Raw genomic sequence first — 56617 nt, forward strand, 5'->3', positions numbered from 1 at the left:
GGCGGCGGCGAGTGCGGCGATGCCGGACTCGTTGGTGCGCGGGGCGAGGAACCCGATCAGCTTCTGACCCGGCCGCAGCCGCGCGGTCTCCTCGGTGTTGGGGGCGGCGACCTTGAGGACCACGTCGGCGGACCAGGCGTCGCCGATGGCCGCGCCGGCCTCCTTGTAGAGCTCGTCGGGCATCAGGGCGGCGAGCCCGGCACCGGACTCGACGACGACGTCGACGCCCTTGCCGATCAACGAGGCGACCATCTTGGGGACCAGCGCGACCCGTCGTTCACCGTCGTTCGTCTCCCGGACGACGCCGACGGCAGGGCGCGCCCTTACCGCTCTGTTCGTTGTATCCAATGTCTCGACTTCCTGCACTAGATCGGATTCGTTCCCGCAGTCAATCTGGTTCGATTGCTGTGCAACGTTTTTGAATGGACGGGCTACGCCGGAACTTCGCCGTGGAGGGTGACTCGATTGAGTACCCGGTCCGCATCGTCGTAGTCGTGCACGGCGTAGTGCATGGTGCATCGGTTGTCCCACATGACCACGTCGCCCTCCTGCCACATGTGCCGATAGACGTTGTCGGGCGTGACCGACGCGGTGTAGAGGTACTCCAGGAAGTCGGCACTCTCCTCGCGGGTCCAGCCGTCGATGCAGACGTTCTCGCGGTGACCGACATACAGAGCCTTGCGCCCGGTCTCCGGATGCGTCCGCACCAGCGGGTGAACTGCCGTCGGAATCTCGTCCTCGGCGACATTCATCATTCGGCCGAGCCGGAGGCCGTGGAACCGAATGTTCAAGCCTCGCACGGTCTTCTGCAGACCCGCGGACAGGTTCTCGTAGGCGAGGTACTGGTTGGACCACATCGTGTCCCCGCCCGCGGGCACCGTCACCGCGGACAGGATCGAGATCTTCGGGGGCGCCTCGGTGAAGGCCGCGTCGTAGTGCCACGCCTCCGTTGCCGTGGTCTCCTTCTTGATGTTCGTGAGCTGGACGACCTCAGGGTTGCCGTCGAGCGGGTTGAGCATCGCCGTCACCACGGGGTCGCCCCACAGCCGGGCGAACTGAACCTGAGTGGTGGGCGAGATGTGCTGGCCGCGGAAGACGAGGGTGCACCGCTCGAGAAAAGCCGTGTGCAGGGTCTCGAAGACGTCTCGCCCGATCGGCTCGTCGAGCCGGATGCCCTCCACAGATGCGCCAATCGCACCGGTAAGTGGGGTGACCTTCATGTTCACGGTTCCTCCTCTGTCTCAAGGGGTAGTGCTGACCAGTTCGAGTCCTGGGTGCCACCGCCAGCGCGGCAGCTCGCCATGGCATGGATCACAAGTTAGCACCTCGCGTGATTAATGTCGACAAGATAGTGAAGGTTTCTCGGGACCGGGCAGGTTGCAGGAGACAGATCAGCCGCCCGAAGGCCGCGGCCGGCCACTACGAGGTGGCGAGGCGGGTCCGCGACGGGCATCCCATTCGACACCGGTACAGACGGTCGCGGAGTCCGTGCCTCGCCGGCACTTCGGCTCCCCCGGCGACCGCGCACACGTCACGGGTGTGGCGGCCCGACCGATGCGGTCAGTCGGAAGCCGAGGCCTCGACGCGCTTGAGTGCCTCGACCGCGAGGTCCTGGATCTTCGCGACTCGACCCTCGGCAATCTCGATCACACGGTCGATGTCACCGTTGCCGACTGCCTTGTACAAGCTCTCCCAGCTCTTTTCGAGCTCGGGCAACTGCTCGGGGTTCGACACCAGGCCCAGCCGGACGTACCGCATGGTCTGGGTCGACAGCGACAGGAGCAGTTCCCCCAGAGTGCGATTCCGGGCCATCTCGGCCATCGCGCAGTTCAACATGAACGTCGACCCCGCATACGCATCCGGTGACTCACGTGAGGAGACGAGGATCCGAGGCAGGTGCTCCTCGAAGACTTCCTTCAGCCGGACGGGCTGCGACTCCACTTCTTGCCGCAGCAGCATGGCGTAGAGAGCCCCCCGGACTGCGAAGGTGTCCTGAAGCTCGCTGGAGGTCGGCGCCATCACGATGGCGCCCCGGCGAGACTGGAACTCGACCAACCGGTCGCGCTCGAGAATCCGCAGAGCCTCACGAACGGGCGCGCGGCTGACCTCCAGGACTTCGCTGATGTCCTGCTCCAGCAGCCGCTGGCCGGTGCTCACGAGGTCAAGCGTGATGACTCCCGCCAGCTTGGCCGCGATCTGTTCGGCCAGCGACGCCGCCACCCATCCCGTGCTCCGATTCCGCAGGACCGCGTGCTCGACTGCGAGCATCAACTCGGTCTGCGGAAGAAGTAAGACGGAAAGGTCGGGGAGATCCCGCGTCCTGCTCCTCCCCATGGTCGACCCTTCCACTCGGTAATGATTGTGCGGCCGATTCTAGCCTTGACCTTTCACTCCCATGATGCACCGACCCGGACTTTCCTTCGCGGGACGGGATCAGCCGCGCAATGCCGATCCCGGTCACCCTTCGGCCGGCAGCCCGCCGGTCACGGCACCGCGAACGTGGCGAAGCCGGGGGTGACCGATCCGCCCCCCAGAGGGTTGACGGTGACAACGACCTGTCCGGCACCGGTGTTCAGCGTCGCCTGTGCCGGGATCCCGTTCAATCCGTCCGACAGTTGAGCGGAGCCGGTCGCCCCGGTCGACAGGTTCAGCCACTGCACCTGGGAGGAGAGCGGGCAGCCCCACCGACCCGGCTTGCCGCCGGTGATCAGCACGACGCCGGGCCGGTCGCCGACCACCGCCGCGCACCGGATCGGGGGCACGTCGAAGCTTCCGTTCGGATTCCCGAACGGGGCGGGATCGACCTGAAACGGAACCGTCACCGGCGCCGCGGCCGCAACGCCCACCACCGACAACCCCGATGCCACAGCGACTGTGGCGCACATTCCGAGCCTACGAACGACATTCACGGCGATCTCCTCCCCCACTGGACGGACCCGACCCAAGAAGTACCGAGCCTAACTCCACCGGCGAGCCGGCAGCAGTCGGCGATCGCACGAAGGGTGTCGAGTGCCCTGTCCTGCCGCCTAGGGTTGAGCCCATGACCCGCCCCCAAATCGGGCTCGACTACCCGGTACTGGACTGCCCGGACCCGGCGGCGTTGGCCGGCTTCTACCGTGACGTGCTCGGCTGGGAGGTCACGAGATCCGAGGACGACTGGGTGGTCCTCCAGGGGCCGGGGGCACAACGGCTGGCGTTTCAGCTGGCACCGGACTTCAGCCCACTCGACTGGCCGACCGAGGGCGTCCGCGTCCATCTCGACCTGCTCGTCGACGACCTGGACGCGGCCGAGGCGTGGGTGGTCGGACTCGGCGCCCGGCGGGTCGAGGGGCCCCGGGACCATCCGAGCTTCACGGTGTTCGCCGACCCTGCCGGGCACTACTTCTGCCTGTGCCGCCGCGACTGAAGCCGCGGCGTTCACCCGGCCTTCGCCAGCAGCGCGTCGAGCGCCGCATGGCTGGCGTTCATGCCGTCCTCCATGCCGGACTGCAGCATGCCGTCGCGTTCGTCGGCGGTGAGGAACTGACTGTCGACGACCACCTTGGTGCGGCCGTCTCCGAGGTCGACGAATTCGACGGAATCGATGCACGGGTGCGCGGGCATGCCGTCCCACTCGAAGGAGTAGACCAGCCGCTCCTTCGGGGCGATCTCCCGGAAGCGCCCCTCGAAGCCGTCGGATCCGCCCTCGTGGTGCTCGACGAATCGCCAGTGGCCGCCGCGCTCGAATTCCCAGCGCTCGACGTCGAGCGGGTTTCCGCGCCCCCACCACTGGGCGAGCTGGTCGGGTTCGGTGTACGCGGCCCAGACCCGGTCGCGGGTGGCGTTGAAGACGCGTTCGACGTGGATGTCTCGGTCGCCGGGGGTGGACACGGTCGCGGCGGCGGGGGTGTGTTGCGTGGTCATCGTTACTCCTCCATGCGGTTGAGGAACTGTCCGAGACGGTCCAGGCGGCCCTCGATCTCGAGTTGGTGGCCCCGGATCCAGGCGGCCTCCCGGTCGAGCGGGTTCGTGCCGAGCCGGCAGTGACGCACGCGGCCGCGCTTCTCGGTCACGACCATGCCCGCGTCCTCGAGGAGGCGCAGGTGCTTCGTGATTCCGGTGAGGGTCATCTCGAAGCGCTCCGCCAGCTCGCTGACCGTGGCGTCCGTCCGCCCGAGGTGCTCGAGGATCCCGCGTCGGGTGGGATCGGAGAGCGCCGCGAACGAGACGTCGAGGCGGGAATACTGAACCATCTAGTTCAGTATTTACCGGTGGCCCGACTGGTGTCAATGGCCCGGGTGCCAGTACTCCGGCACCGTCCCGGTACTCGTTCTGCCTCAGGTTGGACGACGATGGAACCGAGCGCGGGGCGAGGGTCTGGGCCGCGCACCCCGGGAGGAGGGTCTACCGGTGAAAGCCGTCATGTACACCGAGTTCGGGCCGCCGGAAGTCCTCGGCATCCACGAGGTGGACCGCCCCACGCCGCGGCCGGGCGAGGTGCTTGTCCGGGTGCGCGCGACGACGGTGACCCGGGCCGAAACCCTGATGCGCAGGGGGCGCCCCCGCTGGGGACGCCTGATCCTCGGCGTCACCCGACCGCGAGAGAAGCGGCGGACCCTGGGGCTCGAATTTGCCGGAGAGATCGAAGCGACGGGCGGGGACGGCAGCCGGTTCACGCCGGGCGACCAGGTTTTCGGGTTCACCGGATTCCGTCTCGGCGCCTGCGCCGAGTACGTCTGCCTGCCGGAGACCGCGTCGCTCGAGCGGATGCCGACCGGAATCGGCTTCGAGCAGGCGGCCGCCGCGGTGGACGGCCCGTCGACCGCGCTGTACTTCCTTCGGGACCGGGCACGCGTCCGCGGTGGCCAGCACGTGTTGGTCAACGGCGCCTCCGGCAGCATCGGGACCTACGCGGTGCAACTGGCCAAACGCTTCGGCGCCGAAGTCACCGCGGTGTGCGGCTCCCGCAACGCCGACCTGGTCACCGCGCTGGGAGCCGACCACGTCGTCGACTACCACCGGGAAGACTTCAGCTCCCGTCACGGCACCTACGACGTCATCTTCGACACCATCACCGCGACGTCGTTCGCGCGATGCCGCCGGGCGCTCACGCCGCACGGCTGCTACCTCCCCACCACCGGCCTGATCAACTGGCCACTCGGTGCGTGGACCGCCTTGCGTGGCGGAAGGACCGTCCGGCCCGGGATGTCCGTCGAGAAGAAGTCGGCGCTTGCCTTCGTGAAGGAGCTGCTCGAGTCCGACGGGCTGCGCGTCGTCGTCGACCGCAACTTTCCGATGGACCGGATCGTCGAGGCACACCGGTACGTGGACCTGGGCCACAAGGTCGGCAACGTGACGGTCACCGTGGGTCGTCAGCCCGGTACCCGCTGAGACGGACCTCTGGAGTCCGGACTTCTGGAGTCCGGTAAGGGGATTCGCCCTCCCACGCGACCTGTAACGCCGGCGCCCGTGACGGCGACACAGTCACTGGACACTGTCAGCGTGAGGTGAGGAGTGGGGACATGGGATCGATCGAGATCATGAATTGGCTTCAAGAGGGCGCGAACGCCGGAGACCCGATCAGGGGGGCGCTCTACGTCGTGACATTCGTGGTGGGCGGGCTGTACAGCGTGCTCTTCGAAGGCGCCGTGATCTGACCGACGAACGTGAGAGGTAGCGCGTCAGGGCCGTCCGGTTCGGACGCGGCGCCTCCAGAACCGGGAACGGCCCCGCCTCGAGGCGGGGCCGTTCTCGTTCGTCGTGGGATGATTGCGCGCGTGCCGATGCCCTCACCGCTGCCCGTCCTGAACGGGGTCGGAGCGACGCGACTGCGCGTCCCGTCGTCCGGGCCGTGGGCGACGATCGCCGAGTACGTCGTCGCGAGGTTCGACCACCTCGGCGCCGACGAGCTGCTCCGGCGGTTCGACGGCGGCGAGATCGTGGACGCCGACGGCCGTCCGATCGGGCGCGGCACGGCGTTGAGCGCGCACCGGTTCGTCTGGTACTACCGCGACCTGCCGGTGGAGGACCCGGTGCCGTTCGAGGAGGAGATCCTGCACGTCGACGACGACCTCGTCGTGATCGACAAGCCGCACTTCCTCCCGACCACCCCGAGCGGGCGCTACCTGCGCGAGTCGGCGCTCGTCCGGCTGCGGGTCCGCCTCGACAACCCGGACCTGGCGCCGATCCACCGACTCGACCGCGGGACCGCGGGCCTGGTGATGTTCTCGGCCCGCCCCGCGACGCGAGGCGCGTACCAGTCGCTGTTCGAGAAGCGGAAGGTCGTGAAGGTCTACGAGGCGGTGTCGGCGCGGCCGCCCGCGTGGGACCCGGACGCACCAACGCTCGACGGCCGCGCCGTTCCGCTGCTCTACCGCAACCACATCGAGTCCCGGCGGGGCGAGTTGCGGGTAACCGTCGACGGCGACCGTGAACCCAACACCGAGACGGCGATCGAGGTGCGTGGAACGGGCGTGAGCGCCTCCGGACGTGCTGTGCTGCACACGATTCTGCGTCCGCACACCGGACGGATGCACCAGCTGCGGGTGCATCTGGCGGCGCTCGGCGTCGGGATCCTCGGCGACCGGCGGTACCCCGACCTGATGCCCGATGCGCCGGACGACCACTCCCTGCCACTCCAATTGCTCGCGCGGGAACTGGAATTCACCGATCCGCTGACGGGGATGCCGCGGCGGTTCGGCACCCGCCGGGTCCTCGGCGAGGCACCCGTGTCGGTGCACTGAGCGGACCGTTACGCAGGCTCCCTCATCACGCCGATATGGCGCGCCGTCCCGGAAAGGCCTGGAAGCTCCTGCGCGGGCGACCAGGTGTTCAGCCCATCCGTGCTGTCGGAATAGAAGTACTTTCCCTCGGTATAGGCGTCGAAATACATCCGCCAGGCGCCGTTCGGCAACTGAACCACGGCTGGGCCCTCCCGCAGCGAACCCCAGTTCCCAGCCGGGACGAAGGAATAGGGTCCCGTCACCGACGGCGCGACCGCATGCTCGATGACCTTCTTCGTCTCGTTCTTGGTGAACGCGTGATAGGTCGATCCCACCTTGACCACGGTGGTGTCGATGTGGTCGGCGCCGATCCCGTCGAGCGGAACGGGCGGGCCCCAGGTGCGGAGCGACGGATCCAGCGCGGTCATCAGATACGGCACGAATCCGCCGCCCGTCGACATCGACAGGATGACGTGGACACGGTCGCCGTCCACGAACCATTCGGGTGCCCAGGCCTTCGTGGTGAACGGCGACAGCGACGGCCCGTCGCTGAACCCGGCCGACCCCGAGGAGCCCGGTGGGCTCGCCGATCCCGTTCCGTCTCCCGTGCCCGGCAGGAAGGCGCAGCAGAGCGGGACCGGCCAGGCCCCCAGGAACGTCCAGTCGATGCGGTCACTGCTGCGCGCGAAGCCGATGTTTGCCCCGTCGACTGTGGTGTAGGTGAGGTAGTAGAACCCGTCCGTGTGCCGGAAGATGCTCGGGTCACGCACCGCCCCTGACGGAGGCCGATACGCCGACAGTCGGAGGGGCTGGAAGTGAGTGGCGTCCCCAGACCCGTACACATCCAGGTCGCGGTCGCTGGTGTTGCTGAACGCCACCATCGTGTACTGCCAGGCGGGCTGTGCGCCGCTGCTCCCCGGGGTCGCGACCAGCAAGCCCGCGACAGCGAGCAGCACCATCGACATGGCGGAAAAGCCACTTCGTTTGGTCAGCATCACCGGTGCAGTATCTATGACAGCAGTCACACCATGCGCATCTTTGGCCGCAGGCGGGCGGATCGTTACCCCCGACGAATCTGACGCCCGTCAGTCGGCTCGGCGCCCGATGGGCTGCACGTCGACGCCCAGGCTGCGCAACGCGCTGGCGGCGGCACCGGCCCCGCACATGCCGTGCACCCCCGCACCGGGAGGCGTGGAGGCCGAGCACAGGAACATGCCGTCGACCCCGGTCGCGTACGGGTCGAGCCCGAACCCCGGCCGCCCGACCATCTGGAGCGGCGTGTTCGCCCCTCCCCCGATGTCGCCCCCGACGTAGTTCACGTTGTAGCGCTCGTACTCCGCCGGAGAGGTGGCGTGCACCGCGACGACCCGGCCGCGGAAACCAGGCGCGTACGCCTCGATCTGGTCCAGCACGACCTCCGTCGCGTCCCCGTCGTAGCCGGACGGGACGTGCGCATACGCCCAGACCGGATGCACTGACCCGCGCGACCGGGTCGGGTCGGCCAGGTACTGCTGCCCGACGAGCACGAACGGCCGCTCCGGCATCCGACCCGCGACAATCGCGGCCTCCGCGGCCGCCACCTCACCGGCGGTGCCACCCAGGTGGACCGTGCCTGCCCGGCGCGCGGACTCGTTGGTCCACGGGACTCCCTCGCGCACGGCCAGGTCCACCTTGAAGGCGGCCGGGCCGAACTTGTAGGACCGGTACCGGCGCCTGCGGCGCCCGCCGAGCCGCTCGCCGAGGATCTCGGCGGCCGCCTGCGGGGTGGTGTCGAACAGCGTCACGTCGGCCGCCGGCAGATCGGCGGACGACCGGACCGGGGCGTTGAACTCGATCTCCCCGCCGCGCTCCCGCAGGACGGAGACCAGTGCCGAGGTGATCGCCTGCGAGCCGCCCTCGGCGACCGGCCAGCCGTGCCGATGTCCGGCCGCCACCAACATCACGCCCACCGACGCCGACAGCGGACGATTCAGCGGCTGGAACAGGTGCGCCGCGCACCCCATGAACAGGGCCCGGGCCTGCGGTGTGCGGAAGGCCTTGGCGAGCACGGTGGCCGGGAGTCCGGCCCGGAGTCCGAACCTGGCCAGCGCGATCGGATGCCGGGGCACTCGCAGGAGCGGGCCGAGTACCTCGGGGGCGAGGGTGTCGAAGCTGCGTGCCAGGGGCCCGAAGACCCGACGCCAGGCGTCCGCGTCCGCGCCCATTCCGGCGGCCGTGCGGTCGACGTCGCCGGCCAGCACGCCGGCCGACCCGTCCGTCAGGGGATGGACGAGGTCGATCTCGGGCCACCGCCACCGCAGGCCGTGTTCGGCGAGCGGCAGCGTCGCCAGGTACGGCGAGGCGACCCCGAACGGGTGCACCGCGGAACAGACGTCGTGCAGCAGTCCGGGCAGCGTCAGTTCGCCGGTGCGCGCGCCTCCTCCCGGACTCTCGGCACCCTCGAGCACAGTCACCTTCACTCCGTGCCCGGCCAGCCGGACGGCGGCGGCCAGCCCGTTGGGGCCGGAACCGACCACGACAGCGGTCCTCGCGTTCGCCATGTCAGCGCGCCCGAGCGGCTTCGCCCACCGTCACCGGCATGTCGTCGGCCCACGGTTGTCGGTTGACCATGTCCGCCACCCGAACCGTGCCCCGCTCGAACTCTCCGGTGGCGGCGTCGAGCAGCCGGTAGGCCTGGGTCTGCTTGTGGATCGGCTGGGCGTCCAGGACCAGCACCCGCAGTTCACCGGGTTCGAACCCGCAAAGCTCCTGGAGCGTCCCGACGAGCTGCTCGGAGTGCAGGTGCCCGTCGCCGAAGTTCCAGCCGAGCACGACGCCGGCCACGGTCTCGCCGTCGAGTTCGACGTACTCCGTCGCGGGTCGGTCGGCCAGGAGTCGGGGCAGCAGGGCGGCGTGCGCGCGACCGTGCGTGTGGATCGCGCGGAACGCGAAGCCGGTGAGCCGCGTGGCCCGGGCCTCGTCCTCGCCGCCGTAGACCTTCTCCAACTGGCGGTGCGGCAGCATCGCGAAGCGGATCGTGCCGTCGGTCAGCTTGTGCTCGCCGCTGGGCGAGAGGCACCAGACGGTGGTATCCCAGTTCCCGGCGTAGTACCGCATCCCGAGCAGGAAGCAGATCCGCTCCGGGAACAGGTTGCCGAGGATCACGAGGAGGAAGCTGACGGCCGGGATCAGCAGGACCGCGGGATGCAGGAGGTCGTCGAGCCCCAGGGACGCCTTGTCCACGAACAGCGTCAGCACGGCGAAGATCATGAAGACGTTCCACTCGAGCGGCGTCCCCATCGGGATCGTCACGATGATGTGCAGGTGGAACAGGATCATCACGGTCGCCGCGACCGTCGTGACGGTGCCGCCTCCGGAGAGGATCAGCACGAGCGGAACGCCGAACTCGATCGCGGTTCCGCCATGGGCGAGCAACTTCGAGAGCCCGGACGGGCGCAGGTCGTCGGGGTACGACTTGGTGAAGAGGTGCTTGATGCGCTTCGTTCGCCACAGCGGGCTGTTCGCCTCCATCGCCTGCACGACCGAAGGGAAGTGCACGTTGAGTTTCGAGACGGCCGCACCCCACCAGATGCACAGCAGGACGAACTTGGCGGCCACGATGGAGTCGGGGAACGGCACGAGGAAGGTCACGGCAATCGCGCCGTAGACCTCCGCTCGGGCGGCCAGGAAGATCGTCCGGTCCCGCAGTCCGATGACCGCGAGCAGTCCCAGGACGACGGCCACCTTCTGCCACGGCAGCTGAACCGTCCCGGCAGCGGTCGCGGAGACCAACGCCACGAGCAGCGAGACGAGCAGTGCCGCGTACAGGACGATGTCGACGACGCCGCGCCGGTGCCCGGAGGTGAGCGGGACCCGTCCGGGCCACGGAGGCATCCGGATCGTTCCCCGGCGGAACCAGTAGAGGAACGAACCCAGCGGCGGCAGGAAGCGCAGGTTCAGGGGACCGAATCCGCAGCCCAGGCCGGTGACCTCGAAGAGGATGCACCAGAGCACGACCTTCTGCCACACGACCGGCAGGGCCCACCACTGGCCGACGTCGAGCAGGCCGTCCACGCCGGGCGTGGTCAACGCGAAGCATGCCGCGCCGAGGATGAACAGGGCGATCTTCAGGAGATAGCCGACGTACACCACATCGGGTGTCCCGAAACCTTGCGAGAGGTAGTTCTCCGAGAGGATGCGCATCTGGGTGGGTCGCCGGCCGCGGCGCAACTCGTCCGCGTCGATGTCCGGTTCCACCGGTAGCAGGAATCCCATAGGTCCTCCGTAGCGCTCACCGTTCCGACACGACGTCGCCTCGGTCGGCGACCGGGCCTCCGCGCGGCCGGTCATGGTGGAGAACGTAGTGCTTTGTAGACACTTCGACACAAGTGTTTACAAGAAGAATTCTCCGAACTTGTCGACGCCCTATGATCGAGCGGCAATGAAACCCGACTCCAGCGTCGTGCGCGACCGCATCCTGGATGCCGCCGAACTCTGTCTGGCGCGCGACGGGATCCGCCGCACCACCGTGCGCGCCGTGGCCCAGGAAGCCGATCTCAGCCGCGCCTACCTGTACCGGTTCTTCACCGACAAGGCGACGCTGCTCTCGGCGGCGCTGATCCGCCGGGGCGCGGACTTCTGGGAGGACGCGGCCGATCGGATCGCGCGACAGGACAGCGTGTCCGGCATGCTGGCCGAGGCGGTCGTGCTGTCGAGGCAGGATCCCTTGGGGCCGTTGGCCGTTGAACTGGCCGCCCGAGAACCGCACGAGTACGCCGAGATCATGGGCACCTACTCCCAGGACGTGGTCGCCCAGCTGTCCGACTTCTGGGTGGACCGGCTGCGCGACGCCCAGCGACGCGGCCTGGCCCGCGAGGACCTCGACCTGCCCGGGGCGGCGGAATGGCTGGTCCGGATGCTCGTCTCCCTGGTGGGGACGCCGGGATCGGCAGTCGACGTGGACGACCGGGAGGCTCTGTTGGCCTACCTGCAGACGTTTCTCGGTCCGGCGTTCAGCCCGGCGTCACGCTGAACCCCTACAGCCACCTGTGGCCGGACGCAGACGACAGAACCCGCAGGGCTGCGGACGAGCTGTTCCGAGCCTCTGCGGGTTCTGCTGGACGTTCTGCGGACGGGCGGCCTCGAACAGGACGCTGACCGGGGTCTAGACGTTGAAGCGGAACTCGATCCTGGGCGTTTGTGGTGAACGGTGACCGTTGCCGGAGCACATTCGGCTGTTCATCGGAGGTGCCAACCCAACGGCGTGGCTATTCCCCGGTGAAGGCGCGCACCCGTGGCACCAGAACAGCGTGGGCTACCGGTGGCGCAAGACCCGCAACGCGGCCGGTATCGACGCTGAAACTGCACGATCTCCGCCACTTCTACGCCTCTGGATTGATCGCCGCGGGATGCGACGTGGTGACCGTCCAGCGGGCGCTCGGCCATTCCTCCCCCACTGTCACCCTGAACACCTATTCACACCTGTGCCGGACGCGAACGAGAGAACCCGCAGGGCTGCGGATGAGCTGTTCCGGGCCTCTGCGGGTTCCGCTGCGGACGGACAGCCTGAAATAGGCTGTCCATCTGGGGTTTTAGACGACGGATCCTGAAACTCAGCTCTGGGGCCTGCTGCCCTGATTCAAGATTCGAATCTGACCACAGCGGGCGGTACCGACAGATGGGGTGGGTTGCCGTTAGTCCAGAGATCATCTGGAAACGCATCCACGACGGCCCGCGCATCACCAGGATTGAGGGCTCCGATCAGACGGCGACCTGAGGCATATCCGATCGCGACTGCCCCTCGTATCGTATCGGGGACATCGTCAGGGTCCACCGCCAGTGTTAGCAGGACGTGCCGTCCAAGACGGTTGACTGCAGATCCCGGACCGACGCCGACGAACGCGGTAAGTCCGCCACGCAGCGGCACCGCGGTCGATGGCTCGCCGTCGGCATTCTCTGTCGTCCATTCAGAGTTTTCCACTGCGAGCCGGTTCAGCCTCTGGAGGGAGGGCGAGACCGAGTGGTAGATGTGGATTGCGGCCGTCCCCAGAACACTGGTGTCCCGGATGATTCGCCCCCCGCTGTCTAGCACTTCGATGCCCTCGGCATCGTCGTCAATGTCGATCTCCGCTTTCGCGACGATGCCGTCGACACATTTGATCAGGTCATTGAGAGAGTCCGGCCACGACCTGATCATCTCCCGATACTCATCCGTGAGCTCCTCGTAGATCGGCAACCCCTCAAGAGCTCCGACGATGACAGCATCGGGATCCTGTGTGCCACCGAGAGCATCGTGGAACCCTGGGTCGCTGCCGATCAACTCCCGCAGCAGCGACAGTGGGGTGGTGATCAGCAGATGCTGTAGTAGCGGCGGGTGGAGGTTGATCACAGTGGAGGTCCACTTCCGTAGGAAATCTGAGGTCATCCATTCGATCGGACATCTGCGGATGACTGCGGCGAATCGTTCACCACCGAGTCGCTCGTAGACCTCGTCGGGAGCGACGATGGCGGGGAGCCTGGCGATGTTCAGTGCGACGGCTTCCCTGTTGCTGCCGGGATCGACGCCGCCATCTGTCATCGCGCGAAACACCTCGCGGACTCCTTGCCCGTTCTCGTTCCACAGTCGACTGTTTCCTGTGCCGTACCGGTCGGCAACTGCCCTCAGGAACTGCGGGGTCGCCCTTTCGCTGCGATGCAGGTGGTAGATCACGTCAGGATGGGGGTCGCCCCTGAGCACAGCTTCGGCAAGTTCCGCCCAAGGAAGCTGCCAGAGGGCCCGCTTCGCTTCCGCTGACACTGCCTTCGCGCTGGCTCCATCCGCCACGAGAGCCACGATGGTGTTCGGGTCACGCATCTCGTACGGCATTGTGGCTGTGCGGCTGATCGAGGTGAGGATCGCAGCCAGCGGCGAGGTGTCGACCTGTTGCCCTGCCAGGTCACGCTCCGCGATCTCCAGCAACTGCTCTGTCCGTTCGGCGAGGAACGGCAGGAGGTGTCGCCGTACCGCCGTGAGCACCCGGCGGGCATAGATCTCCGGAAAGGTGAGGCTCCGCGCGATGACTGCATCTACTTCGCAGGGGGCGACCATCACCGGGAAGCTGCGCAGAACCCGTTCAATCGCATCGACGTCCATCGCGTGACGCAGAACCAGCGGGATCAGGTTTGGGTCGTCACCGACGGTATCGACGATCCATGGATTTACGCGAGGTCGGCGACTGGTGTGCTTGACCCGCGCGAGGATCTCAATACGGAGCGCAGTGGGGCAACACGGGTGATGAAAGATCCAGCCGTTCACCGACGTGGAGTCGGCCTGATGCAAGATCCACAGGTGCGGCTCAGTGAGGTCTGCGCGGCGCGCAACCCCGGCAAGCGAGTCTGAATGGGCGAGGATGGCGGCGAAGTTGTCGTCGGTCAATGGCGCTGTCATCGCCCACGACCAGAGGTCGTCCGCGCAATCATGCGGGGCGCAGGAGTCACAGGCGCTCAAACGGTCACGCAATGTGGCGGCCGCAGGCGGCAGCGCGATGGGAGGAACATCCGGGTACCTCGCAGGTCGCTTGCTCGACGAGGTGCGACGCTGCGTCTTCGCGACCGCTGTCTCAATCCGGTTGCGACGCTTCTCCAAGGCCGCCTGGTCGACATCGTCGAGCAGGCCCGACTCGTCGAGTTCCGCTGCGAGGGGCTGCAACACCTCCCACGCCTTCAACTTCGTTCCCTGCACGATCACGAAGTCGGCAAGGGTTCGGGCGAGCCGCTTGGTCCACCGATCACGTTCCGGGATGATGGCGACAAGCGCATCCCACCCCTCGAGTGTGTAGACCCGCCTCAGATAGACGCTTCGATATCCATCGAGCAAGCAGTCCCCGGCGATCGCTTCAGCGAAGGAGCAGGCGTCTCGATATGCCGAATCCAGGTTCGATCGGGTGTTTGCGTCGATCATCAAGTCTCGGAAGACCGATCCGCCTTCATGGCAACCTTCGCGATGGAGCAACCGAAACGCGCGCCGGTTGCGTGTCGTCGACCCGGTCGGGACAGGATTGAGATTGGCCCAGTCTGGCTCCGGCGGCAGAAAGAACGAAGAACTCCGGTTTCCGAGGATCAGCTCCATCCAGCGGGTATGAAGAAAGTGATAGCCCGGATTCTCCGATGGCGATTCTGGTGCACCGAGCAGTTCGCGCAGCAACCCTGCCACTGTTCCGACGATTTCACCGAACGCACGCCGGTTGTAGCAGGCCGCGAGGTACAACCCATCCCGGGCCTTCTCGACCAGTTCCACGGCCTGCGGGACAGTTATCTCCCTCGCCTGGGCTGCGCGATCTGCGCGGTATAGCTCGCGCGCAAGTTCCTCCGCCTCGGTGAAGCCTTGGGGTGAAACTGCCGGTCGATCTGAGAGTCGGTTGAAGGCAGAGCGCACGGCTTCGAGCATGGCCGCGTCGTCGTATCCAGTAGGCACGCCACGACGGTAGCTGTCGACCTTGAGGATCCGGGCGGTGTACAGCGACAAAGATCTCGCGCCACCCAAGGGAGCTCGACCACCCCGAGGCTCCCGGGTCCGATTTCATGAGTCATTGCTGACGTGTCGAGCGGGATGTCACGGTCGGGAGTGGATGACGTAGTGACCGGCCAGCGGGCGCTCGGCCACTCCTCCCCCACGTTCACGCTAAACACCTACTCGCATCTGTGGCCGGACGCGAACGACAGAGCCCGCAGGGCCGCGGACGAGCTGTTCCGGGCCTCTGCGGGTGCTTCTGCGGATGGACAGCCTCGAATGGGCTGTTGACCTGGGGTCCTAGACGTTGAAGCGGAACTCCACCACGTCACCGTCGGCCATCACGTACTCCTTGCCCTCCATGCGCACCTTGCCGGCGGCCTTGGCCGCGGCCATCGAACCCGCCTCGTCCAGGTCCGCGAACGACACGATCTCGGCCTTGATGAAGCCGCGCTCGAAGTCGGTGTGGATGACGCCGGCCGCCTGCGGGGCGGTGTCGCCCTTGTGGATGGTCCAGGCGCGCGACTCCTTGGGGCCGGCGGTGAGGTAGGTCTGCAGCCCGAGGGTGTGGAAGCCGGTCCGGGCGAGCGCGTGCAGGCCGGGCTCGGACTGGCCGATCGAGTCGAGCATCTCCTGGCGGTCCTCCTCGTCCAGCTCGAGCAGCTCCTGCTCGACCTTCGCGTCCAGGAACACCGCGTCCGCGGGGGCGACCGACGCCCGCAGCTCGGCGACCTTCGCCTCGTCGGTGAGCACGGCCTCGTCGGCGTTGAAGACGTACAGGAACGGCTTGGTGGTGAGCAGGCTCAGCTCGCGCAGCAGCCCGAAGTCCAGCTTGTCCTTGACGCTGAACAGGGTCTTGCCCTCGTCGAGGAACGCCTGGGCCTTGACCGCCTCGTCGTGCAGCGGCTTGAGCTCCTTGTTCTTGCGCGCTTCCTTGTCCAGCCGCGGCAGGGCCTTCTCGAGGGTCTGCATGTCGGCGATGACGAGCTCGGTCTCGATCACCTCGATGTCCGACGCGGGGTCGACGCGGCCGTCGACGTGCACCACGTCGTCGTCGGCGAACACGCGAACCACCTGGCAGATGGCGTCGGCCTCGCGGATGTTGGCCAGGAACTTGTTGCCCAGGCCGGCGCCCTCGGACGCGCCCTTGACGATCCCGGCGATGTCGACGAAGGAGACCGTCGCGGGGAGGATCCGCTCGGAGCCGAAGATCTCGGCAAGCCTGACCAGCCGCGGATCGGGCAGCTCGACCATGCCGACGTTGGGCTCGATGGTCGCGAACGGGTAGTTCGCGGCCAGCACGTCGTTGTTGGTCAGCGCGTTGAAAAGGGTGGACTTGCCGACGTTGGGCAGTCCGACGATTCCGAGGGTAAGGCTCACGGTCTCCAGAGTCTACGGACCGGTGTGGGCGCCCTGCACACACCGGTACGTAGACCTGCGGATCGGTACCCGCGTCAAGGCTCGTCGACGGCGGGCAAAACGAGTAGCTCACGGCCGTGACATGCGGTGACCCGGCGCTCACAATGAGAAGAGCGCAATCCGAGGGCACCCCGGAGCCGCGCGGTGCGCGACGCCGCCACCAGGAGGAACACAATGACCAGAAATTCACTCCGCGCAGCGATAGTGGCCGCGGCCGCGGTACCGGTGTTCGCGTTCGTCCCGACGATCGCCGCCGCCGGACCGGCATCGCCGATCCCCGCGCCCGTCCAGCCCGCATACCTCAGCCCACAGCAGGGCCCGTTGGGTGCCGCGCTGTCCTGTGCGCCCTTGGCCGTGATTCCGTTCGCCGGGGGCATCGCCCTGGCCTGTTGGGCCTGAGGGCGGGCGCTACCCTCGCTTTCGCGCGACCGTCACCGCCCAGTCCGCACCGGCGTGCCAGGGGCGCAGATCCCAGGTCCCGAACCGGTGCTCGCGGACCAGGCCGACCGCCGCCAGGTCGGCGTCGTAGTCGTCGACGGTGTAGCGGTAGCCGGCGGCGAACCCGACCACCAGCACCCCGCCCGGCGCCAGGTGCGCGGCGAGCCGGCCCAGCACCGCCCGCTCCGTGCCGGGCTCGACGAAGATCATCACGTTGCCCGCGGCGACCACCGCGTCGAACACCTCGCCGGGCAGGTCCAGCTCCGCGAGGTCGGCGAGGTGCACAGTCAGCTCCGGATGCTCTCGCGCCGTCGCCACCAGAACCGGGTCCAGGTCCACCGCGGTCACCGAGTGGCCGCGCCGGGCGAGTTCGAGTCCGACACGCCCGGTCCCGCAGCCCGCGTCGAGGACCCGCGACCGCGGCGTCAGCAGGGCGTCGACCATCCGGGCCTCGCCGTGCAGGTCCGCCCCGTCCGCCGCCAGCTGCTCGAATCGTTGGATGTAGGCGCGCGACTGCGCCTCGTCTCGCTCGTTCTGCCATCGGGTCACGGCGCCCAGAGTACGTTTCGCACAGCCGATTTGCCCGCGCCCGCAGGTAGGCTTCGCCGCGAACGGTGGGGGGTCATGTTCCCGGGGTCCGTCATGGTTCACATCGCATACACATCACCTGAAATTGCCCTTGAAAGGGGACACACGTGGCGGACACCTTGCAGGCCGGATCGAGCCTGTCGACTGGACAGTCGCTCACCTCGGGCAACGGCGCCTACGCGCTGACGCTGCAGGACGACGGCAACCTCGTGCTGAGCGAGGCCGGCAACGCCGTCTGGGCCAGCAAGACGAACGGCAAGAGCGCGGTCAAGGCCGACCTCCAGGACGACGGCAACTTCGTCCTCTACACCGAGGGCAACGACGCCGTCTGGGCCTCGCAGACCTCCGGCAACTCGGGCGTCCGCCTCGTCGTGCAGGACGACCGCAACGTCGTGCTGTACGCCGGCGACAAGGCCGTCTGGGCCACCGACACCGCGGTCGAGGCCGCTGCCCCCGAGGCGGAGCCCGCTCCCGCCCCCGAGCCGGAGCCGGCTCCCGCGCCCGCTCCCCCGGCGCCGCCGGCCCCGCAGACCCACACAGTCGGTGACGGCGAGTCGCTGTGGGTCATCGCCGAGCGCTACTACGGCGACGGCAACCAGTACCAGCGGATCGCGGACGCCAACGGCATCGCGAACCCGGACCTGATCAACGCGGGCCAGGTCCTCACCATCCCCGCGTAGTTCCCCGCACCACCCACTCGGCGACCCGGGCATCSGATGCCCCCGGCCGAGCTGGAGGTGGCAATCGTGCGCTGGTTGATCGTGGCCGGGATGTGGCTGGTCGGACTGGCCGCGCTCGCGTTCGCCGTCACGGCGGCGTCGGGATGGTGGGTGCTCGCAGTGATCGCCCTGGCATTCGCCTGCGTGGGCACCCGGGACCTGCTGCAGCGTCGCCACAGCATCCTGCGCAACTACCCGGTCCTCGGACACGCGCGCTTCCTGCTCGAGAAGATCCGGCCCGAGATCCAGCAGTACTTCGTCGAATCAGCCACCGACGGAACGCCGTTCGATCGGGAGACCCGCGACCTCGTCTACGAGCGCGCGAAGGGCACCAAGGACGACGAGCCGTTCGGCACCGAACGGGACGTGCAGGCGCCCGGGCACGAGTTCATGGCGCACTCGCTGCGCGCCCGGCATGCCGGCGAGGAGACGCCGACCGTGCGACTGGGCGGGCCGGACTGCGCCCGGCCGTACGACATCGCACTGCTGAACGTCTCCGCGATGAGCTTCGGCTCGCTGTCCGGCAATGCCGTCGAGGCGATGAACGCGGGCGCCGCCCGCGGCGGGTTCGCCCACGACACCGGCGAGGGCGGCATCAGCTCCCACCACCGCAGGCACGGCGGCGACCTGATCTGGGAGATCGGCTCCGGCTACTTCGGGTGCCGCACCGCCACAGGACATTTCGATCCGAAACTGTTTGCCGCCAAGGCCTCCGACGACCAGGTCAAGGCCATCTCCGTCAAGCTCTCCCAGGGCGCCAAGCCGGGCCTGGGCGGGGTGCTGCCGGGCGCCAAGGTGAGCGCCGAGATTGCCGCCACCCGCGGCGTCCCCGTCAGCCAGACCGTGATCTCCCCGCCCGCGCACAGCGCCTTCGACACCCCGAACGAGCTCGTCGACTTCATCGCCACCCTGCGCACCCTCTCCGGCGGCAAGCCGGTCGGGTTCAAGCTGTGCGTCGGGTCCCGGGTCGAGTTCCTCGGGATCTGCAAGGCGATGGTGGAGAAGGGCGTCACCGCGGACTTCGTCATCGTGGACGGGGCCGAGGGCGGCACCGGCGCGGCGCCGGTGGAGTTCGAGGACCACATGGGCATGCCGCTGACCGAGGGCCTGATGCTCGTGCACAACGCGCTGGTCGGGGCCGGCCTGCGGGACCGGGTGAAGATCGGGGCTTCCGGCAAGGTCGCCAGCGGCAGCGACATCGTCAAGCGCGTCATCCAGGGCGCCGACTTCACCCTGGCGGCGCGGGCGATGATGTTCGCGGTCGGCTGCATCCAGGCGCAGGCCTGCCACACCAACCACTGCCCCGTCGGCGTCGCCACCCAGGACCCCGCCCGCGCCCGGGCGCTGGACGTCCCCGACAAGGCCGCCCGCGTCCACCGGTTCCAGAAGTCGACGGTGGCCAGCGCCAAGCAGATGGTGGCCTCGATGGGCCTCGACGGTTTCGACGAGCTGCGGCCGTCCATGCTCAACCGCCGGATCGACGCGCACACCACCCGGACGTACGCCGAGCTGTACGAGTGGCTGCTGCCCGGCGAGTTGCTCTACAACCCGCCGGACGGCTGGCTCACGGACTGGATCGACGCCGACGCCGACCGGTTCTGACCTCCCGACTTCGACCGCACACCGTCGCGGACGGCGCGCGGACTGGACCCCACCGGAATAGGGTGACGTAGGTCACAGTCGATGCCTGCCCAGGAGGTCCCCCATGACCACCACCACCCCCGGCAAACCCGCGTCGGACCCGTACATCGAGTACCTGTACACCGACCCGGACCTGCCGCCGGTCGGCATCGTCGACCGGACCCCGATCACCCCCGCAAAGAAGGTGGTGTTCGCGGCGATCGGCGTGGTGGGCGCCGTCGCCTGGACGATGATCGCGATCGTGCGCGGCGAGCACGTGAGCTCCGTCTGGTTCGTCATCGCGGCGGTGTGCACGTACCTCATCGCCTACCGCTTCTACGCCCGACTGGTCGAGAGCCGCATCGTCAAACCCCGGGACGACCGGGCGACGCCCGCCGAGGTGCTCGAGAACGGCAAGGACTTCATGCCGACCGACCGGCGGGTGCTGTTCGGTCACCACTTCGCGGCGATCGCCGGAGCCGGTCCGCTGGTCGGTCCGGTGCTCGCCGCGCAGATGGGGTACCTGCCCGGGACCATGTGGATCATCATCGGCGCGGTGTTCGCCGGCGGCGTCCAGGACTTCCTGGTGCTGTGGATCTCCTCGAAGCGCCGGGGCCGGAGCCTCGGCCAGATGGCCCGTGAGGAACTCGGCGTCTTCGGCGGGATCGCCGCCCTGATCGGCGTCTTCGTCATCATGGTCATCATCATCGCGGTGCTCGCGCTGGTGGTGGTGAACTCGCTCGCCGAGAGCCCGTGGGGCGTCTTCTCCATCGCCATGACCATCCCCATCGCCCTGTTCATGGGCGTCTACCTGCGATTCCTCCGACCCGGCAAGGTCTCCGAGGTCTCCCTGATCGGCGTGGTGCTGCTGCTGCTCGCGATCGTCTCCGGCGGCTGGGTCGCCGACACCGGCTGGGGAGCCGACTGGTTCACCCTCTCCAAGGTGACCCTCGCGTGGCTGATGATCGGCTACGGGCTCGCCGCGTCGGTGCTGCCGGTGTGGCTGCTGCTCGCTCCCCGCGACTACCTGTCCACCTTCATGAAGGTCGGGACGATCGCGCTGCTGGCCGCCGGAATCCTGGTGGCCCACCCCCAGATCCAGATGCCCGCGACCACCTCGTTCGCCTGGGACGGCGACGGCCCGGCGTTCTCCGGATCGCTGTTCCCGTTCCTGTTCATCACCATCGCCTGCGGCGCCCTGTCCGGCTTCCACTCCCTGATCGCGTCGGGCACCACCCCGAAAATGCTCGAGAAGGAGCGGCAGACCCGGATGATCGGCTACGGCGGGATGCTCACCGAGTCCTTCGTCGCGGTCATGGCCCTGGTCACCGCGTGCATCCTCGACCAGCACCTCTACTTCGCACTGAACGCGCCCGCCGCGCTGACCGGCGGCACCGCGGAGAGCGCGCCGGAGTACCTCAACAGCCTGGGCCTGCCCGGCGCCGACATCACCGCCGAGCAGTTGAACCAGGCCGCCGCGGACGTCGGGGAGGAGTCCATCGTCTCGCGCACCGGCGGCGCCCCGACGCTCGCGTTCGGCATGTCGGAGGTGATGAGCCAGTTCATCGGCGGGGAGAGCCTCAAGTCGTTCTGGTACCACTTCGCGATCATGTTCGAGGCGCTGTTCATCCTCACCACCGTCGACGCCGGCACCCGGGTGGCCCGGTTCATGCTCTCCGACTCGCTCGGCAACTTCGGCGGCGCCGCCCACAAGTTCAAGGACCCGTCCTGGCGGTTCGGCGCCTGGTTCTGCTCGATCGTCGTGGTGGGGCTGTGGGGCGCGGTCCTGCTGATGGGCGTCACCGACCCGCTCGGCGGCATCAACACCCTGTTCCCGCTGTTCGGCATCGCGAACCAACTGCTCGCGGCGATCGCGTTGACGGTGGTGCTGGTGGTGGTGATGAAGAAGGGGCTGTTCAAGTGGGCGTGGATCCCGGCCGTACCCCTGGTCTGGGACCTGATCGTGACCATGACCGCGTCCTGGCAGAAGATCTTCTCGGACGTCCCGGCGATCGGGTACTGGGCCCAGCACCGGGCCTTCGTCGACGCAAAGGACGCGGGGCTGAGCAGCTTCGGCTCGGCGAAGACACCCGAGGCGATCGACGCGGTCATCCGCAACACCTTCGTCCAGGGCACCCTGTCGATCGTGTTCGCGGTGCTGGTCCTGATCGTCGCGGCAGTCGGACTCCTCGTCTGCGTCAAGGCCTTTCGCGCCGGCGGGCTGCCCGACACCGAGACCCCACCGGTGCCGTCGAAACTCTTCGGTCCGGCCGGCTTCGTGCCCACCGCCGCGGAGAAGGCCGTCCAGCACCAGTGGGACGAGCTGATCGCGGAGGGCAAGGTCCGCGCGCCCGGCGCCGCCCACACCGTCGGGGGGCACCACTGATGGCCGGGCTGCGCCGGGCCGTCCACGGGCTGTGGTGGTGGGTCACCTCGGTGATGGGCGACCACGACTACGCCCGGTACGCCGAGCACCTACGCCGCGCCCATCCCGACGCCCCGGTGCCCAGCGAACGCGAGTACTGGCGCGCCCGGTACGCGGATGCGGACGCGCACCCGGACGCACGCTGCTGCTGACCGCGCCCCGCCAGGCGGTACAACCTCGACGACACGGTGATGTCCGATTCCCGCTAGCGTCGAGCCGGGCGCGGCTGCCACAGTGGTCGTGTGACCGCACCACACCTCGACTTCGAGCGCTGCTACCGCGCGGTGTCCGCCCGCGACGCCCGCTTCGACGGGCAGTTCATCACCGCGGTGCGCACCACCGGCATCTACTGCCGGCCGTCCTGCCCGGCGATCACCCCGAAACCCGGCAACGTCACCTTCCTGCCCACCGCGGCCGCCGCCCAGCAGGCCGGCTACCGGGCCTGTCGACGCTGCCTGCCCGACGCCGCACCCGGTTCGCCGCTGTGGAACGTCCGCTCCGACCTGGCCGCCCGGGCGATGCGCCTGATCTCCGACGGCGCCGTCGAACGCGGCGGGGTGGCCGCGTTGTCCGCCTCGCTCGGGTACTCCACGCGTCAGCTCACCCGCACGCTGACCAGCGAACTCGGCGCCGGACCGCTCGCCCTCGCCCGGGCGCACCGGGCCCACACCGCGCGACTGCTGATCCAGACCACCGCCATGCCGATGTCCGACGTCGCATTCGCGGCGGGCTTCTCGAGCATCCGGCAGTTCAACGACACGGTCCGCGAGGTCTTCGCCGCGACACCGTCGGCGATGCGTGCCGAGGCCGCCCGACGGACCGACGGCGCCGGACCGACGGCGGGCACCGTCCGGCTGCGGCTGCCCTACCGGGAACCGCTCGATGCGGGCTGGCTGACCTGGCAGTTGTCCGCGCACGCCGTCGACGGCCTGGAACTGTTCGCCGCGGGCGAGTACCGCCGGACGGTGCGCCTGCCGCACGGCACCGGGGTCGCCGCCGTCCGGATCAACCCCACTCGGCAGAATCACGTCGGCCACGTCCTGACCGACCTGACCCTGCAGGACATGCGCGACCTCGCGCCCGCCGTGGCCCGGCTGCGGCACCTGCTCGACCTGGACGCGGACCCCCAGTCCGTCGACGCCGCGTTGCGCGCGGACCCTGCCCTGTCCGAGAGCGTCGACTCCGCGCCCGGGATCCGGGTGCCCGGCAGCATCGACGCCGAGGAACTGTTGCTGCGCACCATGATCGGTCAGCAGATCTCGCTGGCCGCGGCCGCCACCGCGACCGCGAGGCTGGTGGCCCACCTGGGCGAACCGGTCGACGACGCGGCACTCACGCACGGATTCCCCAGCGCCGCAACCATTGCCGCGCGGGGCCGCGAGGTGCTGGCCGGACCGGCGCGCCGGGTCGACGCCGTGATCGGCGCCGCCGCCGCGCTGGCCGACGGCACCCTCGTCCTGCACGCCGGGCGCACCGCCGCGGACCTGCGCGCGGACCTGATGTCCCACCCCGGGATCGGGCCGTGGACCGCCGACTACGTCGCGATGCGTACGTTGGCCGACCCGGACACCCTGCTCGGCACCGACCTGGTGGTGCGCCGCGGCGCCGCCGCGCTCGGGGTGGACCTGTCCGAGGGCGAGCGCTGGGCGCCGTGGCGCTCGTACGCGTCGATGCACCTGTGGCGTGCCGCACTTTCGCGGCGCGGCGCGATCCCACCCACACTCCCCGACCACGAGGACCAGAGATGACTGCCAATTACGCCACCGTTCCCACCCCTGTCGGCCCCTTCACCGCCGTGGTCGACGCAGACGGCGCGGTGCTCGCCTCCGGCTGGACCGGCGACGCCGAGGAGCTGCGGGCGCTGATCCATCCCAGCCTGCGGCCCGCCGAAATCACCCCGCGAGCCGACCTGGGGGCCGTGACCCGCGCCGTGACCCGCTACCACGACGGCGACCTGGAGGCCGTCGACGCCATTGCGGTGCAACAGCATTCGGGTGAGTTCCTGGTGCACGCCTGGGACGTGCTCCGCGACGTGCCCGCCGGCGAGCCGATCACCTACACCGAGTTCGCCGTCCGCGCCGGCCGGCCCGCCGCGGTCCGAGGCGCGGCCTCGGCCTGCGCCCGCAACGCCGCCGCGCTGTTCGTCCCGTGCCACCGCGTGGTGCGGGTCGGCGGCGCGCTCGGAGGCTTCCGGTGGGGATTGCCGACGAAACGCTGGCTCCTCTCCCACGAGGGGTCGGCGCGGTAGATTCGGCCCAAGATCCCGCCAGGAAGGACCGAACGTGAGCGAAACGCCCACCACCGCCGCCCCAAATCCGGCGCGGCGACACTTCGTCGACCGCGGTGACGTGCTCGGCGCGGGCGGCATGTGGCTTGCCAAGTGGTCGCTGTGTCTGGTCGCGATCGCCGCCGGCGCCTGGGTGGTGTGGGCGGCGCTCGGCCAGCTGTGGGTGGTCGTGCTGCCGGTGCTGATGGCCATCGTGGTGTCCACGGTGCTGTGGCCGCCGACCCGGGCGATGACCAGCCGCGGCCTCCCTCCCGCCGCGGCGGCCGGCATCACCCTGGTCGGGTTCATCGCCGTCCTGTCCGGCATCATCGCGCTGATCATCCCCTCGGTGGTCGACCAGGCCCCCGAGCTGGCCAACAAGGCCAGCCAGGGTCTGCGCCAGGTCCAGGAGTGGCTCAAGGGCCCGCCGGTGAACCTGCGCGACGACCAGATCGACTCGGCCGTCCAGGCGATCATCACCAAGCTGCAGTCGAGCGCGCAGTCGATCGCGACGGGCGTGTTCAGCGGCGTCAGCGCGACCGCCTCGATGCTGATCGCCTTGTTCCTGGTGCTGGTCCTGACCTTCTTCTTCATCAAGGACGGACCGCGGTTCCTGCCGTGGCTGCACGGGGTCAGCGGCGGCCGCGCCGGCCGGCACTTCGAGGCCGTGGCGGTGCGGGTGTGGGACACCCTCGGCGGCTTCATCCGGACCCAGGCCCTCGTCAGTTTCGTCGACGCGTTCTTCATCGGCCTCGGGCTGATCGTGCTCGGAGTGCCGCTGGCACCGGTGCTGGCGATGCTCACCTTCCTCGGCGGCTTCATCCCGATCGTCGGTGCCTTCGTCGCCGGCGCGCTGGCGGTGCTGGTGGCGCTGGTGGCCAAGGGCTGGACCACCGCCCTGATCGTCCTGATCATCGTGCTGGCGGTGCAGCAGCTGGAGGGCAACGTGCTGCAGCCGGTGCTGCAGAGCCGGAGCATGAACCTGCACGCCGCGATCGTGCTGCTCGCGGTGACCGCGGGATCGTCGCTGTTCGGGATCGTCGGCGCATTCCTGGCCGTCCCGGTCGCCGCCTGCGGCGCCGTGGTGATCCGCTACATCGGCGAACAGGTGGACCGAAAACTCGACGAGCAGGGCGACGACCCGGACGGCGCGCCGCCGGGCTCGGGCGAACCCCGCACGGACGACGCGGAGTCACCGTGCGAGGACGCCGAGTCACCGGGCGCGGACGCCGAGTCGCCGGCCGCGGGGTCGCCCGCGGAGGACACCGTCCTCCCCGACCCCGTCTGAGCGACCAGCGACTCACCCGGCTGACGCCGCACACGGGCACCGACTCGAGGGTGTCGGCGTCGAGGGTGCCGAAGCCCTCGTCGATGAACATCGTGTCCAGCACCAGCCCGCCGGACTCCGCGGCCACGACGTCGGCCAGTCCGAGGGCGAGCGAGAGCGACGCGAGGAACGACTCGCCGCCGGAGAGCGTCTTCGCCGACCGCACCACCCCGGTGTAGTCGTCGCGGATGTCGAGTCCCAGCCCGCCGCGCTTGCGTCCGGTGCCGGCGCCGTCGGCGTGCACGAACTCGTACCGTCCGGCCGACATCCGACGCAACCGGGTGGACGCCGCCAGCGCGACCTCCTCGAGCCGGGCCGCCAGCACGTAGGACCGCAACGACATCTTGCGCGCGTTCTGCCCACGGCCCTCGATCACGTCGGCCAGCCCGGCCAACTCGTCGTGCCGCGCCTGCGCCGGGGCCAGTGCCTGGACCTCCGCCGCGAGCTGCCCCACCAGCCGGTCGAGGTCCTGCAGCCTGCGCTGCGCGTCTGCGGACACCCCCACCGCGGCCTTCGCCGCGGTCTTCGCCGCCAGGTCCGCGGCCTCGGCCTCCGCGGGATCGACCGGCCCGAGCAACGCCGCGGCCGCCGTCTCGGGTTCGGCGAGCACCGACTCGACCCGCACCTGCAGGTCCCGCGCGTCCCGCAGCGAGGCCTCCATCTCGGCGATCCGACCGGCACCTCTGACCGCGTCGACGGCGGCATCCACGGCGGCGAATCCGGCGTCGGCGGCAGCCCCGATCACCTTCTGCGCCAAGGCCTCCGCGGCGTCCTGCGCGGTCCCGGTCGCGGCTCGCTGGTCGCGCAGCCGCGACGCCGCCGCGGCAAGCTCCTCGAGCCGGTCACGGCGAATCCGCGGACTCTCGTCGGTGCCCGTCGCGGCCGCGACACGGGCCCGGATCTGGTCGAGTTGCGTTGCCATGCCGGCGATCTGCGCGTCGAGCGCCGCCGTCTCGGCGGTGACGGCGGCGGCACGTTCCTGCACCCGGGCGGATTCCGACCGCAACTCCGCGAGCCGCGTCGCCGACCCGGGCTCGCCGTCGGCGAGTGACGCGGCGGCGGCATGCCGCTCGGTGGCGTCACGCACCTCGGCCGACAGTTCGTCCGCGTCCCGGTCCCCGCCCCGCTCGATCTGGACCTCGACGGCCAGTTCCACCTTCGTCAGCTGTGCCGACGCGTCGGCGACCGCGTCCGCGCGGTGCTGCTCGGCCGCGCGGGCCGCGTCCTCGTCGGCCTTGGTGACCACCGAGTCCGGCTGGACGGCGGGCCGCGGGTGCTCGTCGGCCCCGCACACCACGCACGGCTCGCCGTCGACCAGTCCGGCGGCGAGCTCGGCGGCCATCCCGGCCAGCCTGCGCTCACGGACGTCGAGCAGCGCGGTGCGCGCCTGGTGGTGACGGTCCCGGGCCCCGGCGAGTTCGCGTGCGGCCGTGGCCTGGGCCCGCCGCTGCACCGCCAGTTCGGTGGCGGCGGCCAGCATCTCGGTGGCCGCGACCCTGGCCCGCTCGAGCGCCGGCACCGTGGCCGCGGCCAGCCGGGCCGCGTCCAGGTCCGCCTCGGCGGCCCGGACCAGCTCCGGCAACACGTCGCGTCGCCGCGCCAGTGTTGCTGCCTCGGAGTCGAGTTCGTCGCGGCTGACCCGGTGGGCACGCATCGAGTCCTGCAGGGCGTCGGCGGCGAGCGACTCGGCGATGAGCTCGTCGATACGTGCCACCTCGCCGGTCCAGTCGCGTACCGCGGACGCGAGCACCTCGCTGTCGGCCGGAGCCGGCGGCCAGGACAGGCAGGCGAGCAGGTCCGCCCCCTCGCCTGCCGCGCCGATCTTCGCGGCCAGGTCCGTCATCCGTGTCAGTTCCCCGGCCGCGACGTCGGCCGCGGCCATCGCCTCGGCGCGCAGGGCCGCGACGGGCGCTGCGCGCTGGGCCCGGCCGAGCTCGTCGGCCAGGGCCTCGCGGACCGGCGTCGCCTGCTGGTGGGCGGCGAGTTCCGCCCGCGCCTGGGCGGCCCGCTGCTGCAGACGCTGCACCCGTCTGGCCTCGGCGAGCTCGGCGGCGGCGCGGGAGGCGAGCGCCTCAGCGTCGGCCAGTTCCAGCAGCGCGCGGGCCGAAACGTCCGCGGCGTCGGCCTCGAGCTTGCGCGCCCACACCAGCGGTTCCGCGTCCGCGCCCGCCTCGATGCCCGCGGCCGTGGAGACCCGGGCGACCATGAGATCCACCGACTTTCGGCTCGCCTCGAGCTTGGCGGCGCTCTCCCGTCGCCGCGTGACGAACCAGTCCTCGACCGTACCGAAACGGGAGGTGTCGAAGAGCCGCTCGAGCAGGGTTCCCCGCTCGTCGGTGTCCGCGCGCAGGAACCGCGCGAAATCTCCCTGCGGCAGGAGCACCACCTGGAAGAACTGGTCGGAGCTCATCCCGAGCAGCCGGCCTACGGCCTCGCCGATCTCGTCGAGCCGGGTCAGGTTCTGGCCGTGCCCGTCCAGCCACTCGAGCGTGGCCTTCGCGTTCTCCTTGGTGGTGCCGGTACCGCGCAGCTTCGGTCGCTGGTACTCGGGGCTGCGGGTCAGTCGCAGCCGGCGGCCGCCGATGGTGGCCTCGAGCACCACCTTCGGCACCGCACCGGGCGCGGCATGATCGGACAGCAGGCGCTTGCCCTGCTGGCGTGCGCCGGGGACGGTGCCGTACAGCGCGAAGGCCACCGCGTCGAGCACCGTCGTCTTGCCGGCACCGGTCTGGCCGTGCAACAGGAACAGCCCGTCGGCGCCGAGCGCGTCGAAGTTCACGGTCGCGGTGTCGCCGAACGGGCCGAACGCCGAGATCTCCAGTTCGTGCAGTCTCATGCGATGTCCTCCGCGGCGACGGCCGCATTCTCCGGTTCCCGGACCGCAAAGCTCAACGCCTGCTCCAGCAGTCGGGTCTCCCCCGAGGTGGGCTCGCTGCGCATGTCGGTCAGGAAACTGGTCGCGATCTGGGCGTCGGTGCGGCCGCGCACCTTCTCCCGGTACCGCAGGTCGGTCACGCCCTCCGGCCGGTTCCACTCGAGGTGCACCATGTGCGGGAAGCGCTCGCGCAGCGTGCGCATGGCGTCCTGCGGACGGACCGGGTCCGTGAGGACCGCGGACACGTAGTCTGCCTCGGCCGCCGCGAACTGGTCCCCGGTGAGCAACTCCTCGACGGTGCCGGTGAGCTGGCTGAGCCCGCGCACCACCGGCAGGTCGTGCCGGACCACCTCGCGCAGGCCGTCCGCGTCGAGGTCGACGATCCACACCGCCTTGCGGTGCGAGCGCTCCCCGAACGAGTACGGCAGCGGGGAACCGGAGTAGCGGACCCGGTCGGTGAGGGTCTGCGGCGAGTGCAGGTGGCCGAGCGCGACGTAGTCGACCCCGTCGAACGCCGAGGCGGCGACGGTCTCCACCCCGCCGACCGAGATGGACCGCTCCGAGCCGGTGGACTCGGCACCGACCACGAACGCGTGCGCGAGCAGGACCGCGCGCGGCGGCGTGCCGTCGACGGCGCGGCCGCCCAGCTCCGTCCTGATCCGCGTCATCGCCGCATCGAGGATCGCGGCGTGCGATCGCGCCGACGGCACCCCCAGTTCGGCGCGGGTGGCCTCCGGTTCGAGGTACGGGATCCCGTAGAACGCGACCGGACCGTGCTCGTCCTCGAGCACCACCGGCCGGTCCACCTCCGACACCCGCGTCATCAGGTGCAGTCCGCCCGCCGCCGAGAAGGCCGCGCCGGCGCCGAGCCGGGCCGGGGAGTCGTGGTTCCCGGAGGTCGCGACGATCACCGCACCCGCCGCACGGATCGCCTCGAAGCCCTTGTTGCACACGGTGACCGCATCGGCGCTGGGGATGGCCCGGTCGTAGACGTCCCCCGGCACCACCACGACGTCGACGGCGTGCTCCGCGACCAGGTCGGCGACGGCGTCGAGCACCAGTGCCTGGTCGGCCAGCAGGTCCACCCCGTGGAAGGTGCGCCCGATGTGCCAGTCGGAGGTGTGCAGGATTCGCATGCGCCGACCGTAGTTCACCCCACCGACAGGCCCATTGACGTGCACCTCTCCCCGACCGCCGGAGGCATGTCGGTGCCCTCGTGCACTATCTCGGCATGGAACCCGTCACCGGCTTCGGACTCCTCGTCTCGCTCTGCCTCGGCATCGCGGTCGGCTGGCTCTGGCACGCCTCCCGGACCGGCCAGCACGCCGCGCGCGCGGAGGCTCAACTCGCCGCGCTCCGTGACAACGAGAAGCTGCTCCGGCAGTCCCTCTCGTCGGTGAACGAGGACGCGGCCCGACGCACGTCCGGGGCGGTGGGCGAGCAGGTCGCGCACCTGGTCGGGCCGCTGCACGACGCCGTCGACGCCCTGTCCGTGCAGGTGCAGCAGGTCGAGCGCAGCCGGGTGCACGCCTACGCCGGTCTCACCGAGCAGGTCGCCGGGATGCGCCGGGCCTCTCAGTTGCTGACCACTCAGACCGGCCAGCTGGTGACCGCGCTGCGCGCACCCCAGGTCCGGGGTCGGTGGGGCGAGATCCAGCTCGAACGGGTGGTGGAGCTTGCCGGGATGGTCAAGCACTGCGACTTCGAGACCCAGGTGAGCGAGGAGGGCGTGCGGCCGGACCTGGTGGTGCGGCTGGCCGGCGGGAAGAACATCGTGGTCGACGCGAAGGTCCCGTTGGCCGCGTTCCTCGACGCGGCACAGGAGGAGGACGTCTCGACCCGGGACACGCACCTGGTGCGCCATGCCCGACAGCTGCGCACCCACGTGGACCAACTCTCCGCCAAGGCCTACTGGGCGTCGTTCGACCCCACTCCCGAGTTCGTGGTCCTGTTCGTTCCCGGAGACTCGTTCCTCGACGCCGCGCTGACCGCCGACTCCGGACTGCTCGAGCACGCCTTCGCGAAGAATGTGATCCTCGCGACGCCGACCACCCTGGTCGCACTTCTGCGGACCATCGCGCACACCTGGCGACAGGAGACCCTCTCCCGCGAGGCCGACACCATCCACCGACTCGGCCGTGAGCTGTACGGCCGGCTCGGCATCGTCGGAAACCACCTGGACCGGCTCGGTTCGCAGCTCGGCAAGGCGGTCGAGTCGTTCAACCTCACCGCCGCGTCGATGGAGACGCGGGTCGCGGTGACCGCACGCAAGCTTCACGACCTGGAGGTCGGCGACGGCGAGGTACCGGAGGTCAGCCGCATCGATTCCTGGCCACGGACGGTCGGCCTCACCGATCTCGGGCACGCGCACGGTCCCGCCAACGAGGCGATCGGGTCGTGAACCGCTAGTCTCGTAGGGTGTCAGCAACCCAACGTGCTCGCTCTGGGGTGCCGCTCGATGTGCGGTCAATTCTCCCAACGGTCCCCGGCGTCCCGGCCTGGGGCGCGGTTCTCATCGCGGTGGGCGCCACATTTGTCGGGTTTCTCCTCGACGCCATGCGCGGGACAGAGCTGACGTCGGCGTTCGCGGTCTTCTACTTCCTCGGCTGTGTCGGGGCGGCACTCGCGGTCCGCAGTCGCGGACTGTTCGCCGCCGCCGTCCAGCCGCCGCTGATCCTGGTGGTCGGCGTGCCGCTCGCGTACCAGAGCCTCACCCCCGGCACCGGCGGCGGCATGAAGGACCTGATCTTCAACACCGCACTCCCGTTGGTCAACCGCTTTCCCCTGATGCTGGTGACGGCGCTCGTCGTCCTCGCGATCACGGCCGGCCGGCGCTACCTGAACCACCAGGCGCGGCCGCAGCCTGCGCGTGCGGCGCGCGGCACGGCGGAGCCCACCGCAGCCCCCGCCCGACCGGCGAGCCGGCCCGCGACCGCGCCGCACACCCAGGTCCACGCGCAGTCGGGCCGTCGCACCCGCGGCGGCGAGAACTCCACCGGCGCGCGGCGACGGGTCGCCGAGCCCCAACTCGACAGCGGTCAGTTCGACCTGACCGATCAGTTCGACCGGGACCGGCGACTGGACGTGGAGGGCGATCGACGCTCCCACCGCGCCGCGTCCACCGGCGGGTCGCCGCGTGAACCGTTCCGGCCCGCGTCCGCTCCGGTGCCCGCGGCCAGGCTCCGGCCGGAACCGGCCACCCGGCAGTACGCCCGTCAGTCGGAACCGGTCGGACACGCGGCCGAGCAGTACACCCAGCCGGCCGACCCCGACGTCCCGGTCCATCCGCTCCCGCAGGTCCGGTACCGCGACCGGCACGACGCTCCGTAGGAGCGCCGCGGCGGCCGGTCCGGGCTAGACGCTCGGTGTCGCGGGCTTCCGCAGTTCGCGCGGCAGCGAGAACACCAGCGTCTCGTTTGCCGTCGTCACGGACTGCACGTCCTGGAAACCGTGTTCGGCGAGCAACTCGATGACCCCACTGACGAGGATCTCCGGCACCGAGGCGCCCGAGGTGATGCCCACCGTCTGCACCCCGTCCAGCCACCCGAGGTCGATTTCGCGGGCGTAGTCGACCAAGTAGCTGGCCTTCGCGCCGGCGCCCAGCGCGACCTCCACCAGCCGGACCGAGTTCGACGAGTTCCGCGACCCCACCACGATCACCAGATCGCACTCCGGCGCCATCGCCTTCACCGCGACCTGACGATTCTGGGTGGCGTAACAGATGTCGTCGCTCGGCGGGTCCTGCAGCAGCGGGAACTTCTCCCGGAGTCGCGCGACCGTCGCCATCGTCTCGTCGACGCTCAGCGTCGTCTGCGAGAGCCAGATCACCTTCGACTCGTCCCGGACGGTGATCGCCTCCACCGAGTCGGGGCCGTCGACCAGTTGCACGCGCTCGGGCGCCTCACCCGCGGTCCCCTCGACCTCTTCGTGACCCTCGTGCCCGATCAGCAGGATGTCGTAGTCGTCGCGGGCGAACCGCTTGACCTCCTGGTGCACCTTGGTGACCAGCGGGCAGGTGGCGTCGATGGTGTGCAGGCTGCGCTCCGCCGCGGCCTCGTGCACGGCCGGGGACACCCCGTGCGCGGAGAACACCAGGACCGAACCCTCCGGAACCTCGTCGGTCTCGTCGACGAAGACCACGCCCCGCTCGGTCAGCGTCTCGACCACGTGCCGGTTGTGCACGATCTCCTTGCGGACGTAGAGCGGCGCGCCGTGCTTCTCCAGCGCCCGCTCCACCGTCTCGACGGCGCGGTCGACGCCGGCGCAGTACCCACGCGGCTCCGCGAGCAGGATGCGCTTGCCGGTGGTACCCGTCGCGGAAGTACCGGAACGGGCGATACCCAGGTTCAAGGGGACAGCAGAAGACATGCCTCAAGGGTACGGGGGCCACTCGGGTGCGGTCGGATCAGGCGTGGACGGCCCGGTCGGCTACCCATCGGGGCGTCGGTGAGGCAGGCTAGGACCATGATTCGTCCTCCTTTCGCCGCCCGAGTGGCCGCCGGGATCGCCGTCACCGTCGTCGAAGAGGTACAGAAGCTGCCGAGCACGGCGGTCTCGCTGCCGATGACGGCGGTCAGCCAGATGCTGCAGACGACCATGCGGGTTCAGCAGTCGGTCACGGCGCTGGCCATCAAGGGCGACGAGGCGCTGTCGGTGCTGTTCCACACCGACCAGGAGCAGCCGACGTGGGCGACGTTCGACGAGGACGAGGCGCCCACCCCGGCCAACGGCAAGGCGACGGCCACCGGAAACGGTGCCACCTCCGCCAAGCCCGCCAACCAGGGCCGGTTCGAGCTCTACTCGATGCCGGCCGGCGCCGACGCCGACCCGGTCGCACCCGCGGCGACGCCGGCATCGCCGAAACCCGAGGCGGGGACCGGCGGTGCGGCCGCCGCGCCGGAGATCGCCGAGTACCTGGACTACGACAACCTCACCCTGGCCCAGCTGCGCGCGCGGCTGCGCTCCCTGTCCGTCCCGGAGCTCACCGCACTGCTCGAGTACGAGAACGCCGCCCGGTCCCGGGCCCCGTTCCAGACGATGCTCGGCAACCGGATCACCACCGCCACCGCCAAGTGACTTCCGCCCAGACCAGCCGGCCGGGCGGCCCGCCGTCCGCGCAGACGTCGAACTCGGCCGAGAACCCGTGGCCGGTGCGGTCGGTCTCGACGAAGGTGGCGCAGTGGATCGACCGACTCGGCAGCATCTGGGTCGAGGGTCAGATCACCCAGATCAACGTCCGTCCCGGCACCCGCACCGCGTTCCTGGTGCTGCGCGACGCGTCCGCCGACATGTCGCTGTCGGTGACCTGCTCGCCCACCCTGATCCGCGACTCCCCCGTCCCGCTGACCGAGGGCAGCCGGGTGGTGATGTTCGGGAAGCTGTCGTACTACACCGGACGCGGCACCATCTCGCTGCGCGTGACCGAGATCCGGGCGGTGGGCATCGGCGAGCTGCTGGCCAGGATCGAGCGCCTCCGTGCCCTCCTGAACGCGGAGGGCCTGTTCGACCCCCGCCTCAAGCGCCCGCTGCCGTTCCTGCCGCGCACCGTCGGGCTGATCACCGGCCGGGCCAGCGCCGCCGAACGCGACGTCCTCAGCGTCGCCGGAACTCGGTGGCCGGCCGTCCGGTTCGAGGTCCGGAACACCGCGGTGCAGGGACCGACCGCGACCGCGCAGATCGTGGCGGCGCTCGGCGAACTCGACGAGAACCCCGAGGTCGACGTGATCGTGCTCGCGCGCGGCGGCGGCAGCGTCGAGGACCTGCTGCCGTTCTCCGACGAGACGCTGTGCCGCGCCATCGCCAAGTGCACCACCCCGGTGGTCAGCGCGATCGGCCACGAACCGGACAACCCGCTGTGCGACCACGTCGCCGACGTCCGCGCCGCCACCCCCACCGACGCGGCCAAGCGGGTGGTGCCCGACGCCGCCGCCGAGCAGGCGCTGGTCTCGGAGTTCCGCTCCCGCGGGGCCGCGGCCCTGCGGAACTGGGTGGCCCGCGAGGCGCGCTCGCTCGCGGACCTGCGCAGCCGGCCGGTGCTGGCCGACCCGTTGGCCGCCGTGGAACGCCGCGCCGAGGACGTCGACCGGCTACGGGCGGCGGGGCGCCGGGACGTCACCCGGCTCCTCGACGGCCAGGCGACGGTCGTCGAGCACCTCGCCGCGCGGCTGACCACGTTGGGGCCGGCGGCGACGCTGGCCCGCGGCTACGCGGTGGTGCAGAAGATGGTGCCGGGCGCCGATCCCGAGGTGCTTCGGTTCGTGGACGACGCACCGCCCGGCACCCAGCTGCGGGTACGAGTGGGCGACGGCGCGGTCATCGCGGCCGTCATGGGCCGCGACAAGTCAGGAGAGAAGAAGTGAACGAACCGGTGGCGGAACTCGGCTACGAGGCCGCGCGCGACCAGCTGGCCGAGGTGGTCAAGATGCTCGAGCAGGGCGGACTGGACCTGGACCACTCGCTGGCGCTGTGGGAGCGGGGCGAGGCCCTGGCCGAGCGCTGCGAGGAACACCTCGCGGGTGCGCGGGCCCGGGTGGAGAAGGCCCTCTCGCACGCCGACGAGTCCGGGTCCGACTAGTCCCGCAACGCCGGCCGAGTCCCGGCCGGCCGGCGCGGCGGGCGCGTCAGGGAACGATGGGCTGCGCCGCACCGACCGCGTCGGCGAGCGTGGTGAACTCCTCCGTCGACCCGCTGCCGGTGAGCAGGACGCGCACGTCGCCGAGGTCGGTGACCCAGATCTGCTCGCTGCCCTCCTGGGGGTAGAGCGTCCACGATTCTGCGCCGACCTGCTCCGCGCCGGACGGGCTGCGGTTGTCGCCGGCCACCCACGGCACCAGCGTCTCCTCGCTCGCCGAGCTCTGGGTCAGCTGCACGAAGCGACCCTTGTCGGTGATGAAGCCGACGGTGCTGACGTCGCCGCCGTGATCGCCCGCGACGGTGCCGCGGCTGCCGGAGTTCGGCTGCCAGCCCTCGGGCACGCCCGGGTTGCGGATCGGGAACCCGAGGTCGCGGGCGTCGTACTTGAGCACCGCGTTGATGTCGACGTGCGGCACCTGACCCGGCGTCGGTCCGCCGGGGCTGAGCGTGCACTGGCTCGCGATACCCGCGATGACCAGACAGATCAGCACCAACGGCAGCATCGAGAGCAGCATGTCGCGGTTGTTGTGCAGAATTCGGGGTTTGTCGGCGGCCACGGGCACCAGTATCCCAGTAGCCCGCGGTCGCGCTCGTGCCGGTTCCCGTGTGCGGCGAATCCGGTACCGGCAGTCACATACATGTTGTTCAATCGCAGCATGAGTGCGACCGAGACCTCCCGCCCGTCGCGTCGCGCCCGCTGGCGGCGACGAACACTCGTCGCACTGCTCGGTGTCGCTGCGGTGGCCACCACGACCACCGCCACGGCCACCGGCGCCCCGGCCGGTTACGCCGGCCTCCTCGACCTCGTGCCCGCCAACTCGGACGCCGAGCTCGCCGGCGGCCTCGACCCCCGCCTGCCCACCGACCCCGGGGCGCTCGACGCGGCCCTGAGTGCGGCCCGCGCCGACGGCGTCCCGCCGACCCGCTACGCCGCGCTGCTGCACCAGTACTGGCTCGCCCGCGGCACCGCGGCGTCGGGCATCGACCTGGCCGGCTGGGACCCGAACGCGGGCTTCGCCGCGAACGCCGACCTGGTCGAGCGGGTGTACTCGAACTACGGCCGCTACCAGCGTGAACGCGGCGAACTGAACTGGGCGGGCATGGCAGGCATGGCCGGCGCGTCCTTCGCCGCCGGCTTCTGGGACCTCGACATGGGCCGCGACCTGGTCGCCGTCGACGCCGTCCACGCCCTCGGGACCGCCGTCGCCGGGGCCGTCGCGTCGCTGCCCGCCGACGCCGCGGCAGCGCTCCCCGCGGACGTGCGGGCCCTCGCCGCACTGGGCCCGGCCACCACGACGGCGGACCTGGACTGGTACCAGAAGCGCCTGCTGATCATGCAGAAGCACATCTACTTCGACATGGTGCCCATGCACGAGGCCTACCTGGAGGCGGGCCGCCCGGCCGTCGAGGAACTCGGCGCGGCGGGCCTGCTCGACGACAACGCCCGGGCCGCGTGGGACGCGATCTTCTCGGGCACCCCCGCCGGCCTCGCCGATGGCACGCTGCGGATGGCCGACCGGGAGCAGAACCAGATCGTCGCCGACCAGTGGGACGCCACGGCCGCGGGCCGCGACGGCGTCGGCCGGGTGCTGGCCTACGTCACCACCGTGGCCGCGCAGCCCGCGATCCCGGGCGCGCAGGCGCCGGGGGTGGTCTCCCCGCTGTCGGTGACCGGTGCCGGATTCCGGCTGCAGGCCCCGCTTCCCGGCTTCAACTGGGCCGACCGCGCCCCGCGGTGGCAGTACATCGCGAGCGACACCGCGGCGGCCTACGCGCGCCTGGTCGCCGGCGGCCCGCAGGCGGCGCAGGCGGTGCTGTCGCAGCCGTTCGGCGCCTTCATGGACCGGCAGCGGGTCGTTCGGCGCGCGCCCGAGCTGGCCCGCGACCTGAGCAGCGGCTGGTCACTGACCCGGGAGCCGTAACCCGACGACGAATTGGTCCGACCCGTGATGAGACAATCACGCTTCGAGACCACATTCTCCCCGGAGAAGAAACCTATGCCGACGCCAACAGCGTCGCGTGCAAGGAGGCACTGCCCATGACGGCCAGCACCCCATCGAGTCGCCGCGAGGCCCCCGACCGCAACCTCGCACTCGAGTTGGTGCGCGTCACCGAGGCAGGCGCACTTGCCGCCGGCCGCTGGGTCGGCAAGGGCGACAAGGAGGGCGGGGACGGCGCGGCCGTCGACGCGATGCGTCAGCTCGTGAGCAGCGTGTCCATGCGCGGCGTCGTCGTGATCGGTGAGGGCGAGAAGGACGAGGCGCCCATGCTGTTCAACGGCGAGGAGGTCGGCAACGGCGACGGCCCCGACTGCGACTTCGCGGTCGACCCGGTCGACGGCACCACGCTGATGTCCAAGGGCATGCCGAACGCGATCTCCGTGCTGGCCGTCGCCGAGCGCGGCGCGATGTTCGACCCGTCCGCCGTGTTCTACATGGAGAAGATCGCCGTCGGCCCGGACGCCGCCGACGTCATCGACATCACCGCGCCGATGGCCGAGAACATCAAGCGGGTCGCGAAGGTCAAGAAGGCGTCGGTCTCCGACGTCACCGTCTGCATCCTGGACCGGCCCCGCCACGCCCAGCTGATCGCGGAGGTCCGCGCGACCGGCGCCCGCATCCGGCTGATCTCGGACGGCGACGTGGCCGGCGCCATCGCGGCGGCCCGCCCCGAGTCCGGCACCGACATGCTGGTCGGCATCGGCGGCACCCCCGAGGGCATCATCGCCGCGGCCGCGATGCGCTGCATGGGCGGCGCACTGCAGGGCAGGCTCGCCCCGACCGACGACGACGAGCGCCAGAAGGCCATCGACGCGGGCCACGACCTGGACCGCGTGCTGCTCACCGAGGACCTGGTCTCCGGCGAGAACGTCTTCTTCACCGCGACCGGCGTCACCGACGGCGACCTGCTGCGCGGCGTCCGCTACTACGGCGGCGGCGCGAGCACCCAGTCCATCGTGATGCGCAGCAAGTCCGGCACCGTGCGCATGATCGACGCGTACCACCGCCTCGAGAAGCTGCGCGAGTACTCGTCCGTCGACTTCGACGGCGAAGAGGGCGCGGTTCCGCCCACCTTCTGATCCGCCCGCTGTCCGCGCCCTCCCCCGGTCTCGATCGGAGGAGGGCGCGGACAGTTGTTTCTGGTGGCAAGCTTGGTTGGCATGACGGACAACAGCGAATCGCAGTTCCGGATCGAGCACGACACCATGGGCGAGGTCCGGGTCCCCAAGGACGCACTCTGGCGCGCGCAGACTCAGCGCGCCGTCGAGAACTTCCCGATCAGCGGCCGCGGCCTCGAACGCGCCCAGATCCGCGCGATGGGTCTGCTCAAGGCCGCGTGCGCACAGGTCAACAAGGACCTCGGGCTGCTCGACGCCGACAAGGCCGACGCGATCGTCGCCGCCGCGAACGAGATCGCCGACGGCCGCCACGACGACCAGTTCCCGATCGATGTCTTCCAGACCGGGTCCGGCACCAGCTCGAACATGAACGCCAACGAGGTCATCGCGAGCATCGCCCTGGCCCACGGGGTCGAGGTGCACCCCAACGACCACGTGAACATGTCGCAGTCCTCCAACGACACGTTCCCCACCGCGACGCACGTCGCCGCGACCGAGGCCGCGGTCACCCACCTGATCCCCGCACTCGACCACCTGCGTCTGGCCCTCGGCGACAAGGCCGCGCAGTGGCGGACCGTGGTCAAGTCCGGCCGCACCCACCTGATGGACGCCGTCCCGGTCACCCTCGGCCAGGAGTTCGGCGGCTACGCCCGGCAGATCGAGGCGGGCGTCGAACGCGTCATGGCGACGCTCCCCCGCCTCGGCGAGCTGCCGATCGGCGGCACCGCGGTCGGCACCGGGCTCAACGCCCCCGACGGGTTCGGACCCAAAGTTGTTGCGGAACTTGTCAAGTCGACCGGACTGGACTCCCTGACCCCGGCACAGAACAGCTTCGAGGCGCAGGCCGCGCGCGACGGCCTGGTGGAGGCGTCCGGCGCGCTGCGCACCGTCGCGGTGTCACTGACGAAGATCGCCAACGACATCCGGTGGATGGGCTCCGGACCGCTGACCGGGCTGGGCGAGCTGCACCTGCCGGACCTGCAGCCCGGCAGCTCGATCATGCCCGGCAAGGTCAACCCGGTTCTGCCCGAGGCCGTCACCCAGGTCGCGGCGCAGGTGATCGGCAACGACGCCACCGTCGCCTGGGGCGGCGCGGCGGGCGCCTTCGAGCTCAACGTGTACATCCCGGTGATGGCGCGCAACCTGCTCGAGTCGTTTCGGTTGCTGGCCAACGTCTCCCGGCTGTTCGCCGACCGGTGCGTTGCCGGACTCGAGGCCGACACCGAACGCCTGCGGACCCTCGCCGAGTCGTCCCCGTCCATCGTCACGCCCCTCAACTCCGCGATCGGCTACGAGGAGGCGGCCGCCGTCGCCAAGCAGGCACTGAGGGAGAAGAAGACGATCCGGCAGACCGTGATCGACCGGGGACTGATCGGCGACACGCTCTCCGAGGCGGAGCTCGACCAACGCCTCGACGTGCTCGCCATGGCGAAGGTCGAGGAGTGAGCGCCACGCCCGATCCCGGCCGGACGAGGAGCCGCGCACCTCAGCCGGGTGGCGCCTTCCGTGCCCGACGCCCGGCCCACACCATCCGCGCCAGGTAGACCGGGCTGGGCGGTATCCACCCGAGCTGCTGCGCCAGGCCGAGGTCGTCCCGCGTCGCCCAGTGCTCGATGACCAGTCCGTCCTCGATGCGGACCCAATGCGATTGGAGGACAGTGAAACTCCCGCCGTTCGACGGAAACGCCTGGTCGACCTCGCCGTCCGCGTCGTAGGTCAGGAACTGCCCGACCTGGCGGCCGCTCATGGCCACCTCCACCGCCACCAGGTCGCCGTCCGCGGCCACGTGCCGAACCTCGAACCTCAGGTCCGCGAATGCCTGGCGGAGCCACAGTGCGGTCGCGTACCACGCGTCCGGCCCGCGGCCCCGGGTCCGCGGCGGCTCGGTCACACTCTCGCGGTTGACGCCGTCCGGATGGACGACGGCGCCGAAGTCGTCGCGGCCGCCCGCGGCCATGAGCCGACGCTCCGTACCGCGACGGACTTCGCGTCCGCCGGCGGGGTGGACCGGTCACCAGCCACGAGAGTCTCCTCACGCCGTGATCGCGATGACCGCGCCGGGCCGCAGCCAGCGGATCAGCCACACCAGCGGGGCCTCGTCGACGGCGACACAGCCCTCGGTGGGCTGGCCGTTGGCCACGTGCAGGAAGAACGCGCCGCCCCCGCCCGGCCGCCGCTCCGCGTTGACGCCCATCACCACCGCGTAGCGGTAGGCCGGGATCGCGAGCTGCTCGCTCTGCGACTCGTCGAAGCCGCAACTGCCGGGTGGGCACACCTGGTGGGTGTTGTAGGTCGGACTCTGCTGGTCGCCGTCCCACCAGTCGTCCGGGCCCACCACCCGGTAGGGCAGCCCGCCGCCCGGGGAAGGCTGGGTGCCGAACGCCGCGTCGAGGCTGAACACGCCCTCCGGAGTGGCCGGCACGCCGTCCGCCGCCTCCGCCGCGAAACCGGCGGCCCCCACCTCCGCGGGAATCGCCGGCGAGATCCGGTGCCAGCCCAGCGGGGAGCGCTGCCAGGCCTCGACGGTGGTACCCGCACCCGAGCCGCGGACGGCGATCACCTGGTTCGCGGAGCCGACCGCCTGGTCGAACCACGGACCCTGCGCGACCGCGTGTGGCGCACACAGCAGGGCGAGCAACGTCGCGACGACAACCGAGAGGACCGCGCTACCCGCTCTCCGCATCAGGACATAGTGACGTGAGTCACAGGCCCCGTCAACCCCGATAGGCTCTACCTGCCCCGACCGGGCCCGGCACCGTCCCCAGGAGCACCCGTGGATCCCACCGCATCGACCGACCGTCGCGACGCCGCCGTGGCGACGGTGACCGAGTTCTTCGCCGCACTCGACGCGCTCGACGTCCCTCGTGCCGGTACGTTTCTCACCCCGGACGTGGTGTGGCGGAACACGACGCTGCCCACCCTCCGGGGGCTGCCGACGGTCACCCGGGCGCTGCGGGCCGCGGCCCGGCCACGGTGCCGGTTCGAGGCCGTCGTGCACCACATCGCCAGCGACGGCGACGCGGTGCTCGTCGAGCGGACGGACACGCTGACACTCGGCCCGCTGCGTTCGACCTTCTGGGTGTGCGGCACCTTCGAGATGCGCGACGGGAAGATCGCCGTGTGGCGGGACTACTTCAGTTGGCGCAACGTCCTTCTCGGCGCCGTGACCGGCACGCTCCGGTATGCGCGCGGCCGGTAGCGGCCCCTCCCGGCGGCCCCGGGCCACGGACGCTCCACGGGTACGATTCCGGGTGCGGCGCCCGCGACGGTGCCGCCGGACTACCCACGGAAAGACCAGGTCAAATGAGCAATCAGGACGACACCTCCATCTCCCCCGCCTCCCCCGCATTCGACGCCGGGCTCGCGGTCCGCACCGAGGTCATGGGTGCGGACTTCGTGGACGCGGCCTTCGAGCGCACCCGGGGAACGGACAGCGAGGCACTTCAGGAGTTCGTCACCGCGAACGTGTGGGGATCGGTCTGGACGCGCCCCGGCCTCGACCGCCGCAGTCGCAGCCTGATCAACCTGGGCATGCTGATCGCCCTGCGGGCGGAGAACGAACTGCGTGGCCACGTCCGCGGCGCGCTGCGAAACGGGTTGACCCGCACCGAGATCGTCGAAACGGTGATCCACGCCAGCGCCTACTGCGGGGCACCGGCCGGACTGGCCGCGATGCGCGTCGTGCAGGAGGTCCTGACCGCGGAACTCGGACCGCTGGAGCCGTCGACCGAGTCCTGACCCGGACGCCCGGTGCCGCATCGGCCTGACCGATGCGGCGCCGGGCCGGGCGCCCCGGTCAGGCGGTGGGGCCGAACTCCTCGAGCATCTCCGTCACCAGCGCCGCGATCGGCGAACGCTCGCTGCGGGTGAGCGTGACATGCGCGAACAGCGGGTGCCCCTTGAGCTTCTCGATCACCGCGGCGACCCCGTCGTGCCGGCCGACGCGCAGGTTGTCCCGCTGCGCGACGTCGTGGGTCAGGACCACCCGTGACCCGCTGCCCAGCCGGGAGAGCACGGTCAGCAGCACGTTGCGCTCGAGGGACTGCGCCTCGTCCACGATGACGAAGGAGTCGTGCAGGGACCGACCGCGAATGTGGGTGAGCGGCAGGACCTCCAGCATGCCGCGGGCGATCACCTCGTCCATCACCTCCGGGCTGGCGAGGCCGTCGAGGGTGTCGAAGACCGCCTGCGCCCACGGCCCCATCTTCTCGCTCTCGCTGCCCGGCAGGTAGCCCAGTTCCTGCCCGCCGACCGCGTACAACGGGCGGAACACCACCACCTTGCGATGCGACCGGCGTTCGAGCACCGCCTCCAGTCCCGCCGTCAACGCCAGCGCCGACTTCCCGGTGCCCGCCTTGCCGCCGAGGGAGATGATGCCGATGCTCTCGTCCAGCAGCAGGTCCAGGGCGATCCGCTGTTCGGCCGAGCGCCCGTGCAGCCCGAACGCCTCGCGCTCGCCCCGCACCAGCTGCACGCGCTTGTCCGGGGTGACCCGACCGAGGGCGCTGGAGCGGCCGCCGATCAGCCGGATCCCGGTGTGGCAGGGCAGGTCCCGCGCGTCGTCCAGGTCGACGACGCCCTCGCCGAACAACTCGTCGATGCGCGCCGAGTCGACCTCGAGCTCCGCCATGCCCGTCCACCCGGACGCCACCACGTCGTGGGCGTGGTACTCGTCGGCCGGCAGGCCCACCGCGCCCGCCTTGACCCGGAGCGGGATGTCCTTGCTCACCAGCACCACGTCCCGGCCCTCGGCGGCCAGGTTGAGGGCGCAGGCCAGGATCCGGGAGTCGTTCGAGTCGGTCCGGAACCCGACCGGCAGCACGGCCGGGTCGGTGTGGTTCAACTCGACCTGCAGCGTTCCGTCCTCGGTGCCGATCGGCACCGGCCGGTCCAGTCTCCCGTACTCGATCCGCAGGTCGTCGAGCATCCGAAGTGATTCTCGCGCAAACCATCCGAGCTCGTGGTGGTGGCGCTTGCCCTCGAGCTCGCTGATCACCACCAGCGGCAGCACCACTTCGTGCTCGGCGAATCGCGTGACAGCCCAGGGATCCGAGAGCAGGACTGAGGTGTCGAGGACGTAGGTGCGGACGGAGCGGGATTCGGTCACGGTGGCTCCTCGACCTGCGCGGCACCCGCGCAAGCGGCGTTCGCTGGGCCGTTCGGTCCGGGTGGGACTTACGTCCCACAGGGGCCGGGCGCCGGCCCCTTCGCCCTGAACAAGTCAGTCACGATTCGAACCTCCCGGACGGGTGGCTTCTGCACCACCCGTTGACCTGAACGCTACGACGGCGGGCCACGCACCTGTCGGACCAACACGATGAACGTTGTGTAAACGTCGGGTGGGACGTAACCGCCGAGACCTGCGCCGGCGGGCCACCGTCTCGTCCACGGCAGTTCGATCCGGTGGGTCAGTAGACGTCCCGCACGTACCGCTTCTCCGCGGCGAGGGCCTTGACGTACGCCTCGGCGCTGCGCGGGGCGAGCCTGCCGTACTGCGCGACGATGCCGTTGAGCGCGACGTCCACGTCCTTGGCCATCCTGGCCGCGTCTCCACAGACGTAGAAGTGGGCGCCGTTCTGCAGCCAGTCCCACAGCAGCGCCCCACGTTCGCGCATCCGGTCCTGGACGTAGACCTTCGCGGACTGGTCGCGGGAGAACGCGACGTCGAGTTCGGTGAGGAACCCGTCCCTGCGTAGCTCCTCGATCTCTTCGCGGTAGTAGAAGTCGGTCGCGGCGTGTTGCTCGCCGAAGAACAGCCAGTTCGGTCCGGTGTGTCCCAATGCTCGTCGCTCGTGCAGGAACGCACGGAAGGGGGCGATGCCGGTGCCCGGCCCGACCATGATCATCGGGGTCTCGGAGTCGGCCGGGGGACGGAAGTGACTGGACTTCTGCACGTAGATTCCGATGTCGTCGCGGTCGGCGTAGTCGGCGAGGTACGTCGAGCACACCCCTCGCCGCGGGACGCCCGCGACGTTGTACCGAACGGCGGAGACCGTCAGCTGCACCTCGCGGGGGCTTGCCTTCGGGCTGGAGGAGATCGAGTACAGCCGCGGCTGAAGGGGTTTCAGGACGGTGAGCCACTCGTCGACGGAGGCGCGAATCGAAGACTGGCCGAGCACGTCGACGGACTGGCGCCCCCACGACCAGTCCTTGAGAGCGGACTTGTTCTCCGGCTTCATCAGTTCCGCAAGGTCCGCGTCTGCGGTGCGCTGTTGCACGAACCGGAGCAGGTCGCCGGTCAGGCGGGTGATCTCCAGGCGTTCGACGAGGGCAGTGCGCAGCGTCATCGCACCGTGCTCGGCGAGTTCGACGGCGGCATCCCCGTCGAGCCCGGTGACCGCGAGCCATTCGTCGACGAACGGACTGCTGTTGCGGGGCCAGACCCCGAGTGCGTCGCCGGCCTCGTAGCTGACGGTGCCCGGCGGTAGGTGAAAGCCGAACTGCCGCACGTCCTTCGTCGACCCGGGCCGGTTGAGGACCACGTTGCGCGTCAGGGAGGTGACCAGCGGCGACTTCTTGCTGTACTGGCGCGTTTCGCTGGGTGCCGTCACCGTGCGGACGCTCACCTCGGTCCTGGAATCGACCTCGCCGGCACCGCGATCCGCCCCTCCGCCGATCGATGCCGGCGGGTTCTGCAGTGCGACCGCCACCGCGTCCAGCCACCCGGCGGCGGACTCTTCGTAGTCGGGTTCGCAGTCGACGCGGCCGACGATGCGGGTGGCGCCGAGCTCGGCGAGTCGGTCGTCGAGCTTTCGGCCGTGTCCGCAGAAGTCGTCGTAGTTGGAGTCACCGAAAGCGATGACGGCGTAGCGCATCTCGGTCAGGCGCGGCGCGGTGTCCGAGCTCAGGACGTCCCACAGGCCGCTGCCGTTGTCCGGCGGTTCGCCGTCGCCGGTGGTACTGGTGATCAGGAGCAGCTCGCGTGTCGTCGGCAGGTCGGCCGACGCGAACTCCTCCATGCCGTGCATCACCACGGGCAGGCCGGCCTCGCCGAGCCGGGCGACGCAGGAGGCGGCGAATTCTTCGGCCGTACCGGTCTGCGAGGCCCAGAGCACCACGATCGGGGCCCGCCCGGGAACGGGCACCTCGGCCGGAACCGTCCTCGGGGCGCCGGGGGACGGCTCGGGCCGTTCGCCCCCGGGGACCGGGGTGCGCGAGAACAGCCCGGCCAGGACACCGTCGACCCACATCCGTTTACCGGCATCGAACGGGGTGTTCGCGGGCAGGGTCGGCACGCCGGGGGTGCGACCCGCATCCGACCGCAGGGCCGCCAGGAGTCCGGCGAGGTAGAGCTTCTCCAACGGGTCGAACTCGACTGCCGGCGTATCGCTCTGGCCGAGGACGGCGGCGAGGACGTCGAGTCGCGACGAACCGCCGTCCGCGGCGGCGGGCGGCGCGGACGCGGCGGCGGGAGTTGTCTCCGGCGCATCGGCGGTCCCGGCGGGTGTGGCCTCGGGTGTGGACACGGCAACCTTGGTCAGGGTCACGGCACAGGCCTTGAACTCCGGCTGTTGCGAGGCGGGATCGACAGCGTCGTTGGTGACCGCGTTGATGGACAGGTACTCGCCGAAGGAGTCGTTCCAGTGGAACGGCGCGAAGCAGTTCCCGGGACGCACCCGATCGGTGACCCGGGCCGGCAACACCGCGCGTCCGCGACGCGAGGACACCTCGATCGCGTCCTTGTCGGTGACACCGAGGCGGGCGGCGTCGTCGGGGTGGATTTCGATGAACGGCCCCGGATTGAGTTTGTTGAGCTTGGCCACCTTGCCGGTCTTGGTCATGGTGTGCCACTGGTGCGCGAGGCGACCGGTGTTGAGCAGGAACGGGTAGTCGTCGTCGGGCATCTCGGCGGGCGGCAGGTGCGGCCGGGCGAAGAACATCGCGCGGCCACTGGCGGTGGGGAACGCGAGTCGCGGCGCGGCGCCGTCCTCCCTGACGAGAAGCCGCTGGCTCACGCCGTCGTTGAGGTACCGGATGGGGTGGCGGTCCTGATCGCTGTCGGGTGGGCACGGCCACTGGACCGGGCTCTCGCGAAGGCGCTCGTAGGTGATCCCCCGCAGGTCGTAGCCGGTCTTGGGGTTCCAGAACTGCTTGATCTCCTCGAACACCTCCTCCGCGCAGGTGTAGGTGAACGCGTCCGCGTAGCCCATCTCGCAGGCGATCCGGGCGATGATCTGCCAGTCCGGCAGCGCCTGCCCGACCGGGTCCAGGGCCTGCTGGAACAGGGTCAGGTTGCGTTCGGAGTTGATCATCACCCCGTCGGACTCGGTCCACAGCGCCGCCGGGAGCAGCACGTCGGCGTACTCGTTGGTCTCGGTGCCGAGGAACGCGTCCTGGGTGACGACGAGTTCGGCCTTCTCGAGTCCGTCGAGGACGGTCTTGCGGTTGGCCACCGTCGCAACGGGATTGGTGCAGATGATCCAGCAGGCCTTGATCTCGCCGGCGGCCATCCGGGAGAACATGTCGATCGTCCCGCCGCCGATGTCGGTGCGCAGCGATCCGCGGGGGATTCCCCACCGGTCCTCGACGAACGCGCGGTCGTCGTCGAACATCACCGCACGCTGGCCGGGCAGACCCGGTCCCATGTAACCCATTTCGCGCCCGCCCATGGCGTTCGGCTGGCCGGTCAGGGAGAACGGGCCACTGCCGGGCCGGCAGATCGCACCGGTGGCGAGGTGCAGGTTGCAGATCGCGTTGGTGTTCCAGGTCCCGTGCGTGCTCTGGTTCAAACCCATTGTCCAGCAGCTCATCCAGTTGCCGGCCTCACCGATCCACTGCGCGGCGGTGCGGATGTCCGCCGCCGGGATTCCGGTGATCTCACTGACCTTGTCCGGGGTGAACTCCTCGAGGAAGCTGGGCATCACCTCCCAGCCCTCGGTGAAGTCGTCGATGAACTCCGGATCGGTGTGACCGTTCTCGACGAGCAGATGCAGGAGTCCGTTGAGCAGCGCGAGGTCGGCGCCCGGCGCAACCTGCAGGAACAGGTCGGCCTTGTCCGCGGTGGCGCTGCGCCGGGGGTCGACGACGATCAGCTTCGCTCCGGCCTTGACCCGATCCATCATCCGCAGGAACAAGATCGGGTGGCAGTCGGCCATGTTGGCGCCGGTCACGAAGAAGACGTCGGCGTGCTCGAAGTCCTGGTACGAGCCGGGCGGCCCGTCGGCGCCGAGGGACTGCTTGTACCCGGTGCCGGCGCTGGCCATGCACAGGCGCGAGTTCGACTCGATCTGATTGGTGCCGATGAAACCCTTGGCCAGTTTGTTCGACAGGTACTGGGCCTCGAGAGACATCTGCCCCGACACGTACAGGGCCACCGCATCGGGGCCGTGCTCGTCGACGATCGCCCGCAACCGCTGCGCAGTGCCGGTGATGACGGCGTCCATGTCTGCCGCCTCGAGCGACTGTCCCCGGGCCGGCCGCAGATACGGCGACTCCATGCGGCCCGGTCCGGCCAGCATGTCCGCGGTCGTGGCGCCCTTGGTGCACAGTCGCCCGAAATTCGTGGGGTGGGACGCGAGGCCCGACGATTTCGCGGCCCTCCGGCGTCCCGTCTCCGGGTCGGTGACGATGTCGAGGACCAGGCCACACCCGACGCCGCAGTACGCGCAGAGTGTGTCGACACTGGTGCCGTCGCGGCGAGCGCCCATAGTCCGTGCATCCCTTCGGCCGCGGATCAAGGTCGCCACCGATCATCGGGCCCGGATGTTTCGGGACGTCACACCCGGTGTTGCGTATCGGTCAACACTTGCACTCCGTGGACGGGAGTCGACTGTGCGGTTGCCGTGACCTCGACGTGCACGTCTGCGACCAGAACGGCGGCGGCCCGCACCCCCTCGTCGGGAGTGCGGGCCGCCGCGCGAGCCGTCGGTGACGTCAGACGTTCTTGGAGAGCAGTCCCCAGCCCTCGAGTCCGTCGTACAGCGGGAAGTCGAGTGCCAGCTTCGAGACCCGGGCCCGCAGGGCCGGGACGTCGGCGGCGGAGCCGGCGGCCAGCGCGGTGCCGATGATGTCGGCGACCTCGGTGAACTCGGCGTCGCCGAAGCCGCGGGTGGCCAGCGCGGGGGTGCCGATGCGCAGGCCCGACGGGTTCATCGGCGGGCGCGGGTCGAACGGCACGGCGTTGCGGTTGACGGTGATGCCGATCTCGTGCAGGAGGTCCTCGCCCTGCTGGCCGTCGAGCTGCGAGTGGCGCAGGTCCACCAGCACCAGGTGCACGTCGGTGCCGCCGGTCAGCACGGAGATGCCGTTGCCCGCGACGTCGGCGCCGGTGAGGCGCTCGGCGAGGATCTTCGAGCCGGCGATGGTGCGGGCCTGACGGTCCTTGAACTCGTCGGTGGCGGCGATCTTCATCGCGACGGCCTTCGCGGCGATCGCGTGCATCAGCGGCCCGCCCTGCTGGCCCGGGAAGACCGCGGAGTTGAGCTTCTTGGCCCATTCCTTCTTCGCGAGGATCATGCCGGAGCGGGGTCCGCCGAGGGTCTTGTGCACGGTGGTGGAGACGACGTCGGCGTGCGGCACCGGCGACGGGTGCAGACCCGCGGCGACCAGGCCGGCGAAGTGCGCCATGTCGACCCACAGCTTGGCGCCGATCTCGTCGGCGATCGAACGGAACGCCGCGAAGTCGAGGTGGCGCGGGTACGCGGACCAGCCGGCGATGAGCACCTGCGGACGCTCGGCCAGCGCGGTCTCGCGCACCTGGTCCATGTCGACGACGTGGGTGTCCTCGCGGACGCCGTAGGACGCCACCTCGTACAGCTTGCCGGAGAAGTTCAGCTTCATGCCGTGGGTGAGGTGCCCGCCGTGCGCGAGGTCCATGCCCATCAGCTTCTCGCCCGGGTTCATCAGCGCCATCAGCACCGCGGCGTTGGCCTGCGCGCCTGCGTGCGGCTGCACGTTGGCGAACTCGGCGCCGAAGACGGCCTTGGCACGCTCACGCGCGAGGTTCTCCACGACGTCGACGTGCTCGCAGCCGCCGTAGTAGCGGCGGCCCGGGTAGCCCTCGGCGTACTTGTTGGTGAGCACGCTGCCCTGCGCCTGCAGGACCGCGCGCGGCACGAAGTTCTCCGAGGCGATCATCTCGAGGGTGTCGCGCTGACGGGCCAGCTCGCCGTTCATCGCCGCGGCGACCTCGGGGTCGAGTTCGGCGAGCGAAGCGTTGTTGACGTCGGTGCTGGGCACAGCGGTCATCGAAGATTCTCCAAGGGAAGCCGGGCAGGGGCGCTTCCAGTCTAGAACCGTGCGAACAGCACGAACCCCCGGGTCCTACCCCAGTTCGGTCCCGGTGATCGAGATCACAGCGACGAGGGCCCCGCGCGGCCGGGTTAGCGTGCCCACCGGGCCGCCCGGCCCGAGCCCGCCGCGACCGCCCAGGAGCGCCCATGACCACAGCCGAGACGACGTTCGAGGACCTGCTCGCCGAACGCGCGATCCTCCGATCCCTGACGCGGATCGCCCGGGCCATGGACGAGCGCGCCTGGGCCGCGCTGGACGACCTCGTGCTCGCGGACGCGACCGCGAACCTCGGCACCGGCGAGCTGACCGGCCTCGCCGACATCGTCGCGAGCATCCGCTCGTTCCTCGACGAGTGCGGCCCCACCCAGCACCTGCTCGGCAACGTCCTCGTCGAGGTCAGCGGGGAGACCGCGACCAGCCGGGCGTACGTCAGCGACATGCACGTCGGCGCGGGCGACCGCTCGCACCTGACGTTCTGCACCCTCGGCGACTACCACGACGAGTGGGTCCGGCGCGGCGGTGAATGGCTGCTGAGCAGGCGGGTGAAGGTCAGCCGCGCGCACACCGGATCGTTCGAGGTCCTCGGACCCGGTCCGGCCGGTTGGGCACCGCGCGGCTGAGCGTCAGCGCAGCGCGGACGGGATCAGCGGCTCGTCGAGCAGTCGCCGGAACAGCTCCGACCGCTCGTCCGCGTCCGCGCCCCGGTCCAGCCAGGACTCGAGCAGCCGGTAGCCCTCCACGTAGGTGGAGGTGTAGGCGCGCCACAGCGGCGAGGACAGGAACCGCAGCGACTGCCGGGCCCGGTCCGGCGTGGTGAGCGTCCAGCGCTGCAGGAACTGGGCGACCTCGTCGTGGTCACGGCCGCGGTCGTGCAGCAGCAGGGCCGCGTCCTGCCTGACCCCGAGCAACTTGCCCGACGCCGCCGAGAGCGCCTCCGCCCGCTCGCCGTCGAAGCGCAGCCCCAGGTCCGCGTAGATCTCCTGCGCCCACAGCCCCCAGCCGGCACCACCGGTGCCCCCGACGATCGACTTCAGCGCCAGGTCCGCCAGCCCCTCCGCCATCAGGCACTGCGGGGTGTTCACGAGGAACAGGGTCTGCTCCTGCTGCCCGGCGGCCACCAGCCCGGCCTCCTTGCGGCAGTGCTCGGTGTGGTGGCCGGGGTACGACTCGTGCGCGATCAGGTGCGGCAGGTTCGCCATGTGCTGCTTGAGGTCGGAGTTGATCGCGACCCGGGACCGGTAGTCCCCCAGGTAGTAGTTGAATCCCGACCACGGCTTGTCCCCGACCACCTCGTACTCGACGCGCTCGGTCTCCGGCAGCGGGTAGCGGTCGCGGACCCGGTCGCGCAGCGCGCTGGAGAAGGCCTCGACGCACTCGGCCAGCCGCTCCGGCGGGATCTCGTCGGCGGACCGGTGTGCCTGCAGCCGTTCGGCCAGCGACCGCGTCGGGTCCGCCGCGCCGCCGCCGGCGAGCACCTCGTCCATCGCCCGGTGCGCGTCCCGGTAGTCCTCCTCCGACCCCGGCTCGATGCGGACGTCGAAGTAGGCGTGCACCTCGTCGACGAAGCCGATGTCCTCGCCGGCGAACTTGCGGCCGGAGCACTCGAGCGCGCGCAGGTGGACGTCGAGGAAGGCCGCGCGGTCCGCGGTCAGGTCCACGTCGGGCAGCTCGGCGCGCAGTTCCGCGGCCCGCCGGACCAGGTCCCTCGGCAGCGGCGCCGGCGCGTCCGCCACCTGACGACGCAGCGCCGGGTCGCCGGTGTAGGCGTCGACGAAACCCTCCTCCAGCCGGTCGAAACCGAGCCCCAGCAGCAGGTATTCGCGGACGAACGCAACGGGATCCATGTGGACCGAGGGTAGTGCGCAGCCCGGCCGGCGCGGCGGCGGACTCGCGGCCGGACCTCGGGGCTGAGCGCGCAATCCGGACCCGCCGCAGCCGGCCGGTGTGGGAACGCGCACAATTCGACCATGCAGACCGAGCGCGAGGTGAGCGCATGGCCAAGGTGAGCGAGTCCAGCCCGTACGTCGAATTCGACCGTAAACAGTGGCGGACCCTGCGTAAGTCCACCCCGCTGGTGCTCACGGAGGAGGAGCTCCTCGGCCTGCGCGGTCTGGGCGAGCAGATCGACCTCGACGAGGTCGCCGAGGTGTACCTGCCGCTCTCACGTCTGATCCACCTGCAGGTGGCGGCCCGGCAGCGGCTGTTCGCGGCCACCGCCACCTTCCTCGGCGAGAAGCACCCCGACCGCCAGGTCCCCTTCGTGATCGGCGTGGCGGGCAGTGTCGCGGTCGGCAAGTCGACCACCGCCCGCGTGCTGCAGGCACTGCTGGCCCGCTGGGACCACCACCCGCGGGTGGACCTGGTGACCACCGACGGATTCCTCTACTCGACCGCGGAGCTGACCCGGCGGGGCATCATGCACCGCAAGGGTTTTCCCGAGAGCTACGACCGCCGCAAGCTGCTGCGTTTCGTCACCGAGGTCAAGTCGGGCGCGGAAGAGGTTGCGGCGCCGGTGTACTCACACCGGTCGTACGACGTGCTGGCCGGCCAGTACCACCTCATCCGGCAGCCCGACATCCTGATCATCGAGGGCCTCAACGTGCTGCAGACCGGCCCGCGGCTGATGGTCTCGGACCTGTTCGACTTCTCCATCTACGTCGACGCGCGGATCGAGGACATCGAACGCTGGTACGTCAAACGCTTTCTGGCGCTGCGCAAGACGTCGTTCGCCGACCCGAACGCACACTTCCACCACTACTCCGGACTGTCCGACGAGCACGCGACGGTGGCCGCGGAGGAGATCTGGAACTCCACCAACCGCCCGAACCTGGTGGAGAACATCCTGCCGACCCGGCCGCGCGCGACGCTGGTGCTCCGCAAGGACGCCGACCACTCGATCAACCGGCTCCGCCTGCGCAAGCTGTAGGCGACCGCGTCGCCCGTGCGCCTTTCTGGCGGCGCCCGCTACCAGAAGGGCGCACGGGACGCGGGGCGGCCTACGCGCCGAAGCGCCGGTGCCGGGCTGCGTAGTCGCGCAGGGCCCGCAGGAAGTCGACGCGGCGGAACTCCGGCCAGTACGCCTCGGTGAACCAGATCTCGGAGTACGCGCTCTGCCACAGCAGGAAGCCCGAGAGCCGCTGCTCCCCCGACGTCCGGATCACCAGGTCCGGGTCGGGCTGGCCGGAGGTGTACAGGTGACCGTCGATGCCCTCGACGCTCATCGCCTTGACCAGGTCGTCGCCGGTCAGGCCCTCGCGGAGCTTCTCGCTCAGCAGCGACTGCACCGCGTCGGCGATCTCCTGGCGGCCGCCGTAGCCGACCGCGACGTTCACGTGGCAGCCGGTGCCGCCCTGGGTGCCATCGGCCGCCTCGCGCAGCCGGCGCGCCTGCGCGTCGGGCAGCAGGTCGAGCGTGCCGACGATCTTGACGCTCCAGTTGTGCGCGGGGCCCGAGATCTCCTCGACCACGTCGGTGATGATCTCGAGCAGCGTGTCCAGCTCTTCGGGCTCGCGGCGCAGGTTCTCGGTGGAGAGCAGGTAGATGGTGGCCATCTCGATGCCGGCCTCGTCGCACCACTGCAGCAGTTGCGCGATCTTGAGCGCACCCATCCGGTGACCGTGCGCGACGTCGGTGAAACCGTTCTCCCGCGCCCATCGGCGGTTGCCGTCGCACATCACCGCGACGTGCCGCGGCGTGCGAAGGCCCTCGAGTTTTCGGGTCAGCCGTCGCTCGTAGATGCTGTACAGCAGGTTCGGCACCTTCACCTGGACATCACCACGAGAGGTCACATTACGCCGCGCGCACCGGCGCCTCGCGCGGGCCGCCGCATTCCGCCGGCGACGGCCTCCCCGGCTGTCCGCGGGGCCGGTACAGTGACCACCGAACCCGAACCTACGGTACCGTAGGTTCGGCCGTCGTCACGATCACGGGAGCGCGACATGACCGCACTTGACCAGGCCCCCACTCCGGTGAAACCGCGACTGCGCGGCTGGATTCACCTGTGGGCATTCGGGGTCGCCGTCATCGCGGGCGCCGTCCTGGTGGCCGGTGCCGCCGGCGTCTCGGCCCGCGCCGGATTCGCCACCGCCATCTATGCGGCGACGGTGTGCGGCGTGTTCGGCGTCAGCGCCACGTACCACCGCGTGCACTGGCCGACGGTCCGCGCGCGGATCTGGATGAAGCGCGCCGACCACTCGATGATCTTCCTGTTCATCGCGGGCAGCTACACCCCGTTCGCGATGCTCGGGCTGCCGCCGGAGACCGGCCGCACCCTGCTGACCGTGGTCTGGGCCGGCGCGCTCGCCGGGGTGGCCCTGAAGATGCTGTGGCCCACGGCCCCGCGCTGGGTCGGTGTCCCGCTGTACCTGATCCTCGGCTGGGCGATCGTGCCCGTCGCGGGCGAGCTGGCCGGTCAGGTCGGCTGGGCGCCGCTGATCCTGCTCGCCGTCGGCGGGGTCCTCTACAGCGTCGGCGCCGTGCTGTACGCGACGAAATGGCCCAACCCGTGGCCGGCGACCTTCGGCCATCACGAGTTCTTCCACGCCGGCACGGTGGTCGCCGCGCTCTGCCACTACGTCGCGGTGTGGCTGGTCGTGTTCGGCTGACCCGCGAACGCCGGGCCACAGCCGTCACGGACTACCTGCCCAGCGCGGCCCGCAGCTCCTCGACCCCGGTCACCGGCCGGTCGCAGACCGACCCCCGGCAGACGTACGCCGCGGGGGCCCCGTCGACGAGCGGGCGGTCCGCCAGCAGCGGAACCGAGTCCGGCGCACCGCCGACCACGACCGCGCCTCCGGGCGCGGCGCGGCGGGCCGCGTCCAACAACCCGGCCTCGGCACCGTCCGTCGCCACCGCGACCTGGATCGGGCCGCGCACCGACGCCTCCGCCACCGCCAGCCAGTGCCCCGCCGACCGCGCCGACCGGGCCAGCAGCGGCGCGCCCCGGTCCAGGGTGGCGGCGACCGCGGCGGCGTACCGCGGCGAGCGCTCCGGGTCCGACAGCGACGCCGCCAGCTGCAGCGCCTCCGCCATCGACGAGGCCCCGGACGGGGTCGCGCCGTCGAACGGGTCCCGCGGCCGGGTGATCAGCCGTTCGGCGTCGTCGGCGGTGTCGAACCAGCAGCCCGGCTCGGCCGGGTCCGCGAAGTGCGTGATCGCCAGGTCCACCAGTTCCTGGGCGCGGGTGAGCCACTCGGCCTCGCCCGTCGCCTGGTGCAGGGCGAGCAGCCCGGTGGCCAGGCAGGCGTGGTCGTCGAGCACCCCGGCGGCCTCCCCGACGTGTCCGCCCAGCGAGGCCCGGCGCAGCCGGCCGTCCACCAGGTGTGCGTCGAGCAGGTACCGCGCGCAGTCCGCGGCGGCGTCCACCCAGTCCGGGCGGCCGAATCCCGCACCGGCCTCGGCCAGCGCGGTGATCGCGAGCCCGTTCCAGGCGGTGACCACCTTGTCGTCGCGGGCGGGCTGCGGCCGACGCGCGCGGGCCTCGAAGAGCTTCGCCCGCACCGTCGCCCACCGCGACCAGTCCTCGGGATCGGCGGGCAGCTGCAGCACCGAGGTGCCGGCCTCGAAGGTGCCCGCGGAACTCACCGCGAGCAGCCCTGCCGCCCAGACGCCGTCCTCGAAGCCCAGCACCGCGGCCAGCTCGTCGGGGGTCCACGCATAGGTCAGGCCCTCGACGCCCTCGGTGTCGGCGTCGAGCGCGGACGCGAAAGCGCCCCTGTCCGTGGACAGGTCACGCATCAGGAACCCGGCGGTCTCCTCGGCCACCCGGACCGCGAGCGCCGAGCCGGTGCGACGGCCCAGGTGCGCGTACAGCCGCAGCAGCTGCGCGTTGTCGTAGAGCATCTTCTCGAAGTGCGGAACCACCCAGTCGGCGTCCACGGCGTACCGGGCGAAGCCGCCGCCGAGCTGGTCGTAGATGCCGCCGCGGGCCATCGCCTCCGCGGTCCGCGCAACGGCGGCCAGCGGGGCCCCGTCCCCGGTCCGCTCGTACCCGCGCAGCAGCCCCTCCAGCAGCGCGGTGGGCGGGAACTTCGGGGCGCCGCCGAAGCCGCCGCGGGCGACGTCCTCGTCGCGCAGCGCGGCGGCGGCCGCGGCGTCGAGCAGGGCCGCGTCCACCGGTAGCTGACCCCCGGGGACGCCGGCCGAATTGGCCTGCAGCTCAGCGGAGATCTGCGCGGACGCGCGCTGCACGTCGCCGCGGCGGGAGTGCCAGGTGTCGCTGATCGCCTCGAGCAGCTGGCCGAACGAGGGCATCCCGCCGCGCGGCGCGGGCGGGTAGTAGGTACCGCAGTAGAACGGCTCGGCGTCGGGGGTCAGGAAGCAGGTCATCGGCCACCCGCCCTGGCCGGTCATCGCGACCGTCGCGTTCATGTAGACCGCGTCGAGGTCCGGCCGCTCCTCGCGGTCGACCTTGACGCAGACGAAGTTCGCGTTCATGACCGCGGCGGTCGCCTCGTCCTCGAACGACTCGTGCGCCATCACGTGGCACCAGTGACAGGCCGCGTAGCCGATCGACAACAGGATCGGCACGTCCCGTTCGCGCGCCCAGGCCAGCGCCTCCGGCCCCCACTGCTGCCAGTGCACCGGGTTGTCGGCATGTTGCCGCAGGTAGGGGCTGGTGGCCCCGCCGAGGGCGTTGCGGTCCTGGGCGTTCATCTAGCCGGGCGTCTGCGTCGGCGGTTCGGTCTTCTTCTTGCCGGTCTCCGGCGCGTCCACCTCGGGGTCCTTCGCCTCCGGAGCCTTCGCGGCGCCGCGGTCGGTGCCCTCGTCGGCGGCCTGGTCAGCCTCCGG

At 70.4% G+C, this 56617-nt stretch carries 50 protein-coding genes and 2 pseudogenes (1 of these 52 cut by a window edge); 27 read left to right on the forward strand and 25 right to left on the reverse strand.

What is annotated here, in order from left to right; translation table 11 throughout:
* From AC1DWC_RS18165 to AC1DWC_RS18180, 4 genes and pseudogenes are all read right to left on the reverse strand, one after another.
* Positions 1–348, reverse strand: a pseudogene (locus tag AC1DWC_RS18165) (NAD(P)(+) transhydrogenase (Re/Si-specific) subunit alpha); the annotation flags it as partial.
* A gap of 83 nt (positions 349–431) precedes the next feature.
* Entirely contained in the window at positions 432–1220 is a 789-nt protein-coding gene (locus AC1DWC_RS18170) for a TauD/TfdA dioxygenase family protein (RefSeq protein WP_477840084.1), read from the reverse strand.
* 340 nt (positions 1221–1560) lie between these two features.
* A complete protein-coding gene (locus tag AC1DWC_RS18175; protein WP_477910222.1) occupies positions 1561–2220 on the reverse strand; it encodes a GntR family transcriptional regulator in 660 nt (219 codons plus the stop codon).
* A 263-nt stretch (positions 2221–2483) separates the two neighbouring features.
* Entirely contained in the window at positions 2484–2909 is a 426-nt protein-coding gene (locus AC1DWC_RS18180; protein ID WP_477910224.1) for a hypothetical protein, read from the reverse strand.
* A 131-nt stretch (positions 2910–3040) separates the two neighbouring features.
* Here AC1DWC_RS18180 and AC1DWC_RS18185 point away from each other — a divergent pair, with 131 nt between their 5' ends.
* Positions 3041–3406 carry a VOC family protein gene (locus tag AC1DWC_RS18185; RefSeq protein ID WP_477910226.1) on the forward strand — a complete coding sequence of 122 codons (366 nt, stop codon included), beginning with the start codon at positions 3041–3043 and terminating at the stop codon, positions 3404–3406.
* An 11-nt stretch (positions 3407–3417) separates the two neighbouring features.
* Here AC1DWC_RS18185 and AC1DWC_RS18190 read toward each other — a convergent pair whose 3' ends face one another.
* A complete protein-coding gene (locus AC1DWC_RS18190) occupies positions 3418–3903 on the reverse strand; it encodes an SRPBCC domain-containing protein (protein WP_477910228.1) in 486 nt (161 codons plus the stop codon).
* A gap of 2 nt (positions 3904–3905) precedes the next feature.
* The gene (locus AC1DWC_RS18195) at positions 3906–4232 is read right to left on the reverse strand and encodes an ArsR/SmtB family transcription factor (RefSeq protein ID WP_072846688.1); all 327 of its coding nucleotides are present in this window, start codon (positions 4230–4232) and stop codon (positions 3906–3908) included.
* Positions 4233–4389: 157 nt separating this feature from the next.
* Here AC1DWC_RS18195 and AC1DWC_RS18200 point away from each other — a divergent pair, with 157 nt between their 5' ends.
* The 3 genes from AC1DWC_RS18200 to AC1DWC_RS18210 all read left to right on the forward strand — a co-directional run bounded on the left by AC1DWC_RS18200 (position 4390) and on the right by AC1DWC_RS18210 (position 6722).
* Positions 4390–5370 carry an NAD(P)-dependent alcohol dehydrogenase gene (locus AC1DWC_RS18200; protein ID WP_477910231.1) on the forward strand — a complete coding sequence of 327 codons (981 nt, stop codon included), beginning with the start codon at positions 4390–4392 and terminating at the stop codon, positions 5368–5370.
* 131 nt (positions 5371–5501) lie between these two features.
* Positions 5502–5636: a hypothetical protein gene (locus AC1DWC_RS18205; RefSeq protein WP_255312561.1), complete on the forward strand. Its 135-nt coding sequence runs from the start codon at positions 5502–5504 to the stop codon at positions 5634–5636.
* A 108-nt stretch (positions 5637–5744) separates the two neighbouring features.
* Complete coding sequence (locus AC1DWC_RS18210) at positions 5745–6722, forward strand: pseudouridine synthase (RefSeq protein WP_477910233.1); 978 nt, start codon at positions 5745–5747, stop codon at positions 6720–6722.
* Positions 6723–6730: 8 nt separating this feature from the next.
* Here the strand turns inward: AC1DWC_RS18210 and AC1DWC_RS18215 are convergent, their stop codons facing one another.
* The 3 genes from AC1DWC_RS18215 to AC1DWC_RS18225 form a co-directional block, all read right to left on the reverse strand.
* Positions 6731–7696, reverse strand: coding sequence for a glycoside hydrolase family 43 protein (locus AC1DWC_RS18215; protein WP_477910349.1), 966 nt, complete (start codon positions 7694–7696; stop codon positions 6731–6733).
* A gap of 90 nt (positions 7697–7786) precedes the next feature.
* On the reverse strand, positions 7787–9241 hold the full coding sequence (locus AC1DWC_RS18220) for a phytoene desaturase family protein (protein ID WP_477910235.1): 1455 nt from the start codon (positions 9239–9241) through the stop codon (positions 7787–7789).
* A 1-nt stretch (position 9242) separates the two neighbouring features.
* A complete protein-coding gene (locus tag AC1DWC_RS18225; RefSeq protein WP_477910237.1) occupies positions 9243–10955 on the reverse strand; it encodes a DUF3556 domain-containing protein in 1713 nt (570 codons plus the stop codon).
* A gap of 166 nt (positions 10956–11121) precedes the next feature.
* Here AC1DWC_RS18225 and AC1DWC_RS18230 point away from each other — a divergent pair, with 166 nt between their 5' ends.
* Together AC1DWC_RS18230 and AC1DWC_RS18235 are read left to right on the forward strand one after the other, a co-directional pair.
* Complete coding sequence (locus tag AC1DWC_RS18230) at positions 11122–11712, forward strand: TetR/AcrR family transcriptional regulator (RefSeq protein ID WP_477910239.1); 591 nt, start codon at positions 11122–11124, stop codon at positions 11710–11712.
* A 245-nt stretch (positions 11713–11957) separates the two neighbouring features.
* Positions 11958–12254 carry a tyrosine-type recombinase/integrase gene (locus AC1DWC_RS18235; RefSeq protein ID WP_477910241.1) on the forward strand — a complete coding sequence of 99 codons (297 nt, stop codon included), beginning with the start codon at positions 11958–11960 and terminating at the stop codon, positions 12252–12254.
* Positions 12255–12318: 64 nt separating this feature from the next.
* Here the strand turns inward: AC1DWC_RS18235 and AC1DWC_RS18240 are convergent, their stop codons facing one another.
* Positions 12319–15183, reverse strand: a complete 2865-nt coding sequence (locus AC1DWC_RS18240) for a hypothetical protein (RefSeq protein ID WP_477910243.1) — start codon at positions 15181–15183, stop codon at positions 12319–12321.
* A gap of 285 nt (positions 15184–15468) precedes the next feature.
* The gene (gene ychF, locus AC1DWC_RS18245; RefSeq protein ID WP_072846694.1) at positions 15469–16548 is read right to left on the reverse strand and encodes a redox-regulated ATPase YchF; all 1080 of its coding nucleotides are present in this window, start codon (positions 16546–16548) and stop codon (positions 15469–15471) included.
* A 213-nt stretch (positions 16549–16761) separates the two neighbouring features.
* On the opposite strand from ychF, the gene AC1DWC_RS18250 reads away from it, so the two are divergent.
* A complete protein-coding gene (locus AC1DWC_RS18250) occupies positions 16762–16986 on the forward strand; it encodes a hypothetical protein (RefSeq protein WP_477910246.1) in 225 nt (74 codons plus the stop codon).
* Positions 16987–16995: 9 nt separating this feature from the next.
* Here AC1DWC_RS18250 and AC1DWC_RS18255 read toward each other — a convergent pair whose 3' ends face one another.
* Complete coding sequence (locus AC1DWC_RS18255; protein ID WP_477910248.1) at positions 16996–17574, reverse strand: class I SAM-dependent methyltransferase; 579 nt, start codon at positions 17572–17574, stop codon at positions 16996–16998.
* Positions 17575–17720: 146 nt separating this feature from the next.
* Between AC1DWC_RS18255 and AC1DWC_RS18260 the strand changes: the two genes are divergently transcribed.
* From AC1DWC_RS18260 to AC1DWC_RS18290, 7 genes are all read left to right on the forward strand, one after another.
* Entirely contained in the window at positions 17721–18293 is a 573-nt protein-coding gene (locus AC1DWC_RS18260) for a LysM peptidoglycan-binding domain-containing protein (protein WP_477910250.1), read from the forward strand.
* Positions 18294–18356: 63 nt separating this feature from the next.
* On the forward strand, positions 18357–19934 hold the full coding sequence (locus AC1DWC_RS18265; protein ID WP_477910351.1) for an FMN-binding glutamate synthase family protein: 1578 nt from the start codon (positions 18357–18359) through the stop codon (positions 19932–19934).
* Between the two features lie 103 nt (positions 19935–20037).
* Positions 20038–22338: a carbon starvation CstA family protein gene (locus AC1DWC_RS18270; RefSeq protein WP_477910252.1), complete on the forward strand. Its 2301-nt coding sequence runs from the start codon at positions 20038–20040 to the stop codon at positions 22336–22338.
* Entirely contained in the window at positions 22338–22529 is a 192-nt protein-coding gene (locus tag AC1DWC_RS18275) for a YbdD/YjiX family protein (RefSeq protein WP_477910254.1), read from the forward strand. The genes AC1DWC_RS18270 and AC1DWC_RS18275 overlap by 1 nt, the downstream gene beginning before the upstream one ends.
* Before the next feature lie 90 nt (positions 22530–22619).
* Complete coding sequence (locus AC1DWC_RS18280; protein WP_477910256.1) at positions 22620–24125, forward strand: AlkA N-terminal domain-containing protein; 1506 nt, start codon at positions 22620–22622, stop codon at positions 24123–24125.
* Complete coding sequence (locus tag AC1DWC_RS18285) at positions 24122–24625, forward strand: methylated-DNA--[protein]-cysteine S-methyltransferase (RefSeq protein ID WP_477910258.1); 504 nt, start codon at positions 24122–24124, stop codon at positions 24623–24625. The genes AC1DWC_RS18280 and AC1DWC_RS18285 overlap by 4 nt, the downstream gene beginning before the upstream one ends.
* 34 nt (positions 24626–24659) lie before the next feature.
* Entirely contained in the window at positions 24660–25931 is a 1272-nt protein-coding gene (locus AC1DWC_RS18290; RefSeq protein WP_477910260.1) for an AI-2E family transporter, read from the forward strand.
* A 37-nt stretch (positions 25932–25968) separates the two neighbouring features.
* On the opposite strand, the pseudogene AC1DWC_RS18295 reads toward AC1DWC_RS18290, so the two are convergent.
* Positions 25969–28806, reverse strand: a pseudogene (locus AC1DWC_RS18295) (AAA family ATPase); the annotation flags it as partial.
* Complete coding sequence (locus AC1DWC_RS18300) at positions 28803–29981, reverse strand: exonuclease SbcCD subunit D (protein ID WP_477910262.1); 1179 nt, start codon at positions 29979–29981, stop codon at positions 28803–28805. The pseudogene AC1DWC_RS18295 and the gene AC1DWC_RS18300, both read right to left, overlap by 4 nt.
* Positions 29982–30076: 95 nt before the next feature.
* Here AC1DWC_RS18300 and AC1DWC_RS18305 point away from each other — a divergent pair, with 95 nt between their 5' ends.
* Positions 30077–31246: a DNA recombination protein RmuC gene (locus tag AC1DWC_RS18305; RefSeq protein ID WP_477910264.1), complete on the forward strand. Its 1170-nt coding sequence runs from the start codon at positions 30077–30079 to the stop codon at positions 31244–31246.
* A gap of 59 nt (positions 31247–31305) precedes the next feature.
* Complete coding sequence (locus AC1DWC_RS18310; protein WP_477910266.1) at positions 31306–32175, forward strand: DUF6542 domain-containing protein; 870 nt, start codon at positions 31306–31308, stop codon at positions 32173–32175.
* A 24-nt stretch (positions 32176–32199) separates the two neighbouring features.
* Here the strand turns inward: AC1DWC_RS18310 and AC1DWC_RS18315 are convergent, their stop codons facing one another.
* Positions 32200–33213, reverse strand: a complete 1014-nt coding sequence (locus tag AC1DWC_RS18315; protein ID WP_477910268.1) for a 4-hydroxy-3-methylbut-2-enyl diphosphate reductase — start codon at positions 33211–33213, stop codon at positions 32200–32202.
* A gap of 96 nt (positions 33214–33309) precedes the next feature.
* On the opposite strand from AC1DWC_RS18315, the gene AC1DWC_RS18320 reads away from it, so the two are divergent.
* The 3 genes from AC1DWC_RS18320 to AC1DWC_RS18330 are packed head-to-tail and all read left to right on the forward strand — an operon-like array spanning position 33310 to position 35419.
* Positions 33310–33921 carry a lipid droplet-associated protein gene (locus AC1DWC_RS18320; RefSeq protein WP_477910270.1) on the forward strand — a complete coding sequence of 204 codons (612 nt, stop codon included), beginning with the start codon at positions 33310–33312 and terminating at the stop codon, positions 33919–33921.
* On the forward strand, positions 33918–35204 hold the full coding sequence (xseA, locus tag AC1DWC_RS18325) for an exodeoxyribonuclease VII large subunit (RefSeq protein WP_477910272.1): 1287 nt from the start codon (positions 33918–33920) through the stop codon (positions 35202–35204). Before AC1DWC_RS18320 ends, xseA begins: the two co-directional genes overlap by 4 nt.
* Complete coding sequence (locus AC1DWC_RS18330; protein ID WP_072846708.1) at positions 35201–35419, forward strand: exodeoxyribonuclease VII small subunit; 219 nt, start codon at positions 35201–35203, stop codon at positions 35417–35419. The genes xseA and AC1DWC_RS18330 overlap by 4 nt, the downstream gene beginning before the upstream one ends.
* Before the next feature lie 46 nt (positions 35420–35465).
* Here AC1DWC_RS18330 and AC1DWC_RS18335 read toward each other — a convergent pair whose 3' ends face one another.
* Positions 35466–36035, reverse strand: a complete 570-nt coding sequence (locus AC1DWC_RS18335; protein WP_477910274.1) for a DUF4245 domain-containing protein — start codon at positions 36033–36035, stop codon at positions 35466–35468.
* A 99-nt stretch (positions 36036–36134) separates the two neighbouring features.
* Between AC1DWC_RS18335 and AC1DWC_RS18340 the strand changes: the two genes are divergently transcribed.
* From AC1DWC_RS18340 to AC1DWC_RS18350, 3 genes are all read left to right on the forward strand, one after another.
* A complete protein-coding gene (locus tag AC1DWC_RS18340) occupies positions 36135–37400 on the forward strand; it encodes a hypothetical protein (RefSeq protein WP_477910276.1) in 1266 nt (421 codons plus the stop codon).
* A 116-nt stretch (positions 37401–37516) separates the two neighbouring features.
* Entirely contained in the window at positions 37517–38557 is a 1041-nt protein-coding gene (gene glpX / locus AC1DWC_RS18345) for a class II fructose-bisphosphatase (RefSeq protein WP_477910278.1), read from the forward strand.
* 81 nt (positions 38558–38638) lie between these two features.
* Positions 38639–40042, forward strand: coding sequence for a class II fumarate hydratase (locus tag AC1DWC_RS18350; RefSeq protein ID WP_477910280.1), 1404 nt, complete (start codon positions 38639–38641; stop codon positions 40040–40042).
* A gap of 40 nt (positions 40043–40082) precedes the next feature.
* Here the strand turns inward: AC1DWC_RS18350 and AC1DWC_RS18355 are convergent, their stop codons facing one another.
* Together AC1DWC_RS18355 and AC1DWC_RS18360 are read right to left on the reverse strand one after the other, a co-directional pair.
* Positions 40083–40553, reverse strand: a complete 471-nt coding sequence (locus AC1DWC_RS18355) for an ester cyclase (RefSeq protein ID WP_477910282.1) — start codon at positions 40551–40553, stop codon at positions 40083–40085.
* Between the two features lie 75 nt (positions 40554–40628).
* Positions 40629–41279, reverse strand: coding sequence for a L,D-transpeptidase family protein (locus AC1DWC_RS18360; protein ID WP_477910284.1), 651 nt, complete (start codon positions 41277–41279; stop codon positions 40629–40631).
* 90 nt (positions 41280–41369) lie between these two features.
* Here AC1DWC_RS18360 and AC1DWC_RS18365 point away from each other — a divergent pair, with 90 nt between their 5' ends.
* Positions 41370–41795: a limonene-1,2-epoxide hydrolase family protein gene (locus AC1DWC_RS18365; RefSeq protein ID WP_477910286.1), complete on the forward strand. Its 426-nt coding sequence runs from the start codon at positions 41370–41372 to the stop codon at positions 41793–41795.
* A gap of 104 nt (positions 41796–41899) precedes the next feature.
* A complete protein-coding gene (locus tag AC1DWC_RS18370; RefSeq protein ID WP_477910288.1) occupies positions 41900–42334 on the forward strand; it encodes a carboxymuconolactone decarboxylase family protein in 435 nt (144 codons plus the stop codon).
* A 58-nt stretch (positions 42335–42392) separates the two neighbouring features.
* Here AC1DWC_RS18370 and AC1DWC_RS18375 read toward each other — a convergent pair whose 3' ends face one another.
* The 3 genes from AC1DWC_RS18375 to glyA all read right to left on the reverse strand — a co-directional run bounded on the left by AC1DWC_RS18375 (position 42393) and on the right by glyA (position 49783).
* Complete coding sequence (locus AC1DWC_RS18375) at positions 42393–43703, reverse strand: PhoH family protein (RefSeq protein WP_477910290.1); 1311 nt, start codon at positions 43701–43703, stop codon at positions 42393–42395.
* Positions 43704–44004: 301 nt separating this feature from the next.
* A complete protein-coding gene (locus tag AC1DWC_RS18380) occupies positions 44005–48243 on the reverse strand; it encodes a molybdopterin-dependent oxidoreductase (RefSeq protein WP_477910292.1) in 4239 nt (1412 codons plus the stop codon).
* Between the two features lie 226 nt (positions 48244–48469).
* Positions 48470–49783, reverse strand: coding sequence for a serine hydroxymethyltransferase (gene glyA / locus AC1DWC_RS18385; protein ID WP_477910294.1), 1314 nt, complete (start codon positions 49781–49783; stop codon positions 48470–48472).
* A 191-nt stretch (positions 49784–49974) separates the two neighbouring features.
* On the opposite strand from glyA, the gene AC1DWC_RS18390 reads away from it, so the two are divergent.
* On the forward strand, positions 49975–50448 hold the full coding sequence (locus AC1DWC_RS18390) for a nuclear transport factor 2 family protein (protein WP_477910296.1): 474 nt from the start codon (positions 49975–49977) through the stop codon (positions 50446–50448).
* 3 nt (positions 50449–50451) lie between these two features.
* On the opposite strand, the gene AC1DWC_RS18395 is transcribed toward AC1DWC_RS18390, so the two are convergent.
* Complete coding sequence (locus AC1DWC_RS18395) at positions 50452–51672, reverse strand: DUF885 domain-containing protein (protein WP_477910298.1); 1221 nt, start codon at positions 51670–51672, stop codon at positions 50452–50454.
* A gap of 149 nt (positions 51673–51821) precedes the next feature.
* Here AC1DWC_RS18395 and coaA point away from each other — a divergent pair, with 149 nt between their 5' ends.
* Entirely contained in the window at positions 51822–52754 is a 933-nt protein-coding gene (gene coaA / locus AC1DWC_RS18400) for a type I pantothenate kinase (protein WP_072846718.1), read from the forward strand.
* Between the two features lie 70 nt (positions 52755–52824).
* Here coaA and AC1DWC_RS18405 read toward each other — a convergent pair whose 3' ends face one another.
* Positions 52825–53592, reverse strand: a complete 768-nt coding sequence (locus AC1DWC_RS18405; protein WP_477910300.1) for an isoprenyl transferase — start codon at positions 53590–53592, stop codon at positions 52825–52827.
* A gap of 174 nt (positions 53593–53766) precedes the next feature.
* Here AC1DWC_RS18405 and trhA point away from each other — a divergent pair, with 174 nt between their 5' ends.
* Entirely contained in the window at positions 53767–54432 is a 666-nt protein-coding gene (trhA, locus tag AC1DWC_RS18410) for a PAQR family membrane homeostasis protein TrhA (protein ID WP_477841328.1), read from the forward strand.
* A gap of 31 nt (positions 54433–54463) precedes the next feature.
* On the opposite strand, the gene AC1DWC_RS18415 is transcribed toward trhA, so the two are convergent.
* Together AC1DWC_RS18415 and AC1DWC_RS18420 are read right to left on the reverse strand one after the other, a co-directional pair.
* Positions 54464–56482, reverse strand: coding sequence for a thioredoxin domain-containing protein (locus AC1DWC_RS18415; protein ID WP_477910302.1), 2019 nt, complete (start codon positions 56480–56482; stop codon positions 54464–54466).
* A protein-coding gene (locus AC1DWC_RS18420) for a hypothetical protein (RefSeq protein WP_477841324.1) crosses the window boundary here: on the reverse strand, positions 56483–56617 show its 3' end. It continues 189 nt past the right edge of the window; only the last 135 of its 324 coding nucleotides appear in the window; the start codon falls outside the window, past its right edge; the stop codon is at positions 56483–56485.

The organism is Rhodococcus sp. P4_C10 (assembly GCF_056402135.1).

Bases quoted from the DNA above. Each gene is read 5' to 3' on its own strand.
- AC1DWC_RS18225 (WP_477910237.1), bottom strand. From the start codon at position 10,955: ATGGGATTCCTGCTACCGGTGGAACCGGACATCGACGCGGACGAGTTG.
- AC1DWC_RS18285 (WP_477910258.1), top strand. From the start codon at position 24,122: ATGACTGCCAATTACGCCACCGTTCCCACCCCTGTCGGCCCCTTCACC.
- coaA (WP_072846718.1), top strand. From the start codon at position 51,822: ATGGCCAAGGTGAGCGAGTCCAGCCCGTACGTCGAATTCGACCGTAAA.
- AC1DWC_RS18360 (WP_477910284.1), bottom strand. From the start codon at position 41,279: ATGCGGAGAGCGGGTAGCGCGGTCCTCTCGGTTGTCGTCGCGACGTTG.
- glyA (WP_477910294.1), bottom strand. From the start codon at position 49,783: ATGACCGCTGTGCCCAGCACCGACGTCAACAACGCTTCGCTCGCCGAA.
- AC1DWC_RS18250 (WP_477910246.1), top strand. From the start codon at position 16,762: ATGACCAGAAATTCACTCCGCGCAGCGATAGTGGCCGCGGCCGCGGTA.
- AC1DWC_RS18210 (WP_477910233.1), top strand. From the start codon at position 5,745: ATGATTGCGCGCGTGCCGATGCCCTCACCGCTGCCCGTCCTGAACGGG.
- glpX (WP_477910278.1), top strand. From the start codon at position 37,517: ATGACGGCCAGCACCCCATCGAGTCGCCGCGAGGCCCCCGACCGCAAC.
- AC1DWC_RS18205 (WP_255312561.1), top strand. From the start codon at position 5,502: ATGGGATCGATCGAGATCATGAATTGGCTTCAAGAGGGCGCGAACGCC.
- AC1DWC_RS18370 (WP_477910288.1), top strand. From the start codon at position 41,900: ATGAGCAATCAGGACGACACCTCCATCTCCCCCGCCTCCCCCGCATTC.
- AC1DWC_RS18275 (WP_477910254.1), top strand. From the start codon at position 22,338: ATGGCCGGGCTGCGCCGGGCCGTCCACGGGCTGTGGTGGTGGGTCACC.
- AC1DWC_RS18195 (WP_072846688.1), bottom strand. From the start codon at position 4,232: ATGGTTCAGTATTCCCGCCTCGACGTCTCGTTCGCGGCGCTCTCCGAT.
- AC1DWC_RS18185 (WP_477910226.1), top strand. From the start codon at position 3,041: ATGACCCGCCCCCAAATCGGGCTCGACTACCCGGTACTGGACTGCCCG.
- AC1DWC_RS18170 (WP_477840084.1), bottom strand. From the start codon at position 1,220: ATGAAGGTCACCCCACTTACCGGTGCGATTGGCGCATCTGTGGAGGGC.
- AC1DWC_RS18315 (WP_477910268.1), bottom strand. From the start codon at position 33,213: ATGTCTTCTGCTGTCCCCTTGAACCTGGGTATCGCCCGTTCCGGTACT.
- AC1DWC_RS18230 (WP_477910239.1), top strand. From the start codon at position 11,122: ATGAAACCCGACTCCAGCGTCGTGCGCGACCGCATCCTGGATGCCGCC.
- AC1DWC_RS18390 (WP_477910296.1), top strand. From the start codon at position 49,975: ATGACCACAGCCGAGACGACGTTCGAGGACCTGCTCGCCGAACGCGCG.
- AC1DWC_RS18415 (WP_477910302.1), bottom strand. From the start codon at position 56,482: ATGAACGCCCAGGACCGCAACGCCCTCGGCGGGGCCACCAGCCCCTAC.
- AC1DWC_RS18300 (WP_477910262.1), bottom strand. From the start codon at position 29,981: ATGCGAATCCTGCACACCTCCGACTGGCACATCGGGCGCACCTTCCAC.
- AC1DWC_RS18320 (WP_477910270.1), top strand. From the start codon at position 33,310: ATGATTCGTCCTCCTTTCGCCGCCCGAGTGGCCGCCGGGATCGCCGTC.
- AC1DWC_RS18355 (WP_477910282.1), bottom strand. From the start codon at position 40,553: ATGGCCGCGGGCGGCCGCGACGACTTCGGCGCCGTCGTCCATCCGGAC.
- AC1DWC_RS18380 (WP_477910292.1), bottom strand. From the start codon at position 48,243: ATGGGCGCTCGCCGCGACGGCACCAGTGTCGACACACTCTGCGCGTAC.
- AC1DWC_RS18215 (WP_477910349.1), bottom strand. From the start codon at position 7,696: ATGCTGACCAAACGAAGTGGCTTTTCCGCCATGTCGATGGTGCTGCTC.
- AC1DWC_RS18395 (WP_477910298.1), bottom strand. From the start codon at position 51,672: ATGGATCCCGTTGCGTTCGTCCGCGAATACCTGCTGCTGGGGCTCGGT.
- AC1DWC_RS18350 (WP_477910280.1), top strand. From the start codon at position 38,639: ATGACGGACAACAGCGAATCGCAGTTCCGGATCGAGCACGACACCATG.
- AC1DWC_RS18340 (WP_477910276.1), top strand. From the start codon at position 36,135: ATGAGTGCGACCGAGACCTCCCGCCCGTCGCGTCGCGCCCGCTGGCGG.
- AC1DWC_RS18220 (WP_477910235.1), bottom strand. From the start codon at position 9,241: ATGGCGAACGCGAGGACCGCTGTCGTGGTCGGTTCCGGCCCCAACGGG.
- trhA (WP_477841328.1), top strand. From the start codon at position 53,767: ATGACCGCACTTGACCAGGCCCCCACTCCGGTGAAACCGCGACTGCGC.
- AC1DWC_RS18305 (WP_477910264.1), top strand. From the start codon at position 30,077: ATGGAACCCGTCACCGGCTTCGGACTCCTCGTCTCGCTCTGCCTCGGC.
- AC1DWC_RS18270 (WP_477910252.1), top strand. From the start codon at position 20,038: ATGACCACCACCACCCCCGGCAAACCCGCGTCGGACCCGTACATCGAG.
- AC1DWC_RS18190 (WP_477910228.1), bottom strand. From the start codon at position 3,903: ATGACCACGCAACACACCCCCGCCGCCGCGACCGTGTCCACCCCCGGC.